General features: G+C 60.6%; 53 protein-coding genes and 4 pseudogenes (2 of these 57 only partly in view). 48 read left to right on the forward strand and 9 right to left on the reverse strand.

What is annotated here, in order from left to right:
• On the forward strand, nt 1-42 hold the final stretch of the coding sequence (locus CO656_RS21550; RefSeq protein WP_097527084.1) for a type II and III secretion system protein family protein. It extends 1,449 nt beyond the left edge of the window; 42 of the gene's 1,491 nt are visible here — the last part of the coding sequence; the start codon falls outside the window, past its left edge; it ends in the stop codon at nt 40-42.
• On the forward strand, nt 1-331 hold the 3' portion of the coding sequence (locus CO656_RS21555) for a pilus assembly protein (protein WP_179864815.1). The gene continues 14 nt to the left of window position 1, outside the view; the window shows 331 of its 345 coding nt (coding positions 15-345); its start codon lies beyond the left edge, outside the window; the stop codon is at nt 329-331. Before CO656_RS21550 ends, CO656_RS21555 begins: the two co-directional genes overlap by 56 nt.
• A 282-nt stretch (nt 332-613) precedes the next feature.
• Complete coding sequence (locus CO656_RS21560) at nt 614-2,215, forward strand: pilus assembly protein TadG-related protein (RefSeq protein WP_097527086.1); 1,602 nt, start codon at nt 614-616, stop codon at nt 2,213-2,215.
• Complete coding sequence (locus CO656_RS21565) at nt 2,212-2,694, forward strand: TadE/TadG family type IV pilus assembly protein (protein WP_097527087.1); 483 nt, start codon at nt 2,212-2,214, stop codon at nt 2,692-2,694. The genes CO656_RS21560 and CO656_RS21565 overlap by 4 nt, the downstream gene beginning before the upstream one ends.
• Nucleotides 2,688-3,311 carry a TadE/TadG family type IV pilus assembly protein gene (locus CO656_RS21570; protein WP_097527088.1) on the forward strand — a complete coding sequence of 208 codons (624 nt, stop codon included), beginning with the start codon at nt 2,688-2,690 and terminating at the stop codon, nt 3,309-3,311. Before CO656_RS21565 ends, CO656_RS21570 begins: the two co-directional genes overlap by 7 nt.
• Nucleotides 3,312-3,338: 27 nt before the next feature.
• Nucleotides 3,339-4,481: a pilus assembly protein gene (locus CO656_RS21575; RefSeq protein ID WP_097527089.1), complete on the forward strand. Its 1,143-nt coding sequence runs from the start codon at nt 3,339-3,341 to the stop codon at nt 4,479-4,481.
• A gap of 56 nt (nt 4,482-4,537) precedes the next feature.
• Nucleotides 4,538-5,071, forward strand: coding sequence for a L,D-transpeptidase (locus CO656_RS21580; protein WP_234819545.1), 534 nt, complete (start codon nt 4,538-4,540; stop codon nt 5,069-5,071).
• Between the two features lie 18 nt (nt 5,072-5,089).
• Nucleotides 5,090-6,541 (forward strand): CpaF family protein, encoded by a 1,452-nt coding sequence (locus CO656_RS21585; RefSeq protein WP_097527090.1) that lies wholly within the window; start codon nt 5,090-5,092, stop codon nt 6,539-6,541.
• Nucleotides 6,538-7,491 carry a type II secretion system F family protein gene (locus tag CO656_RS21590; protein ID WP_097527091.1) on the forward strand — a complete coding sequence of 318 codons (954 nt, stop codon included), beginning with the start codon at nt 6,538-6,540 and terminating at the stop codon, nt 7,489-7,491. The genes CO656_RS21585 and CO656_RS21590 overlap by 4 nt, the downstream gene beginning before the upstream one ends.
• 9 nt (nt 7,492-7,500) lie before the next feature.
• Nucleotides 7,501-8,442 (forward strand): type II secretion system F family protein, encoded by a 942-nt coding sequence (locus tag CO656_RS21595; protein ID WP_097527092.1) that lies wholly within the window; start codon nt 7,501-7,503, stop codon nt 8,440-8,442.
• 17 nt (nt 8,443-8,459) lie between these two features.
• Complete coding sequence (locus CO656_RS21600) at nt 8,460-9,752, forward strand: AAA family ATPase (protein ID WP_097527093.1); 1,293 nt, start codon at nt 8,460-8,462, stop codon at nt 9,750-9,752.
• Nucleotides 9,753-9,885: 133 nt separating this feature from the next.
• A complete protein-coding gene (locus tag CO656_RS21605; protein WP_097527154.1) occupies nt 9,886-10,434 on the forward strand; it encodes a hypothetical protein in 549 nt (182 codons plus the stop codon).
• 223 nt (nt 10,435-10,657) lie between these two features.
• Here the strand turns inward: CO656_RS21605 and CO656_RS21610 are convergent, their stop codons facing one another.
• The gene (locus tag CO656_RS21610) at nt 10,658-11,140 is read right to left on the reverse strand and encodes a tetratricopeptide repeat protein (RefSeq protein WP_234819551.1); all 483 of its coding nucleotides are present in this window, start codon (nt 11,138-11,140) and stop codon (nt 10,658-10,660) included.
• 937 nt (nt 11,141-12,077) lie between these two features.
• Here CO656_RS21610 and CO656_RS21615 point away from each other — a divergent pair.
• Together CO656_RS21615 and CO656_RS21620 are read left to right on the forward strand one after the other, a co-directional pair.
• A complete protein-coding gene (locus tag CO656_RS21615; protein WP_103452575.1) occupies nt 12,078-12,857 on the forward strand; it encodes a response regulator transcription factor in 780 nt (259 codons plus the stop codon).
• 975 nt (nt 12,858-13,832) lie between these two features.
• Nucleotides 13,833-14,093 (forward strand): annotated as a pseudogene (locus tag CO656_RS21620) (carbonic anhydrase); the annotation flags it as partial.
• Nucleotides 14,094-14,368: 275 nt separating this feature from the next.
• Here the strand turns inward: CO656_RS21620 and CO656_RS21625 are convergent.
• Together CO656_RS21625 and CO656_RS21630 are read right to left on the reverse strand one after the other, a co-directional pair.
• A pseudogene (locus tag CO656_RS21625) lies at nt 14,369-15,159 on the reverse strand (alpha/beta hydrolase).
• A 59-nt stretch (nt 15,160-15,218) separates the two neighbouring features.
• Nucleotides 15,219-15,425: a hypothetical protein gene (locus tag CO656_RS21630; RefSeq protein WP_097527094.1), complete on the reverse strand. Its 207-nt coding sequence runs from the start codon at nt 15,423-15,425 to the stop codon at nt 15,219-15,221.
• A 261-nt stretch (nt 15,426-15,686) separates the two neighbouring features.
• On the opposite strand from CO656_RS21630, the gene CO656_RS21635 reads away from it, so the two are divergent.
• The 11 genes from CO656_RS21635 to CO656_RS21690 all read left to right on the forward strand — a co-directional run bounded on the left by CO656_RS21635 (nt 15,687) and on the right by CO656_RS21690 (nt 28,713).
• Nucleotides 15,687-16,403 carry a Crp/Fnr family transcriptional regulator gene (locus tag CO656_RS21635; protein WP_037426622.1) on the forward strand — a complete coding sequence of 239 codons (717 nt, stop codon included), beginning with the start codon at nt 15,687-15,689 and terminating at the stop codon, nt 16,401-16,403.
• A 257-nt stretch (nt 16,404-16,660) separates the two neighbouring features.
• Nucleotides 16,661-16,960 carry a DUF982 domain-containing protein gene (locus CO656_RS21645; RefSeq protein WP_097527096.1) on the forward strand — a complete coding sequence of 100 codons (300 nt, stop codon included), beginning with the start codon at nt 16,661-16,663 and terminating at the stop codon, nt 16,958-16,960.
• 366 nt (nt 16,961-17,326) lie between these two features.
• On the forward strand, nt 17,327-18,355 hold the full coding sequence (locus CO656_RS21650; protein ID WP_097527097.1) for a substrate-binding domain-containing protein: 1,029 nt from the start codon (nt 17,327-17,329) through the stop codon (nt 18,353-18,355).
• 60 nt (nt 18,356-18,415) lie between these two features.
• Complete coding sequence (locus CO656_RS21655) at nt 18,416-19,942, forward strand: sugar ABC transporter ATP-binding protein (protein WP_097527098.1); 1,527 nt, start codon at nt 18,416-18,418, stop codon at nt 19,940-19,942.
• A gap of 22 nt (nt 19,943-19,964) precedes the next feature.
• Nucleotides 19,965-20,954 (forward strand): ABC transporter permease, encoded by a 990-nt coding sequence (locus tag CO656_RS21660; RefSeq protein ID WP_097527099.1) that lies wholly within the window; start codon nt 19,965-19,967, stop codon nt 20,952-20,954.
• Nucleotide 20,955: 1 nt separating this feature from the next.
• Nucleotides 20,956-21,963 (forward strand): sugar-binding transcriptional regulator, encoded by a 1,008-nt coding sequence (locus CO656_RS21665; RefSeq protein ID WP_097527100.1) that lies wholly within the window; start codon nt 20,956-20,958, stop codon nt 21,961-21,963.
• Nucleotides 21,960-22,955, forward strand: a complete 996-nt coding sequence (locus CO656_RS21670; RefSeq protein ID WP_097527101.1) for an aldo/keto reductase — start codon at nt 21,960-21,962, stop codon at nt 22,953-22,955. The genes CO656_RS21665 and CO656_RS21670 overlap by 4 nt, the downstream gene beginning before the upstream one ends.
• A gap of 11 nt (nt 22,956-22,966) precedes the next feature.
• On the forward strand, nt 22,967-24,715 hold the full coding sequence (locus tag CO656_RS21675; protein WP_097527102.1) for a glycerol-3-phosphate dehydrogenase/oxidase: 1,749 nt from the start codon (nt 22,967-22,969) through the stop codon (nt 24,713-24,715).
• Nucleotides 24,688-25,530 (forward strand): class I fructose-bisphosphate aldolase, encoded by an 843-nt coding sequence (locus CO656_RS21680; RefSeq protein WP_097527103.1) that lies wholly within the window; start codon nt 24,688-24,690, stop codon nt 25,528-25,530. Before CO656_RS21675 ends, CO656_RS21680 begins: the two co-directional genes overlap by 28 nt.
• Before the next feature lie 31 nt (nt 25,531-25,561).
• Nucleotides 25,562-27,091, forward strand: a complete 1,530-nt coding sequence (locus tag CO656_RS21685) for an FGGY-family carbohydrate kinase (RefSeq protein ID WP_097527104.1) — start codon at nt 25,562-25,564, stop codon at nt 27,089-27,091.
• Entirely contained in the window at nt 27,088-28,713 is a 1,626-nt protein-coding gene (locus tag CO656_RS21690; RefSeq protein WP_179864816.1) for a GMC family oxidoreductase, read from the forward strand. Before CO656_RS21685 ends, CO656_RS21690 begins: the two co-directional genes overlap by 4 nt.
• 77 nt (nt 28,714-28,790) lie before the next feature.
• Here the strand turns inward: CO656_RS21690 and CO656_RS30915 are convergent.
• Nucleotides 28,791-28,909 (reverse strand): annotated as a pseudogene (locus CO656_RS30915) (NAD(P)(+) transhydrogenase (Re/Si-specific) subunit beta); the annotation flags it as partial.
• A 212-nt stretch (nt 28,910-29,121) separates the two neighbouring features.
• Between CO656_RS30915 and CO656_RS21695 the strand changes: the two are divergent.
• From CO656_RS21695 to CO656_RS21715, 5 genes and pseudogenes are all read left to right on the forward strand, one after another.
• Nucleotides 29,122-29,790 carry a haloacid dehalogenase type II gene (locus CO656_RS21695; protein WP_041413763.1) on the forward strand — a complete coding sequence of 223 codons (669 nt, stop codon included), beginning with the start codon at nt 29,122-29,124 and terminating at the stop codon, nt 29,788-29,790.
• Nucleotides 29,791-30,109: 319 nt separating this feature from the next.
• A complete protein-coding gene (locus CO656_RS21700) occupies nt 30,110-31,207 on the forward strand; it encodes a phosphotransferase (RefSeq protein ID WP_234819546.1) in 1,098 nt (365 codons plus the stop codon).
• Nucleotides 31,208-31,310: 103 nt separating this feature from the next.
• Complete coding sequence (locus CO656_RS21705) at nt 31,311-32,645, forward strand: aspartate aminotransferase family protein (RefSeq protein WP_097527105.1); 1,335 nt, start codon at nt 31,311-31,313, stop codon at nt 32,643-32,645.
• 58 nt (nt 32,646-32,703) lie between these two features.
• The gene (locus tag CO656_RS21710; protein ID WP_037426669.1) at nt 32,704-33,180 is read left to right on the forward strand and encodes an Lrp/AsnC family transcriptional regulator; all 477 of its coding nucleotides are present in this window, start codon (nt 32,704-32,706) and stop codon (nt 33,178-33,180) included.
• A gap of 60 nt (nt 33,181-33,240) precedes the next feature.
• Nucleotides 33,241-33,465, forward strand: a pseudogene (locus CO656_RS21715) (FAD-dependent oxidoreductase); the annotation flags it as partial.
• Nucleotides 33,466-33,593: 128 nt separating this feature from the next.
• Here CO656_RS21715 and CO656_RS21720 read toward each other — a convergent pair.
• Genes CO656_RS21720 through CO656_RS21730 form a run of 3 tightly spaced genes read right to left on the reverse strand, consistent with a single transcriptional unit; the run spans nt 33,594 to nt 36,458 of the window.
• Entirely contained in the window at nt 33,594-34,292 is a 699-nt protein-coding gene (locus tag CO656_RS21720) for a 4-hydroxythreonine-4-phosphate dehydrogenase (protein ID WP_097527106.1), read from the reverse strand.
• 1 nt (nt 34,293) lies between these two features.
• Entirely contained in the window at nt 34,294-35,292 is a 999-nt protein-coding gene (gene pdxA, locus CO656_RS21725) for a 4-hydroxythreonine-4-phosphate dehydrogenase PdxA (RefSeq protein WP_097527107.1), read from the reverse strand.
• Nucleotides 35,289-36,458, reverse strand: coding sequence for a four-carbon acid sugar kinase family protein (locus CO656_RS21730; RefSeq protein WP_097527108.1), 1,170 nt, complete (start codon nt 36,456-36,458; stop codon nt 35,289-35,291). The genes pdxA and CO656_RS21730 overlap by 4 nt, the downstream gene beginning before the upstream one ends.
• A gap of 76 nt (nt 36,459-36,534) precedes the next feature.
• Here CO656_RS21730 and CO656_RS21735 point away from each other — a divergent pair, with 76 nt between their 5' ends.
• Complete coding sequence (locus tag CO656_RS21735) at nt 36,535-37,419, forward strand: LysR substrate-binding domain-containing protein (protein WP_179864818.1); 885 nt, start codon at nt 36,535-36,537, stop codon at nt 37,417-37,419.
• 91 nt (nt 37,420-37,510) lie between these two features.
• Here CO656_RS21735 and CO656_RS21740 read toward each other — a convergent pair whose 3' ends face one another.
• Nucleotides 37,511-38,179, reverse strand: coding sequence for an FCD domain-containing protein (locus tag CO656_RS21740; RefSeq protein WP_037426681.1), 669 nt, complete (start codon nt 38,177-38,179; stop codon nt 37,511-37,513).
• 221 nt (nt 38,180-38,400) lie between these two features.
• On the opposite strand from CO656_RS21740, the gene CO656_RS21745 reads away from it, so the two are divergent.
• From CO656_RS21745 to CO656_RS21775, 7 genes are all read left to right on the forward strand, one after another.
• Entirely contained in the window at nt 38,401-40,065 is a 1,665-nt protein-coding gene (locus CO656_RS21745; protein ID WP_037426683.1) for an ABC transporter ATP-binding protein, read from the forward strand.
• A gap of 36 nt (nt 40,066-40,101) precedes the next feature.
• On the forward strand, nt 40,102-41,766 hold the full coding sequence (locus CO656_RS21750) for a peptide ABC transporter substrate-binding protein (RefSeq protein ID WP_037426687.1): 1,665 nt from the start codon (nt 40,102-40,104) through the stop codon (nt 41,764-41,766).
• A gap of 70 nt (nt 41,767-41,836) precedes the next feature.
• Nucleotides 41,837-42,787, forward strand: coding sequence for an ABC transporter permease (locus CO656_RS21755; RefSeq protein WP_037426694.1), 951 nt, complete (start codon nt 41,837-41,839; stop codon nt 42,785-42,787).
• Nucleotides 42,788-42,821: 34 nt separating this feature from the next.
• Nucleotides 42,822-43,700: an ABC transporter permease gene (locus tag CO656_RS21760; protein WP_037426696.1), complete on the forward strand. Its 879-nt coding sequence runs from the start codon at nt 42,822-42,824 to the stop codon at nt 43,698-43,700.
• 173 nt (nt 43,701-43,873) lie between these two features.
• Nucleotides 43,874-45,184, forward strand: a complete 1,311-nt coding sequence (locus tag CO656_RS21765; RefSeq protein ID WP_097527110.1) for an FAD-binding oxidoreductase — start codon at nt 43,874-43,876, stop codon at nt 45,182-45,184.
• Nucleotides 45,185-45,266: 82 nt separating this feature from the next.
• A complete protein-coding gene (locus tag CO656_RS21770) occupies nt 45,267-46,601 on the forward strand; it encodes an FAD-binding oxidoreductase (RefSeq protein ID WP_037426707.1) in 1,335 nt (444 codons plus the stop codon).
• 113 nt (nt 46,602-46,714) lie between these two features.
• On the forward strand, nt 46,715-47,191 hold the full coding sequence (locus CO656_RS21775; RefSeq protein WP_037377440.1) for an Lrp/AsnC family transcriptional regulator: 477 nt from the start codon (nt 46,715-46,717) through the stop codon (nt 47,189-47,191).
• 95 nt (nt 47,192-47,286) lie between these two features.
• Here the strand turns inward: CO656_RS21775 and CO656_RS21780 are convergent, their stop codons facing one another.
• Nucleotides 47,287-47,760 carry an Lrp/AsnC family transcriptional regulator gene (locus CO656_RS21780; protein WP_165914152.1) on the reverse strand — a complete coding sequence of 158 codons (474 nt, stop codon included), beginning with the start codon at nt 47,758-47,760 and terminating at the stop codon, nt 47,287-47,289.
• Nucleotides 47,761-48,286: 526 nt separating this feature from the next.
• On the opposite strand from CO656_RS21780, the gene CO656_RS21785 reads away from it, so the two are divergent.
• The 10 genes from CO656_RS21785 to CO656_RS21830 all read left to right on the forward strand — a co-directional run bounded on the left by CO656_RS21785 (nt 48,287) and on the right by CO656_RS21830 (nt 57,581).
• Nucleotides 48,287-49,687: an aspartate aminotransferase family protein gene (locus CO656_RS21785; RefSeq protein ID WP_097527112.1), complete on the forward strand. Its 1,401-nt coding sequence runs from the start codon at nt 48,287-48,289 to the stop codon at nt 49,685-49,687.
• 16 nt (nt 49,688-49,703) lie between these two features.
• The gene (locus CO656_RS21790; RefSeq protein ID WP_097527113.1) at nt 49,704-50,483 is read left to right on the forward strand and encodes an amino acid ABC transporter ATP-binding protein; all 780 of its coding nucleotides are present in this window, start codon (nt 49,704-49,706) and stop codon (nt 50,481-50,483) included.
• A gap of 35 nt (nt 50,484-50,518) precedes the next feature.
• Nucleotides 50,519-51,334, forward strand: a complete 816-nt coding sequence (locus CO656_RS21795; RefSeq protein WP_037425863.1) for a transporter substrate-binding domain-containing protein — start codon at nt 50,519-50,521, stop codon at nt 51,332-51,334.
• A 60-nt stretch (nt 51,335-51,394) separates the two neighbouring features.
• Nucleotides 51,395-52,108: an ABC transporter permease subunit gene (locus tag CO656_RS21800; protein ID WP_097527114.1), complete on the forward strand. Its 714-nt coding sequence runs from the start codon at nt 51,395-51,397 to the stop codon at nt 52,106-52,108.
• Between the two features lies 1 nt (nt 52,109).
• The gene (locus CO656_RS21805) at nt 52,110-52,790 is read left to right on the forward strand and encodes an ABC transporter permease subunit (RefSeq protein ID WP_037425857.1); all 681 of its coding nucleotides are present in this window, start codon (nt 52,110-52,112) and stop codon (nt 52,788-52,790) included.
• Between the two features lie 23 nt (nt 52,791-52,813).
• Nucleotides 52,814-53,167, forward strand: coding sequence for a cupin domain-containing protein (locus CO656_RS21810; protein ID WP_097527115.1), 354 nt, complete (start codon nt 52,814-52,816; stop codon nt 53,165-53,167).
• Between the two features lie 262 nt (nt 53,168-53,429).
• Nucleotides 53,430-54,395: a hydroxyectoine utilization dehydratase EutB gene (gene eutB, locus CO656_RS21815; protein WP_097527116.1), complete on the forward strand. Its 966-nt coding sequence runs from the start codon at nt 53,430-53,432 to the stop codon at nt 54,393-54,395.
• A gap of 16 nt (nt 54,396-54,411) precedes the next feature.
• Nucleotides 54,412-55,407, forward strand: a complete 996-nt coding sequence (gene eutC, locus CO656_RS21820) for an ectoine utilization protein EutC (RefSeq protein WP_097527117.1) — start codon at nt 54,412-54,414, stop codon at nt 55,405-55,407.
• A gap of 193 nt (nt 55,408-55,600) precedes the next feature.
• Nucleotides 55,601-57,097, forward strand: coding sequence for an NAD-dependent succinate-semialdehyde dehydrogenase (locus CO656_RS21825; protein WP_097527157.1), 1,497 nt, complete (start codon nt 55,601-55,603; stop codon nt 57,095-57,097).
• A gap of 130 nt (nt 57,098-57,227) precedes the next feature.
• A complete protein-coding gene (locus CO656_RS21830; protein WP_037425827.1) occupies nt 57,228-57,581 on the forward strand; it encodes a cupin domain-containing protein in 354 nt (117 codons plus the stop codon).
• Nucleotides 57,582-57,671: the final 90 nt, after the last annotated feature.

The following is a 57,671-nucleotide window of genomic DNA, read 5'->3' on the forward strand; positions in this document are numbered from 1 at the left end:
GATCTCGACGTGGGAGGCGCAGTTGTTCTTTCCAAGAAGTAAGCGCGTATTCCTCGCTATCGCCGCAGCCGGCCTTCTCTCCGGCTGTGCCGACTATTTGAATCACCGCGACTCGATCACCTTCGGGCTCGGCAATGCGGTGGAGGCCAACAAGGGCATCCACACAGAGGATCCGTTCCCGCGGGCGGCGTACAACACGCAGATCGCCAGCGACGGCAAGGTGATTTACCGCGCGATCGGTGGCTATCAGGGCGGAAGACAGTCGAGCGCGCCGCCGCCATCGGCTGTGATCCTGCCGGTGGCCACGCCGCCGAACGGAGCAACAAGGTAGACAGGATAGTATTGAAGGAACGGCACTGAGCCGGAAGGGAATAGGAATAGAAATACCAAATTGACCGTAATACTGGGTCTAGCCAGGTCCTAAGATCATAAAGACGATACGGAATTTAACGGATTTTATTAGCTGAGACGCGGGATGCGAGCGAATTGCCGCTCATGATTTTTCAAAGTCCCGTTCTCGTTTTTTAAAGCATGTCGTTGCCCCGAAGGCTTTGATGCCTCGGCAACGAATCAGAGTCTCGGCGGAAACCGCCGTGGTCCGAGGAGCATGCCAATGTTGTTGCGTAAGGCTATTAAACGCTTCCTGGATGACAATCGTGGCTACGTCATCGCCTTGACGCTGATTTCCATGCCACTCCTGCTCGGTTTTTCGCTGCTCATCATTGACGTCGGCCGCACCGGCAATCTTCACACTGACCTGCAGAATGCGGTGGATGCCATGGCCCTTGCCGGCGCCCGCGAGCTCGACGGCCGCGACGATGCGATTACCCGCGCCGATGCGGCGATCGAGGCGCTCGCCAACAGTGCCGCCTTCGGCGGTGGTGGCACCGGCATGCAGCTCGGCTCGCACATCACCGTCACCTATGATGCAGGCAACGATGCCGGAAGCACTGTCACGGTCATCTACCTCAAGGAGATCCCGGCCGACGACGACAATCCGATCGAGGCCTCGATGATGGCGGCGGATGCGAACGAGGCGTCTTATGCTTGGGTTATTGCGAAACCGCAGGCAATGACGACGATCTTCCCGATGCCGGTCGGTCTCAACCGCGATACCATCAATGTCTCCGCCGATGCCGTTGCGGTCTATCGCTCCAGCGCCTGCGATGTCACGCCGATCTACATCTGCAATCCGTTTGAGCCGGCCGGCAACACAAGCGCGACCGCCAACGAGGCGGCGGCGGAGGCACTGCATACTAACTTTGCCGCCGGTGATCTCTACGGCCGCCAGATAGAGCTTCACAGCACCTCCTCGTCGGCGCCGGGACCGGGCAATTTCGGCTTCCTGGCGACCTATGGCAACGGTGCGAACGTGCTCGCCGAGGCGCTCGCCACCGGTTCGCCGGGCGTCTGCTACAAGCAGGACGCCTTGGAAACGAAGACCGGGGCGATGGCGGGACCGGTCGAGGCGGGGCTCAATACCCGCTTTGGCTTGTATTCCGGGTCATTCGGTAGCGCACGCAGTGACGGACGTTACCGACCCGCCCGCAACGTGCGCTCTGCACAGAACCAGACGGGCGGGGCCAACAAGATCTGCGGCGAATACAATCCTCTCATGAGCGGCAGCACCGTCGGCGACGTAACCAAGGCCGTGCCGCTCGGCTACGGCGCGTCGATGACCTCGCTGGCCGGCGGCAAGATCAGCAGCGGCAACGACTGGCAGTACAACAGCTACTGGAACGTTGCCCAAGGGAGCGGCGCTCCTTCCGTCAGCACGATCCTCAGCAACCATTCAAGCTATCCGTCGCCGACCGGCTCTCCGTCGCAGCCCTCGGCCTATGATGTCTACCGCTACGAGCTGAATAATTCCGCGATGATCAACCATGCCTCGGCCAGCGGAGAGACGGGCGCACCTCGGACCGGCGGTCAGTGCTACACGGGCCCCGATCTTTCAAACTATACGAGCGGCGACTATGGCGACCGGCGCGAGATCTTCGCCGCCATCGTGAACTGCGGCTACGAAAATGCCGTCGGCCACCTGAACGGACACAAGGAGACGGAGGCCGTCGCCTTCGCCCGCATGTTCCTGACCAAGCCGGCGATCAAGGCCGGCAGCGAGCGGTATCTCTCGCTCGAAATGATCGACATTACCGGCAAGGGCGGCCGCGGCACGCTCGACGAGTTCCTGCGCGAAGAAGCGGAGCTGGTGCGATGAACGCGTTTAGAAAAATCCTTCGCCGTCGGCTGCAGTTCCATTTCTGGTTGAGCGAAGATGCGGCTGTCCTTACTGAGACGATCATCGTGGTGCCGTTCGTCACCGTTTTTGCAGCGGGCATCCTGGAGTTCGGCAACCTCTTTTGGGAGCGGATGCAGATCGATGCGGGACTACGCGACGCCGGACGCTATCTGGCACGCTGCCGACCGACGTCGCCGACCTACACATCGACCTGCTCGCAGGCGACGGCGAAACTGATCGCCTTCTATGGAACGCAGAGCCCGGCAGAAGGCGCTGTCCTGCGCGTCCCCGGCTGGGGGCCCACCCTTGCCGACATCACCGTCAACGCAGTTGGTGCCGACGGAACGTTCACGATCGAAACCGCGCACCTCTACGAGGCCTCGCCACTGTTTGGTTGGCTCGGCATTGACGAAATCACCATCAGCGCCTCGCACGAAGAGAGGTATATGGGATGGTAATCTCTAGATTCCTCAATCCTTTCCGGCAGGATGAAAGCGGTGTTGCCCTTACCGAAGCGCTGATCACTTTTCCGATCGTGATGCTGATGTTCGCAACCTTCATCGAATTCGGCTACGCGATGTCGCAATGGAACCAGACCGTCAAGGCACTGCAAATGGGGGCGCGGCTCGCGGCGGTCTCCGATCCGCTCACCAGTGACTTTGGCGAGATGTTCCCGACAGAGGCCGACGACCCGCTCAACAATGGCAATGCAACGCCGAATGACGCGACGATTTCCTCGACCTGCGGTCCGGATCTTGCCAATTGCAGCGATGAGCTGAGTCGGATCGTGCTCGGCAGCGACGGTGCCTGTGGGACGGCGGGCGATCCGCGCCCGGGAATCTGCGACATCAACTGGCGTATCCAGCCGGAGAACCTGGTGGTCACCTATCAGCGTTCGGGACTCGGCTACTGGGGGCGACCCGAAGGCCCGGTCCTGACCATGCGGCTCGAAGTCCGTGATGTAACCCTCGAAATGCTTTTTCTAGGGCCATTGCTCGGGCTCGATGAAATCGCGGTTCCGGCCCATCCGGTGACGATCACGACCGAAGACCTGCAAACATGCTCGACGTGCTAAACCCTTGATATAGCGTGGGGATGCGAAATGACAGCGCATATGAACTTCGTAGCGACCACAAAGATCCTCGTTCTTTCCGACGACGCGGCGGCCGCAAGCTTCATGCTCGACACCTTTGGCTCGCTTTCGCGCTACGACGTACGGCACATGGCGCTGGAGGCCCTTGGCGAAAAGGGCCGGATCGACCCGACGCAGTTCGACATGATCGTCCTCGACGTCGACAACGGCGATGTCCTGCAACGGCCCGAGCTTATCGCTTTCCGAACGGACAACCGCAACATCCCGCTCGTGGTCGTCTCCGAAGAGCTGCGGGACGACAGGCTGCGGCTTCTCTTCCGCCTGAATGGCAACGACTGGCTGAAAAAGCCGTTGGAACGCCGTGCGCTGATCGACATGATCTCCCTGCATGCGCCGACAGCCGGCGCGAGCGACAGCCGCGTCCATGCCGTCGTCTCGGCGGTCGGCGGGGCAGGGGCCAGCGTGATCGCCTCTTCGCTCGCCCATATTCTGGCGCAGCCGACGAAGAATTCGGCACCGCGGGTCAATCTGTTCGACCTCGACTTTTCGTCCGGGTCGCTCGGGCAGTATCTCAATCTCGTCAATGACTACGACCTGCTGCCGGTCATTGCCAATCCATCGCGGGTCGACGTCGAGTTCGTCGATCTGGTGCGCAAGCGCCATTCGGGCGGCTTTTCCCTGCTGTCCTTCAAGCAGCCGTCCGTCCTCCTTTCGCCCAAGGGGGCTGAACTGGTGCTGCGCATGCTCGATGTCGTCGCCTTCGAGAGCGACCAGACCATCCTGGACGTGCCCTACTACCAGACGCCATGGAAGGATGACGTGCTCGGATCGGTCAACAGCGTGATGATCGTCAGTGAAATGACGATCCCGGCGCTTCACCAGGCAAAGGATCTGTTCCTCAATCTCACGCGGCTGCGTGGCAGTTCCGATTCCATTTTCGTCGTCATCAACAAGAACCGCAGCAGCCTGTTCAGTCTGGGGCTGCGCCGGCAACAGGTCGACAAGGTGTTCAAGGACACCCAGGCGCATCTCATCGACTATGACTGGGAAACGCTGAGCGAGGCACTCAACCGCGGCGTGCTGCCCTACGAGGTCAATCCCCGTTCTCACTTCTGCCGCGGTGTCGGCAAACTCGGAGCACTCGTACGATGAGGGCGCGCGTGATGGAGAACAGGATGCCAGGGCGCCAGGGGAGATGGCGGAGCTGGATGATTTGCGCAGCCCTGGTCCTTGGCTTGGTTGACCTTGCCGACGAAGCGGGGGCCAACCAGCAGGTGCCGCGAAGCCTCGGGCCGAGCACGGCAACCATTGTGACCGCAGAGCAGAGCCATCCGCCAGGCACCATTGTCGTTCTCAGCGACAAGCGGACGCTCGATCTCGTTCTCTCCCGCGATCGTGCTCTGCGCTACCGGATCGGAGTCGGCCGCGACGGCTTTCGTTGGAGCGGCGTGGTGAAAGTCGGAAGAAAGGCCGAATGGCCCGAATGGCGACCGCCCGCCGAGATGAAAGCGCGAGTGCCGGGGCTTCCTGAACTCGTGCCGGCAGGGCCGTTCAACCCCATGGGCGCGCGCGGGATCTATCTCTACCGAGGCCATGCGGACACGCTTTACCGCATCCACGGCACGAACGAGCAGTCGACGGTCGGTGAATTTGCCTCCTCCGGCTGTTTCCGCATGAGCAACGCCGACGTCATCGATCTCTACAAGCGCGTGAAGGTCGGAGCCACGGTGGTCGTCAAGTAGGTGTAAGGAGTAAGGCTGATGGCGAACGGGTTTATAGGACGCTTTTACAAGCAGCCGCCGCAGGAGAGTGCGGAGCTCAGGCAGATTGCCGAGATTTCCGCCAATGGTGCAGCCGCGGTCGCTGCCGTGCCGAAGGAAGCGGTTACCGAAGCGACCGCGGAAGAGCAGGGGCCGCTCGGCCTCGATATGGTATCGGAGAGGGTCAACCTGCACCGCCACCTCTTGGACCAGATCAATCTAGGCATCCTTGACACACTCGACGAGGAAGAGATTGCCGCCGAGATCCGGCCGCTGGTCAAGGAATATATCCGTCGCAACAACTCACCGTTGAATGCCAAGGAAATCAACGACCTCGTCCGCGACATCACTGACGAAATGCTCGGGCTTGGGCCGATCGAACCGCTGCTGGCCGATGAAACCGTCGCCGATATCCTGATCAACGGCCACAAAAGCGTCTATGTGGAGCGCCGCGGACAGCTCGAGAGCACCGCGGTCCGCTTCAAGGACGAGGATCACCTTCTTCGGGTGATCAACAAGATCGTCTCTGCCGTCGGGCGACGGGTCGATGAATCGACACCGATGGTCGACGCCCGCCTCAAGGACGGCTCGCGCGTCAACGTCGCGATCCGGCCAATCTCCGTCGACGGGCCGCTCGTTTCCATCCGCAAATTCACCCGCAAGCCGCTGACGCTCGAGCGCCTCGTCGAATACGGCGCCATGGCGGATCAGATGCGCATTCTGCTCAGCGCAGCGGTCAAGGGCAGGGTGTCGATGATCATCTCGGGCGGTACCGGCTCGGGCAAGACCACTCTGCTCAATGCGCTTTCCTCGCAGATTTCTGAGAAGGAACGGCTGATCACCATCGAGGATGCCGCGGAACTGCAACTCCAGCAACCGCATGTCGGCCGCATGGAAACCAGACCGCCGACCCTCGACGGCCGCAACGAGATCCGCCAGCGCGAACTACTGAAGAACGCGCTGCGCATGCGGCCGGACCGCATCATCGTCGGCGAAGTGCGTGGCGAGGAGGCGTTCGACATGCTGCAGGCGATGAATACCGGCCACGAAGGATCGATGACGACCATTCACGCCAATACACCGCGCGATGCGGTGAGCCGCCTCGAGCAGATGGTCGGCATGGCCGGCATGCCGATGTCGCAGCTGAGCGTCCGCTCGCAGATCGCCTCGGCGATCACGATTATCGTCCAGGTGCAGCGACTGAGCGACGGCAGCCGCAAGGTCGTTTCGGTCTCCGAGATCACCGGCATGGAAGGCGAGGTCGTGCAGATGCAGGAGATCATGCGCTTCAAGAAGACCGGTACCGACGAAAATGGCCGCATTCAGGGCGAGTTCCGCGCCACCGGCCTTCGACCGCGTTTCATCGAGGAATTCGCCGAAGTGGGAGTCATCATTTCCCCGGCGATCTTCGAACCCGGTAAACCACTCCACACGGGACCCGGCAAGTCATGACCCTCATCCTCCTCTATGCCGCCGTATTCGTCGCCGCGCTGGTCGCTGCAGAAGCGCTGCTGCGCAGCTATTTCCGAAGCTCGGAACGCCACAAGGCGGTGAACCATCGCCTGAGCCTCATCGAGGGGAGCGAGAACCATCGCGAGACCTACCACGAGATGCTGAAGGCACGCGGCGTCGACGGGGACTCTCGGTGGCAACCCTTGATGCAGCGGCTACGGCGGTACTATGTGCAATCCGGCATCAAGTTCGATGCCAAGCGATTTGCCCTCTACGGCGCCGCAGCCGCCATGGGCATCTGGCTGGCACTTCAGTTTTTCCTGCCAAGCAACCTCGTCCGGATACCGCTCTTCCTTGCTATCTGCCTGCTAGTGCCGGCGGTTGTCGTCTGGCGGGTGCGCGCCAGGCGCATGCACAAATTCGCAGAAAAGCTGCCGGAGGCGCTCGACGTTGCCAACCGCAGTCTGGCGGCGGGACACCCGCTTCCAGCGGCGATCGCGCTCGTGGCACGTGAAATGCCGGACCCGGTGGGCACCGAATTCGGCCTTCTGTCGGACGAACTAACCTATGGAGTCACGCTCGACGACGCGCTCATGAATCTTAACGACCGCGTCGGCGTCGAAGACCTCAATCTCCTAGCCATATCGCTCAGCGTCCAGGCTGGGACCGGGGGCAACCTCGTCGAGATCCTGCAAAATCTCTCGAAAACGCTCCGCGACAGGTTCATGCTGAAGGCGAAGGTCAAGGCGATCTCCGCGGAGGGGCGCATCACCGCGATCTTCATGTCGATCTATCCGTTCCTGCTCTACGGCATGATCAAGGCGCTGTCGCCAACCTATTTCGATCCACTCTGGAACAGCGGCTACGGCACCACGATCGTTTCGGGGCTGCTCGTCGTAATGGCGATCGGCAACGTCATTCTCTATAAAATGGTCCACTTCGAGTATTGAGGCGCCGCCATGTGGAACGAGTACGGTATATACCTCATCGTCTTCTTCTCGGTTATGATCTTTTCTGCGGCTGCGTCTGAAGTCGTTTTCCGTCGGCGCGAGGTGGGTGTCCGGCTTTCGGAGACCAAATCGCGGGTGACGGGCAATGATATCGCGGATGGCGCGATGGCGGATCTCGGCGAGGCCGAGAACCGCCTGATCCGCCGCTATTTCGAGATCACCCGACACGACACCAACGTGAATTCCACGCAGAACCGGCTCATTCGCGCCGGTTATTTCAGCGCCAATGCGGTCACCACCTTCCAGGCGATCCGCGCGATCGTCTGCATCGGTATGATGGTCCTGACGGTCTGGGCGTTCAATCGCTTCTTCCCCGAGACGACGCGGATGATGACCTTGCTTGTTGGCATGTTCGCCGCCGGCACGACCTTTATTCTGGTGAACATCTACATCGATCGGCGCGGTGACGCAAAGGAGCGCGAGTATCGCCGTCTCTTCCCGGATTTCATGGACATGCTGATCGTCTGCCTGGATGCGGGCATGAGCCTTGAAGCCGCGGCAAACCGCGTCGCGCGCGAATTCGTCAGCAAGCGGAAGGACTTCGGCCTCCATCTTTCGATCATGATGCTCGAGGTGCGCGGCGGTCGGCGGCTGCGCGAAGCGCTTGCCAATCTCGCGGCGCGGCTCAGAATCGACGAGGCGCGGGCACTTGCGGTGCTCTTCCGCCAGTCGGAAGAACTCGGCACCAGCGTCACGCAGACGCTCAGGGTCTATAGCAAGGAAATGCGTGACCTGCGCGTCGTCCGGGCGGAGGAAAAGGCCAATGCATTGCCGATCAAGATGCTGCTGCCGCTCGGAGCCTTCCTGTTTCCGGTAAGTCTTGTCATCGTTCTGGTGCCTGTCGTCATTCGCGTCATCAGTCTCGTCGCCGGCCTCGCGGCGGGCGGTTAAAGAAAAGCGAGGTTCCCATGCATTCGCTCAATCAGGTTCATGAAGATAGCGCTCCGGAACTTGACGCCCGTATGCCGCTGGCGCCGATGAGCGTGGAAGAAACGGGGCTCGAGTTCTCGTTCCTGCTGCGGCTCGCCGCAAAATGCGCGACCGAGCAGGACACGGTGACGCCATCGCACCTGGCGGAACGGATGAAACTGCCCAAGGCGGTGATCAATCCTCTGATCAAGGAACTCGTGAAGCTCGCCTATATGGAGGCAAGGGGCTTGGCGGGAGAGGACGTTAGGTCCGACATCCGCTACGCGCTTTCGACCAAGGGCATGGAGTATGCCCATGCAGCCATCCGCCAGTCCTCCTATGTCGGGCCGGCGCCGGTCTCGCTCGACGCCTTTTGTCGCCAACTCGGCCTGCAGTCCATTCAGCACGAGCGCGTGACCCAGGACGGCCTGCTCGCCAGCCTCGAGGGGCTGGTGCTGTCACCGTCGCTGGTCGAGAAGCTGGGTCCCGCTATGAATTCCGGGCAATCCATCCTGCTTTACGGCCCGCCCGGTAACGGCAAGACCAGCATCGCCGAGCGCACCTCGCGCCTGTTCCAACAGACGATCTGGGTGCCCTATGCCATCGAGGTTGGCGGTTACGTCATCAGCTTCTACGATGAAGCGGTTCACCAGCCGGTGAACGGGATGCCCTATCCGAAGGCCGATCAGCGTTGGGTCGAATGCCGGCGGCCGGTGATCAAGACCGGCGGCGAACTGACGCTCGACCTGCTTGACCTCGCCTACAGCGAAGGCTCGACCGTGTATGAGGCGCCGCTGCATCTCAAGGCCTCCGGCGGTATCTTCATCATCGATGATTTCGGGCGCCAGCAGGTGGTGCCGCAGGCGCTCATCAACCGCTGGATCGTGCCACTCGAGCGCGGCTACGACTTCCTGACCCTGCATACGGGGAAGAAGTTCAAAGTCCCCTTCGACGAACTCGTTGTCTTTTCGACCAACATTGCCCCGAAGGAACTTTCGGACGAGGCTGGGCTGCGGCGGCTGAAATACAAGATATTCGTCAACAATCCTTCTCGAGAAGAATATATCCGAATATTCGAGGCCTATGCGCGAGGCGTGGCAGTAGAGATGTCTGTGTCGGACCTGGAGCTGTTCTACGATCGGAAATACGGTGGCGAATCACTGGGCTCCTGCTACCATCCGAAGTATCTTCTCGACTTTATCGGGTCCTATTGCGCGTTCAACGGATTGCGAAAGGTCGCATCGCTGGAGATGCTGGAACGGGCGTGGGAAGGGGTCTTCACGGCGGACTAGCCGTCGGGCGGCGGAAAGATTCATGGGTATCGAGGCGGAGCACTTGCCTCGGCAACATCTGCCCCGACGTCCCGGGGATTTGGTAGTTCGGGGGCCACGGCCCGGTTTGCGGCGGAGTAAGGTGATGGTTGGCATGGCGAATATCGAGGTCGAACCCGACGCGCGACGCGAAAAAGCGGATGAGCCTGTACGAAAACGGGCTGCGCCATTCATTGCTCTGGCACTGGTGTTTCTGCCGCTGAACGCCGGTATACTGCTCTACACGGCCAAGAACGCAGCAGACGTCCGAGAAAGCCGCGAAACACTCGCAGGCGTGAAGCGCTCCATTGACGGACTGAAGCTTCAACTCGAAAAACAGAGCCGCAACATCGCCAGGGTCGCAGGAGCCGATGAACTGGCGATCGTTCGCCAGCGGGTTGAGAACCTGCAGAAGGCGGTCTCGGAGCTGGACGACGGAATGCGCTCGGGCCTTCCGAGTTCCGGCGGCTCGGTTATCCTGAGCGCCCCGGGCAAGGGGGCGACGCAGCGCCTCGAGCCCTCGCTGACTACGGCTGCCACGGAGTTGCAGCCCCAGGACGGCAGCCTGCCCGCTATCGGGAGCGAGGGCGCCCCATCCAACTTGCCGCGTTACGAAAGATCGATTTCGCCGGAAGGCAAGTTGATCCTGCGGAAGGTGCGATAGCCGAAGCAATGTGGCAATCAAAGCGGCGAGAACGCGCAGGCTACAGCGGCGGCGTGTGACCGGAAAACATGCGATAGAACTGAAGCAGTTCTTAACTTGTAGCCGGTCCAAGAATTGATCGACAGACATGCGGCAATTAAAAAAACTACAGCGCCGCGCGTCTGATAAGACGCGCGGCGCTGTAGGGTTTTTACGAAACATGCGGTCGGCAGTCCGCCGGCTATTACCGCTGCGCGTATTTGACGCTGTTCTTCATCAGCTCGAGATTGCGCGCCGTCGTCTCATTCGCAGGGTCGAGCTCATACGCCTTGAGAAAGTACTGGCGTGCGCGCGGCAAGTCGCCGCGCAGAAGATGGGAATAGCCGACATTGTTGTAATAAACCGGACTCTTTCCGATCATCTTGGAGAGTTGCTGATAGGCCCGATCCGATGTGTCGAACCGTCCGATCATGTCAGCAGAGGCAGCGAAGCCGAGCCAAGCAGCGGGGTCCTGCGGAAAAACGGCAACCGCACGTTTATATATGGCGTAGGATTTGCCGTAGTTCTTTTCCTTGAACTGCAACTTGCCGGTCGGGATCAGTTCGTCGTTCTTGTAGAAGGCGACGGCCGAGTCGTCCTCAAGGGTTTTGGCACTATCGCCAAATGCCGCAACGTCGTCGAAAGCAGCCGATTGGCATCCGCAAACGAAGAGCGCGACCAACAGCAATGGCGAAAGACGACCAAGTCGTGACTGAGTTTGATAGGTCAATATTCATCCCCTAAACACTGGGCCAACCTAGACTCACGCTCGCTCGCGCTCACGTAAAATCTTATGCGATAGAAGCTAACAAATAAAGAATTCGCGCCATGAGTCGCCATAAAGAGACACATGCCTCCGGCCGCGATGGCGCTGCCTGAGGGAAGCTTGCGTCCAGCCAGTTGCTTGCCGCCGGCCAAGCCGAGCGGGAACCCCGGAGAGGGAGCGAGTTGAAGATGCCGGTCGTGCTTTGCTCTCGCTCGTCTGCTTGCGACGTTGGTGGTGCGAGCAATCGTAAGCGCGCGAGCTCCGCATTCCCGGCATGAAGGAAGCTTCACAACTGCATTCCGCCTACAGCAACAACTGTAGCCGCAAAGTTTGAATACCCTCATCCTGCGCGGCAATCCCGGCAGGATCGAAGGGTATTTTGGGGCGCGACGTCTCTCCTTGTGAAAAAACTGCTTTGCTCCGGGCGCGTCACAACAGGCGGCAAAAGGCAATCGTTCCGCAGCCCGGGAATTCCCGCGCATCCGGCCACTCTTCTCGGGTGCGACGGCAGACGCGGCGCGCGGCTGCCCGATTGAACCTTCGGGGATTTCTGAACCGCAATTACCGTGAGGCGAGCGTTGACGCAGCATTCTGACCGAATGAGCGCGCTCATTAGGCACCATACTCTGGTTGACGGCGATCTGAGCTAGTCCATCGTGAGTAGAAATGAACGGTGCGATAACTATCGGAACTTAGCGATAATGACAATGGCGCTCGTTAATAGTATCGATAAAACACAATTAGACCAAGTATTGATTGTTCAAGAGCGTGCCAGTTCAATAATTAAATTTCTTTTTCATGAGGTCGAATAGTATCGACACGTAATCAGCAAGATCTTGAGAGTGCTAAGGAGGGCAAAATGGAACGCAAGAGCTCGACCCTGAGCAATGCTGAAGAGCGCAATAAGGCGTTGCCGAAGAAAAACAAGGTCGTCATTCTCGCCAAGGCCGATCTGTTGTCCGAGTGTCTGACGCAGGCGATCAGCATGCGTTTTCAAGGTCAAGACGTCGTAAGCCTTCCCGATACCGAGGGTCTTTTGACCAGCAATCTTATCGGCGTAAGCCTGATCATGCTCTATCGTCTGCCGGCGGCAGTATTTCCATCAATCATGAGGACGATTCACGAGCTCCATCCAAATGCTGCGATCGGCCTGATGGTGCAGAATGCGGACGAACTCGACTCGTCGATTGCGGAACTTGTCGACGAAGGGTTGCTTCAAGGCGTCCTGCCCCTGAATCTCAATCTCGACGTATGCCTCAGCGCCATCGATCTCTTGATGAAGGGCGGCGAGCATTTTCCCGCTGCATTGCTTCGGTGTCTGGTGCCGAGAGCGCTCGCAGGGGGCGGCGTTGTCGCGCAAAAACAGGCGATTTCGGAAGATATCAATATGGAACGCGAGGCCGACATTGCCCCAAGCCTCCTGAGCGCGCGAGAGATCCAGGTTCTCGATCTCGTATGCAAGGGCACACGGAACAAGATCATCGCAGATCGTCTCGGGCTTGCCGAAAACACCGTCAAGGTGCATGTCCGCAACATCTACCAGAAGATGAAAGTGCGCAATCGGACGGAGGCGGCGTCGCGCTACTTGGAAGCGACGCTGGTTTCGCCTCGCTCCGCACCAGTCGCGCGGACGCCCTGACCCAAGTGTCGGCTTGAATGTCGTGGCTCCGCGACTACAGCGCTGCGCGTCTTATCAGTCGATCGTGAACAACAGGCGGACTTAAAAGCGGCGAATTCCCTCGGCCCTGCAGCAGCACAGGAAGTGCCTGAGCGCGAACCAGTTGATGGGGCGAGAAAGTTTTAGCCGGCGACAGCCTGCCGGTTCCAATGAAGCCGCCCCAAACGCCATCTCAAACTTGGTCTATTGCTCAGAATGTTGAGTATGTCCGCCTCCTCTTTGCCTGAAGTTCAGCAGTGCCATCTCGCAAACGAGGTTCGATCCTATTCATGCGTCTTCCCCCCATTACTCCGCGTTAACGCCGTTTGCAGAGGAATCGAATAACCGGCTAAGCGATCGCCTTCGTGGAGGTCGTCTGAAATCGGTTGCAGCCGCTATAGGTCACGGGGATGCGCTTGCGCTGGATTGCGGCTTTTCTCGTTGAATAGGTCCGCGGCACCGTTTGACGTGCGGTGATCCTCACGAACCGGCGCTAGGTAGGTGGGGAACCGTGGTCGCATGTCTCGTCGAGTGTGCGGCCTTGGGCGTCGCAAGCTCGTAGGCATTGGCCTGCTGCCGGTTCTACGGCCGACTTGAAGGCGCAAGACAGTCACGCAGGTTACCTGCGGCGAAGGTCGGCTCGGACGCCAATCCGGTCCTTCCAGGTGTCGCCGTCAGCGGCACAGGTGGGGCGAGTGGAGCCGCTCTTCACGAGCCCGGTGCACGGGTTGTTCGCGTTCTGGGCCAAGAAGATCGCATAATGTGTCGTCCGGAATGCCCCCAGTCGGGGGGGCCGCATGCACGCCCTACGCATTGTTGGTTGTGATTTGGCAGCGGCTGGTTGCGCTGCACCCTTTTGCTGTTCTTTTTCGCGCCTGCGAACAGATCGCTTCTGCAACCCGCCGGACGAGAGACATTCCTCCCAGTTCTACGTTCGGCCAGAAAGAGGATCCGAACATGGGTGATCTCCTGAAAGGTATCTCCAGTTTTCGCGGCGCGGTGTTTCCCAACCAATCGGCGCTTTACCCCAAGCTGGCGAGGGAAGGCCAGCAACCCCAGGCTTTGATGATATCCTGCGCCGATAGCCGGGTGATGCCCGAGACGATCACGCAAGCCGGGCCCGGAGATCTCTTCGTCTGCCGCAATGCCCGCAACATCGTTCCGCCGTTCTCGACCCTCAACGGTGGGGTCTCCTCGGCAATCGAATATGCCATTCTGACAGAGAGCCAGTGACAGCGGCTGACGCAGGGTAGCAACGCCAGCTAAAGGCCGCTTCGGGGCCGACAGGGGACGTTCTCTCGGACTGTCGCTCGCGACGGCTTCGGGTCGATCTGTCCGGTTCAGTTTCGTCGCAGTAGGGTGAGAACGGATTATATGTCGGCATTTGCGCCGGAAGCGGAAAGTCGCCGCGATTTATATGTTCTTGCTTCGAAAATCGTAAAATGTATCAACCGAAACTCTGAAAGCGGCCGTCCGCTCCCTCAGATATGGTACTAGAGCTCGTTGAAGCCCTCCAAGAACCGGATAATGTCGTCGACCATCGGGGCGTCCCAGAGGTCATTATGGCCGGAGCCGTCGTAGATCAGCATTTGCTTGGGCTTGGGTGCGATTTTATACAGCGCCTCGCCCGAGGAAAGCGGAATGACAGCGTCACGCCGCCCGTGGATAAACAGCTTCGGCTGCCTGACCTCTGCTATTCTCAGGTCGGAGCGGAACGGATCCTTGATAAGGAGTGCAACCGGAAAGTAGGGGTAAATCGTCTGAGCGATCGATAGCACCGACAGGTTGGCAGAAACGAGAATGACGGCGATAGCCGGTCTGCGCCACGCAGTATCGACGGCGACGCCGCTTCCCAGAGACTGGCCGAGCACAATGATCTGGCTTTCAGATCTGCAGCAAGCCAGTCGAATGCGGCAACTCCGCCCGTGAGTAGCCCGACCTCGCTCGGTGTCCCCGTCGACCCGGGTTAGCCGCGATAAGAAATCGCGAGCAGGCCGATGCCTCGTGAAGCCAGCGCTTGAGCGAGATTGTCGACCCGGTCAGCGTTGCCAAGAAACAATAGCACGGCCGGCTTGCGGGGTTCGCCCCGGCTGTAGAGTCCGAAAAGCCTCTCTCCATCCGGCGTCATGATATAGACAGTCTCGCCCCAGCTTGCGTGCCCACGCGCCTGTTGCGCACCGGGATAGAGGAGGGCTCTCTGGGAGATGTACGTCACGCCGAGGAGGGACACATAGCCGATAGTCGTCACAGCCAACAACATCAGCAGAAGTTTTGCGATGCTCACGACGTCATCCATCGACGCCTAAGGGCCTCAGCGCCAGACTGATCGGCATGCAGGGCCCCTCAACACCGCTTCGCTGCGGCGGCTAAACCCGTGGTGTCGCGAATCCCGGACTGATAGGCTTCGATCAGCTTCGCGGCAAGGACGTGAGCTTCTTCCGACTTCAGCGGCAGAGCCCGTACTTGCAGTTCCTTTCGGAAAATATTCTCGATCATCTTGAGCTCGTCAGGCCCGATTGGGTCGCAGCTCCAAACTCGCTCGGATTTCATCAGCTTTTCCTCTGTGCCGGGCAACGCCGGTCGGTGTCGGCGCAAAGTCTACGCCCCTTCACCAATATGGCGAGTCATTAGAGCGCCTGGCGGATCAAGGGTCCGGAACCGTACGAACGAGGAGACGAGTCTGATGGGCGACGGTGGCTCTGCAGATTGGCGACGGGCAGCCTCCATGCTAATGTGCGGTCCGTTTCGGTCGGAGCTGAGCGGGGCGGCGAGGCGCCGCGGTGCCTGGCTCCGCAGCCTAGGGGAACGGCTATGGCAGTTCCTTCCCAAGCCTCAATCAACAATCAGTTGTTGACCCTGCTCCCCGAGCCCGACTATCGCCAGATCGCGCCCGATCTCGACCCCGTCAATGTGGCGAGAGGGTCGTTGCTGGCAACGGCCGGCGATCCCATCGAGCATGTCTACTATCTCACATCCGGCATCGGTTCGCTGGTCGCCTCCACGCCGGAAGGCAACAGAGCAGAGGCGGGCATCTTCGGGCGTGAAGGTTACATTCCAACCTCTGCGGCGATGGGTGTTGAGCTAAGCGTCCACGACGTCATCATGCAGATCGAAGGAGATGCTTACCGGATGGAGTTCACCGCATTCCGGAAGTGGATGGATCGTAACCGGAACTTCGCAAAGGTCATGATCCGGTGCATCGAGGCCTTCTCGATTCAGCTTACCTACACTGCCATTTCGAACGCCGTGCACGGGGTGGACGAGAGATTGGCGAGGTGGCTGCTGATGTGTCATGACCGTGTCTCAGGCGACGAAATTCCTCTGACACACGAGTTCATCTCGCTGATGCTCGCCGTTCGTCGTCCAAGCGTCACCACCGCGCTGCATATTTTGGAAGGAAACGGCTTCATTCGCTCGGTCAGGGGGAACATCATCATCCGGAACAGACAGGCCCTCGAGGAGTTCGCCCGGGACGCCTATGGTAAGCCGGAAGCGGAATATCAGCGGCTTATGACAGGGCTTTTCTGAGTCCGGAACGAAGTTCCAAGTCGCGCCAATAGATGTTTCAGCGCTCATCTTCGGAGCTAAAAAAGCCCCTCGGAGCATTTGCCGAGGGGCAGGTCATCAATGCGCAAGCCATTAGTGTGCGGTATGTAAAGTAGGGCACGAATCGAGATTGCTCCATCCTCGCTCGTCCAGCGTACGGAATCGGACTGACGGCTCGCGCGGTGGAACGACACGTGCGCCTCCTGGTTGGATAGCAGGTTCATAGATGGGAGGTCTCAATGAAGGAGATCCCCTGGCGAATAGCCCTTTCGGTAAGACTGCAAAACGGCATAGAGCGACGGTTCTGTGGCCCGTATGACGCCCTCGACTTCCTCGAGAACGAGTGGCCAAACCATGGAAGACGTTACTACCAAGCAGTCAGGGATTGCCGTGCGGCGTTGTCGAGGCTTCAGACAGCCGAGGTGGCAAGGCTATCATTTATCGATGCCTGTATAGAGGCATCGATGCCATTTGCGGAGACCCGTGGCAGTCACACTCCGGCTCTGCTCAAGAGCACCTCTGCGCGGCGGCGGTACTGAAACTAGCGTAAATTCCTGACCTCATCCGCATCCAAAGACGGTCCTGACGACCTCACTTCAACGACTCTCGTTCGCGGCGGTGGCTTTTGGGGAAGGGCGGCATCTGACCTAGACGGACAAGCTCACCTAGGGACCGAGATGATAGAGCCGGCGATTCCATCGCTTGCGCCTCGATCGATGACGCCTGTCATGTCACCGGCCGTCGGTGAATTATAATTCATGCAGTGAATTATATTGACAGGCAAAGCGCTTTGCGTTTAGCTGTCCATACCGGACTTCGAGGAGGAAATCCGGTCTTCACTGAGATCGGCGTCGGGTTGGCGCCCTCGGGATTTTTGGGAGGGGCTTCGGCCTCGAGGAGGACACTTGCGCACTTTTTTCAGCACGACCGCAATGGCGGTCCTTGCGGCAACGCTTTTTGCCGATTCCGCGGCCGCCGAGACAGAGAACCCGTTCCGCTGCAAGCCCGGCGAAAAATACGTCATGAACGTCATGGTCTCTGGCGTCGAATACTGGTTCCCGGTCTATGAAATGTTCAAGCAGGCGGGCCAGCAGTTCGGCTGCGAGACGGAATATACGGGCACGCCGGAATATGACGTTAACAAACAGATTGCCACATTCGATCAGGCACTGGCACAGAACCCGGCCGGCATTCTCGTCCATCCAATGAACTCCGACCCATTCATCGAGCCGATCAACCGGGCGATCGGCCAGGGCACGGCAGTCGTAACCTTCGCGGCCGACTCGCCGCTTTCCAAGCGCGTGTCGTTCATCACTTCGGACAACACCCGCGAAGGCATCTATGCCGCCGACGCGATCGCCGAGAAGATGAGCGGCAAGGGTGAATATGCGGTTCTCGAGAACCCGGGCCAGGACAATCACGACAAGCGCATCGCGGCCTTCATCGGCCGCATGGAGGAAAAGTGGCCGGACATGAAGCTGGTCGGCCGTGCTGCCTCCAACCAGGATCCGACCAAGGCCTATCAGGGCCTCAATAGTATCATCCAGGCCAATCCGAACCTCGGCGCCGTCTTCATGCCGGAAGCGAATTCGGCGATCGGCGCCGCGCAGGCCAACAAGGAAAGCGGTGGAAAGGTCCTCGTCATGTGCGCAGACGTCAACGCAAATATCCTCGACATGATCAAGGCCGGCGAGGTCTTCGGTTCGATCAACCCGAACCAGGGAATGCAGGGCTATATGGGCTTCATGTTGCTTTGGCTTGCCAAGCATCCGGAACTGATCGATCCGATGAACGACGCGAAGCGCTCCGGCTTCAACCCGATGAGCATCCCCGTCGTCGACAACGGCCTCTCCATCGTGACGGCCGAAAATGCCGACGACTTCTATTGGGACAAGTACCTGAAGCGTCGCGGTACGAAGGGCATCGAGGAGTAACCCCGGATTCAAGCCATCCGCGCCTCATGGCGCGGATGGTTCGGGGAGGGGAGGAACACGATGGCGGAGCCTGTGCTGACCATTCATCATGTCACCAAGCACTTCGGTGCGGTGAAGGCGCTGACGGACGTCGACTTCATGCTCGAACGCGGTGAGATCCATGCGCTGTGCGGCGAGAACGGCGCCGGCAAGTCGACGCTGATGAACATCATCGCCGGCGTACTGCAGCCAACCGAGGGTGAGATCCGAATGGACGGGAAGATCGTACGGATCCCCTCGCCAGCCGTCGCCCAATCACTCGGCATTGGGCTCGTGCATCAGGAAATCGCGCTCTGCCCGGATGTGACCGTTGCGGAAAACATGTTCATGGCGGCGACCAACCGCCGCCGTGCCCCCTTCATGAACTACCGCGCGCTCGAACGCGCGGCGCAGACGGTAATGAACCGGTTGGGCGCAATCGACGTCGGCCGCAAGGTCGCCGATCTGCCGATTTCCAGTCAGCAGCTCGTCGAGATCGCGAAGGCTCTGACGCTCGACTGCCGGGTGCTGATCCTGGACGAGCCGACCGCGGCGCTGACCGAAAGCGAGGCACAGCAGCTCTTTGCGATTATCCGCGACCTCAAGGCGAACGGCATATCGATCATCTATATCAGTCATCGCATGGCCGAGATATTCAGCCTCTGCGACCGGGTCACCGTGTTCCGCGACGGTCGTTACGTCTGCACCGACCGCATTGCCGACATCACGCCGGATGACGTGGTACGCCATATGGTGGGGCGCGAGATCACGCAGCTTTACCCGGAGAAGCTTAGGCCCGGTGAGGCGTCCGGCGAGCCGATCTTCGAGGTGGACACCATCGGTGACGGCGAGCGTTTTCATGGCGTCAGCTTCGCGCTGCGCAAGGGCGAGATTCTTGGCATCGGCGGCCTGATCGGATCCGGCCGCACGGAAATCGCCGAGGCGATCTGCGGGCTTGGAGCGCGCACGGCGGGCACAGTATGCCTGCGCGGCAAGACGCAGAAGTTCAATTCCTATTCCGATGCCGTGAAGGCCGGGATCGTCTATCTGTCGGAGGACCGCAAGGGCTCCGGCGTGTTTCTGGAGATGTCGATCGCGAAGAACATGTCGGTGCTGGACCTGAGGTCGATGACGAATTCAGTCGGTCTCATGAACGCACGTGCGGAGGCTGCGCTTGCCGAGGGTCTCGCCCGGCGGCTTGCGGTCCGGATGGGCGGAATCGAGGCACCCGCAAAATCGCTCTCCGGCGGCAACCAGCAGAAAGTTGCGATCGCCAAGCAACTCGCGGTGAAGCCGAAGGTCATTCTGATGGACGAGCCGACACGCGGCATCGATGTGGGCGCGAAGGCCGAGATCCACCGGCTGTTGCGCGAGCTTGCCCGCTCGGGCATCGGCATCATCCTCATCTCATCGGAAATGCCGGAGCTGCTCGGCCTCTCAGACCGCGTGCTCGTCGTCCGGGAGGGCCGCATCGCCGGTGAACTCGGCGCCGACGAGATGACGGAAGAGGCCGTGATCCGCCTTGCCTCAGGGGTGGGGACGGCAAAGGCGGCAAACCATGCCGGGTGACGAGAACGTGGGAGGGACGGGAATGGCAATCGACACGATGGTGGCAGGCGCGACGAAGACATCCTCCTGGAAACGCATCGGCAGGATGCGCGAGGCGGGGCTGATCGCGATCATCCTCACGCTCTGCGTGGTCATGAGCTTCGCCTCGCCGCACTTCCTGACACTCGGCAACTTCCGCGCCATGCTGATGAGTTTTTCGGTTGAAGGCATCGTCGTCGTGGGCATGACGATCTTGCTCATCGTCGGTGGCATCGACCTCGCGGTCGGCTCCGTCGTCTGCTTTGCAATGGTGCTCTCGGGCACGCTCTTCCTCGCCGGTCTCGACCCTTGGATGGCCTCGCTCGTGGGCATCGTTGTGAGTAGCGCTATCGGCGGTATCATGGGCTTCTTCGTGACGGTCGTGGGCCTCAACCACTTTATCACATCGCTCGCCGCCATGGTGATCGTGCGCGGGCTTTGCCTCATCATCACAAAGGGCACGCCGCTTTCGCTCTTCACGCTGCCGGCGGGCTTCAAGGCGGTTGGGCAGGGCACGTTTTACGGCGTTCCCTATGTCATTCTGATCTTCGTCGCCGTCGTCATCCTGTTCGATTTCCTGCTGCGCCGGGCGACCGCCTTTCGCAAGGTCTTCTACACCGGCAGCAACGAGAAGGCGGCGCTCTATTCCGGTATCAAGACCAGTCAGGTGAAGTTCTGGGTGACAGTGCTCTGTTCAACTCTCGCCGGTGTTGCAGGCGTCATCTACATGTCCCGCTTCGGCGCCGCGACCCCCACGTTCGGCGTCGGCATGGAACTCAACATCATCGCCGCGGCGGTGATCGGCGGCGCCTCACTCAACGGCGGCTCCGGCACGATCCTCGGCGCCATCCTCGGCATAGCGCTTCTTTCTGTCGTCACCAGCTCTCTGATCCTGCTCGATGTTTCGGTCTATTGGCAGGACATGATCAAGGGGTGCATTCTGCTCGCTGCCGTTTCCATCGACCATTTCCTGCACAAGCGGAAGGCCGCCTGACATGCCAATTGCCAATCCGAAACCCAAGACGACAGCACCGCGCGAGGAGATCGTCATCGCCCGCCAGATGCACCAGGCGCTGGTCCTGCACTATATGGAAGGTCTGACGCAGGCACAGATCGCCGAGCAGCTCGGCATCTCGCAGGCCACCGTCAACCGCCTTATCAAGCGCGGCCGCCAGCTCGGTCTCGTTGAGATCAAGATCAAATCACCGGTCGAGGCGCTGGTCGACATGGAGGAACGGCTTCTGGCGCTCGGCGGCATCAGCCGCGCAGTCGTGGTGCCCACCGTCTCCGACAACCCGCAGACCGCGCTCCAGGCGGTCGGCGAGGCGGCGGCACGGCTGTTGCTCGAGCAGATCGGCGACGGCGACACGATCTGCATCACTGGCGGCAAGGGCGTCAGCGCCGTCGTCGCCGGCCTGCAGCCGCTGCGCCGCTTCGATGTCGAGGTCATTCCGGCAACGGGCTGCGTACAGGGGAAACACTATACGGACGTCAACCATGTCTCGACCCTGATGGCCGACCGGCTCGGTGGGCGCTCCTACCAGATCCACGCACCCCTCTTTGCCGACGATGCCGAGCAGCGGGCGATGCTGATCAACATGCGTTCCGTCGCCGACGTCTTCAAACGGGCGCGCGAGGCGAAGGTGGCGGTGGTCGGCATAGGCTCAATCCTGACGGACGACTCGAGCTACTACGATCTGCACCCGTCCTCCAGCACCGATCGGGCGGCGATCGAACGCTCCGGCGCGACCTGCGAACTGCTCGCGCACCTGCTCGACGATCGGGGCCGGGTTTGCGACTACAGCCTCAACCGTTCGCTGGTGTCGCTGACGCTTGAGGAATTTGCCTCGATCCCGACCAAGATCGGGGTCGCGAGCGGACCCAACAAGGCGGGCCCGATTCTCAGCGTCATGCGGGGCAACCATCTCGACACGCTCGTAACCGACGAGGCCACCGGCGCGCGTATTCTTGAAATTGCGTACGAGCAAGGATTTTCCGCATGAGTGGCGAGCAGTTAACCCGCGAGATCGGACGTTCCGGCGTCAAGGCATCGGCCGTCGGCCTCGGCACCTGGGCGATCGGCGGCTGGATGTGGGGCGGAACGGATGAGGCGGAAGCGATTGCCGCCATTCACGCTTCGCTCGACGCCGGCGTCACTCTCATCGATACGGCGCCGGCCTATGGCCTCGGCCGGTCGGAAGAGATCGTCGGCAAGGCAATTGAGGGCCGGCGCGACAAGGCGGTGGTCGCTACGAAATGCGGCCTTGTGTGGCATACGCAGGAAGGCAACCACTTCTTCGACCAGGATAGCAAGCCGGTCCATCGTTACCTCGGTCGGAACTCGATCATCCATGAGGTTGAGCAAAGCCTGCGCCGGCTCGGCACGGATCATATCGACCTCTATATCACCCACTGGCAGGACGCGACGACGCCGGTCGAGGAGACGGTTGCGGCTCTGGAAGAGCTGAAGCGAGCCGGCAAGATCCGCGCGATCGGCGCCAGCAACGTCAGCCGGTCGGAGCTGGAGCAATACATCAGCACCGGATCGCTCGACGCGATCCAGGAGCGGTTCAGCATGATCGATCGCCGGATCGAGGCGGACCTGCTGCCGCTCACGGTTGCCAACCGCGTGTCGATGCTCAGCTATTCCTCGCTCGCGCTCGGCCTGCTCTCTGGCACCATAGGACCGGACCGGGCGTTTTCAGGCGACGACCAGCGCAGGGACAATCCACGCTTTTCCGTGGCCAACCGGCAGAAGGCGAAGGATTTCGCCGAGACGATCTGGCCCGTCGCGGAGCGGCACGGCGCCAGCATAGCGCAGACGGTAATCGCCTGGACACTGAGACAGCCGGGGGTGACCTTTGCCCTATGCGGCGCGCGAAATCCAGCGCAGGCGCTCGACAATGCGCGGGCCGGCACGCTGCGGCTTTCTGATGAAGACCTGGCAGCCATCGAAGCGGCCGTTTCGGCGAAGCTGGCCAACATGGACGGATAGCGGACTGTCATATGAACCGAAAAGAGACTTTGGACGGGCTTCGCCAAAGCCCGAAGGTGGACGTGTGCGTCCTTGGCGGCGGTATCAACGGGATCAGCGTTTTCCGCGAGCTGGCGCTGCAGGGCGCGAGCGTGCTGCTGGTCGAGAAGGGGGACTATTGCTCCGGAGCAAGCGCTGCGCTGTCGCGCATGGTCCACGGCGGTCTGCGCTATCTAGAGAATGGTGAGTTCAGCCTGGTGCGGGAGTCGCTCGTTGAGCGCGACCGGCTGCTGCGTAACGCCCCCCACTATGTCGCTCCGCTGCCGACTACGGTGCCGATCTTCGATGTCTTCTCCGGTCTTGCCAACGGCATCGTGCGCTTTCTCGGTCTCACCCGCCGCCCCAGCCGTCGAGGTACCGTCACCGTTAAGGCCGGTCTCGGCATATACGATTTCTTGACGCGCAAGCGTGCGCTGATGCCGCGCCACCAGTTCCGCGGCCGCAAGGCGACGCTGGAAAAATGGCCGGCGCTCAATTCGGCAGTTCTAAGCTCCGCGACCTATTACGATGCCTGGGTCAGTCATCCCGAGCGACTCGGCGTCGAGCTGTTGCGCGACGCTCTGTCCGCCGGGGCGAATGCTTGTGCCCTGAACTACGCGACGATGGAGCAGGCCGATGCCGGGGAATTCCTGCTGCATGACAGCCTTTCCGGCGAAAGACTCGCGATACGGCCGCGGCTGGTCATCAACGCCACCGGCGGCTGGATCGACATGGCAAACGCTACACTGTTTCCTGCAGGCGACCGACCCGCGCCGCTTATAGGTGGCACGAAAGGCTCGCATCTGATCATCGACAATCCTGCGCTCCACGACATGCTCGACGGGCACATGATCTACTACGAGAACGAGGACGGACGCATTTGCATTCTGTTTCCCTATCTCGGGAAGGTGCTGGTTGGCTCGACGGATATCCGCGTCGACGATCCCGATGCTGCGCGGTGCGAAGCCGATGAGCGGGACTATATCCTGCAATCGCTTGCCTTCGTGCTGCCGGGCGTGCGCATCCGACCGGAAGAAATTGTCTTTCAGTTTGCCGGCGTACGCCCGCTGCCGGCGAGCAACGACAGCTTCACCGGCCGCATTCCACGCGACCATTTCTGCACCATGCTCCAAGCCCGCGAAGGCGGGCCGCCGGTGCTCTGCATGATAGGCGGCAAGTGGACGACTTTCCGATCCTTCGGCGAGCTGGCCGCCGATATGGCGCTGGAACGGCTCGGCCATAGCCGCTGCGTCGATACGGCCGATCGCACTTTCGGCGGCGGACGCGCATTTCCAGAAAACCGTAACGGCTGGATCCGGGACCTGTCGGACTCGACAGGCCTTCCCCCCGATCGCGCCGCAACGCTTTTCGAGCGCTACGGCACAGACGCGGAAGACGTCGCCCGCTTCGCCGCGGCGGGGCCGGACCACCGCTTGCCCCATGCCGGCTACAGCGCCCGGGAGCTCCTGCATCTCATCCGCACGGAGGCGGTCGAGTATCTGGACGATCTGCTCCTCCGACGCACGACACTCGCCATCACCGGTGAGCTTTCCCTCGACATGGCCGAGGCCGCGCTCGACCTGCTTGCAGCCGAAAAAGGCTGGCCGGCGCCGCGCAAGGCCGAGGAGCACAGCCGTTTTCTCACCCTCATGCGCGAGCGCCACGGCGTCGCGGAGGCAACCCTTTCCGCAAGGAACGAACAAAGGAGTGAATTATGCGACACAACCGCAAGGTCCGGGTGAACCGACTGTTCGGCGACGGCCGTTGCCTGGACGTGGCGATCGATCACGGCGTGTGCAACGAGCCGTCCTTTCTCGATGGCCTGGAGAATATGCCAGCCGTCGTAAAGGCGCTGGTCGATGCCAGACCTGACGCGATCCAGATGAACCACGGCCAGGCCGACCTGTTGCAGGACCTTCCCGGCAAGGACAAGCCGGCTCTCGTCATGCGCATCGACATGGGCAATCCCTATAACCGCATCCGCCATCGCGACATGTGGGCGGTGTTGCAGAACGAGGCCGAACCGCTGATCGGCGCATTGCAGATGGATGCCGCCTGCGTGGTGGTCAATCTCTTCATGCTGCCGGATGAGCCCGATCTGTTCCGCCAATGCGTCCAGAACATTTCGCGCGTGCGGGCAGACTGCGAAGAGTACGGCATGCCGCTGATGATTGAACCACTCGTCATGCAGCCGGTAACCGAACGCGGCGGCTACATGGTCGACGGCGACGCCGACAAGATCGTCACGCTGACGCGGCTTGCCCGCGAGATGGGCGCGGACATCATCAAGGCTGACCCGACGACGAATCCGGAGGATTTCCATCGTGTAGTCGAAGCGGCGCGCTGCCCGGTGCTCGTGCGCGGCGGCGGCAAGGAAGACCTTCGCGCCGTCTTCGACAAGTCTGCCGCCTTGATGCGGCAGGGTGCTATGGGCATGGTCTATGGGCGCAACATCTACCAGCACGCCAAACCGAGCGCCGTGGTGCGCGGGCTGATGGCAATCGTTCATGAGGACGCGAGCGGTGAGGAGGCCTTCGCACTCTATCAGCAAGGGTGAGGCGCGGCACAGACCTTGGAAGGGGCTCAGAATGCAAAACTATCTGTTAGGGCTCGACGCTGGCAACACCGTCATCAAAGCGGTGATCTTCGATCGGACGGGCCGGGAGCTGGCGCAGGCCGGGGAGGAGGGGCATAGCCGCATGCCGTGCCCCGGGCATGTCGAACGCGATCTCAGCGAGCTCTGGGCCAATGCCAAGCGCGTCATTCGCGCCTGCCTCGACAACGCGGGGATTGCGGCGAGCGACATCGCCGCGATCGGCTGCGCCGGTCACGGCAATGGGCTTTATGCGCTCGACAAGTACGGCGAGCCGCTGCTCGGCATCCAGTCACTGGATACGAGGGCGACCGCCCTCGTCGAGGAATGGGCCGCCGAAGGGGTCGGCGAGCAGACCTATCCGATCGCGCGTCAGCGCCCCTGGTCCTCGCAGACGCCGACCCTCCTCGCCTGGCTGAAGCGCCACAGGCCGGAGGTCTTCAGGCGCATCGGCACGGTGTTCTTCTCCAAGGATTTCGTCGTCAACCGCCTGACCGGCAGCCGCGTCAGCGAAGTCTCGGACATGTCGGGCGCCGGCCTGCTCGATCTCGCAGCGCGCCGCTATGACAGAACGCTGATGGAGGCCTATGGCCTGGCCGATTGCATGGACCTCCTGCCGCCACTTATCGAAAGCACCGACATCGCCGGCATGGTGACGGAGGCGGTGGCGAGAGAGACCGGTCTTGCCGCGGGCACGCCGGTGATCGGCGGGCTGTTCGACGTCGTCGCCTCGGCGCTTGGCTCGGGCGTATCGCGCACCGGCAGTGCCTCGATCATCGCCGGCACCTGGAGCATCAACCAGGTCATCATCGACGGTCCCGACCTCGATGGCCCCGTCTTCATGTCCTCGACCTTCGATCGCACCCGCTACATGGCGATGGAAAACAGCGCTACCTCGGCAGCCAATCTCGAATGGCTTGTGCGCGAGTTCTTCGAGGGGCAGCATGCGGAGAGCCTCTCGCCCTTCGACGCCTGCTGCGCGCTGGCGGCTGCCGTCGAGCCTGCGGCGGATGATCCGCTCTACCACCCCTATCTCTACGGCGCCCAGCGGGACGGCCACGCGCGGGCGGGCTTCTACGGAATTGCCGGCTGGCACACCAAGGGACATCTAATCCGTGCCCTGCTCGAAGGCGTTGCCTTCGGTCATCGCCAGCATATAGAGACGATCCGCAAGGCAGGCGCGTCCTTCGACGAGGCAGTGCTCTCTGGCGGCGGATCGCGCAGCCGCCTCTGGCCGCAGATCTTTGCCGATTTGCTCGGCGTTCCCGTCTCCGTCTCGGTCTCGCGGGAAACGGGCGCGCTGGGTGCGGCGATCGCGGCGGGGGCGGGCGTCGGCCTCTTCGCCGATTTCACAGAGGGCGCGGCTGCCATGGTACGTGTCGACCGGCACTACAGACCGAATAGCGTGCTCGCCGCGCACTATCATCGCCGCTATGCGCTCTACAGGGACATAGCGGAGGCGATGACCCCGCTTTGGCGGCGGCTTTCGGCAACCACAGGCCGGGAGACGGGAGTTGCAGCATGACCGTGCATGACACTGAAATGCCGGCCGACGAAGGCATATATGACTTCATTATCGTCGGTGCCGGTTCGGCTGGCTGCGTTCTCGCAAACCGGCTCTCGGCCGATCCCAAGAATCGAGTGTTGCTGCTCGAAGCGGGCGGCAGCGACCGCTACCATTGGGTCCATGTGCCGATCGGCTATCTCTACTGCATGGGCAATCCGCGCACCGACTGGATGATGAAGACGGCGGCGGAAGCCGGCCTCAACGGCCGCGCGCTGAACTATCCGCGCGGCAAGGTGCTCGGCGGCTGCTCGTCGATCAACGGCATGATCTACATGCGCGGGCAGGCTGCCGACTATGACGGCTGGCGGCAGGCGGGCAATGTGGGCTGGGGCTGGGACGACGTGCTGCCCTATTTCCTGAAGTCGGAGGACAGTTACCGCGGCAAGTCCGCCATGCACGGGACGGGCGGCGAGTGGCGCGTCGAGCGCCAGCGCCTCTCTTGGCCGATCCTCGATGCCTTCCGCGATGCGGCGGAAGAGCTCGGCATCCCGAAGACAGATGATTTCAACGGCGGCGACAACGAGGGTTCCGGCTATTTCGAAGTCAACCAGCGCGGCGGCGTGCGCTGGAACACAACGAAAGCCTTCCTGCGGCCGGCAATGAAACGAAAGAATTTGCGCGTCCTGACCGGGGCCGAGACCGAACGGCTGGAGTTTGACGGCAAGATGGTCACCGGCGTGCGTTTCCGCCTTGGCAGCCGCCTCTGGATCGCTCATGCATCACGCGAAGTGGTGTTGTCGGCTGGCGCCATCAACTCGCCGAAAATCCTGGAGCTGTCGGGCGTCGGTCGGCCGGACCTGCTGTCCACCCTTGGCATTCCCGTCCACCACGAACTTCAGGGCGTCGGCGAGAACCTTCAGGATCACCTGCAGATACGCACAGTCTTCAGGATTGAAGGCGCGCGTACGCTAAATCAGCTCTATCACAACGTCTTCAGCCGGGTCGGCATGGGTCTGCAATATGCCATCAGCCGATCCGGCCCGCTCTCCATGGCGCCGAGCCAACTCGGGATCTTCGCCAAGAGCGATCCGGCCGTCGCGACGGCCGATCTCGAGTATCACGTTCAGCCGCTTAGTACAGACCGGCTCGGTGAGCCGTTGCACCGCTATCCCGCCGTTACGGTGTCCGTCTGCAATCTCCGGCCGGAGAGCCGCGGCACAGCGCATGTCACCGCGCGTGATGCGGCACCGCCACCGGAGATCCGCCCAAATTATCTCTCCACCGCCGGCGATCGACTGCTTGCGGCGAAGTCCATCCGGCACGCCCGCAGCCTCATGGAAACGAAGGCGCTCGCGCGATTCCGACCCCAGGAAATGCTTCCCGGCCGCAAGCACGACAGCGACGAGGATTTGATCCGCCGCGCCGGCGACATTGCGACGACCATCTTCCACCCCGTCGGTACCTGCAAGATGGGAAGTGACACTATGGCAGTGGTGGACGCGAAGCTACGCGTGCACGGCATCGGCCGATTGCGTGTCATCGACGCCTCCATCATGCCGACGATTGTCTCCGGCAATACGAACTCGCCGGTGATCATGATCGCGGAGAAGGCATCAGAAGCCATTCTGAAGCGGTTATGAGGATTACTCGAGGCGCCTTGGAGCACAGCCACGGGGCTGGAGCCCGCACCTCCGAGGATCGACGCCTTGACGATCTCCTAGGTGACCTTCTTGGCGTCGCGACGAGCATTGTCGTGCCATCCTGGTAGAACAGCGTGTTGTCGATGCCGGCATAGCCGGAGCCGAGCGAGCGCTTGACGAAGAGTTTGCGGCAGGTGCTGAAAAGCGGGTTGTTGTTGTCCCTTGGAGGCTCCGCCCTCGGCGCCTCGGCGGCAGGGATCACCGTCCCCGCGCAATCGAAAGAGCCAACCTGACATTTGGTCCAGAATTTTCTGCTGACGAGCCGGGGAATCCGGACGGTACAGCGGCTGAGGCGGACTTATGATTTTTCATACGGAAACAGATCCCCGCCAAAAAAGGACGAAGCGCATGACCACTTTCCGCCCAAAATACATCACCTTCGACTGCCACGGCACGCTGATCAACTTTCAGATGGCGGAGGCGGCACGCGATCTTTACGGCGACCGCATGAGCGAGCAGAAGATGCTGCAATTCATCGCGGACTTCTCGGCGTACCGACTCGATGAAGTCATGGCCGACTGGAAGCCCTATGCGGAGGTGGTCCATAACGCACTGGCGAGGACCTGCAAACGCAACGGCGTCGACTTCAAGGACGAAGACGCCCAGATGGTATACGAACGCGTTCCCACCTGGGGGCCGCATCCGGACGTTCCGGCTGGGCTTGCCAAGGTGGCCAAGGAGATTCCGCTGGTCATCCTGTCAAATGCAATGAACTCGCAGATCATGTCCAACGTCGAGAAGCTCGGCGCGCCTTTCCACGCCGTTTACACCGCCGAAGAGGCTCAGGCCTACAAGCCGCACTTCCGGGCCTTCGAATATATGCTCGACATGCTTGGCTGCGGTCCGGAGGACATACTGCATTGCTCCTCCTCGTTCCGCTACGATCTGATGTCCGCTCATGACCTCGGGATCAAGAATAAGGTTTGGGTCAATCGCGGTCACGAGCCGGCCAATCCCTATTACGGTTATACCGAGATCGCCGGCATCTCGGAATTGCCAGGCGTTGTCGGGCTCTGAGGAAGCCTGAATTACATCTGAAAACCTCTCTTCCAGCGGCCCGATAACGAACCTCGGTTTGCCGGAGTGTCGAGGGGTCGAGAAGGACCATTACGGTGCCGCCATGTTCGGCGGTGGCATCACGGGCCCAGCGCGAGCGAGGTAATTCCCAGAGCTGGGACCGAGACAATCGTGCTGAAGGCGGGACGGTGGTCCGCCCGCCTTCAGCAGAAATCGCCCGACCTTATCAGGGCTGGGTGTCGCGGAATGGATGCCATCTCGACGGTCGCTTCTCGGATGCCGCAGAGCATGCCGCTCCAAACAGTGCGAGGTCTCAATCTTGGATGCTTGTAACGATGCGCTTCCGGACGACGGCGAGGGTCATCTCGACGGCACCCAGTCGGTCGGCATGCCTTTCACTGAAGTGTATTTTCGGGCCGCCGCCGCTATTCTGACGACAAAGCCAAGCGCGGCGGAAGCGCGCGTGTCGGGTGAGCTGCTACTACGCCACTACGGTCTGACGGGAACGATCATGGTCCTGTCCTCGGAAGTCGAGTGTACCGCGGACGTCACCCTGTCCAACGGCGGTCGGTTGATCCTCAAAACGTCAGCGCGGCCGGAAGGAAGAGACAGTTTCCGCTTCCAGGTTGCGGCCCTCGCAGGGCTGGAAGGCGCTTCCGGTTTTGCAGCACCTCACATTGTGCGTACCAGTGGCGGTACGCTCATGTTCGAAGAGGAGGAGATTTGCGGCTACCTGCAGACCCGACTTCCGGGGGTGCCGCTGCACCAGGCGAACGCAACTCCGGACGTCCTTTACCGGGTCGGCCAGGCGCTCGGCAGGCTCAGTTTGGCTCTCGAGCCTCTGAAGTTGCCCGCCATGCACCGCCCGGTCCTTTGGCATGTCGGATGTTGGCCGAGGCTAATGCAACTGGAGGAGCATCTGCCTTCAGGACCCGTTGCAGATTCCGTGCGTCTTGCCATGCGCAATTATGTCGAGCTTATCGAGCCGCAACTGCGCGAGGTAGCATGGCAGGTCACGCACAATGACCCCAGCCCGTTCAACGCGCTCCTGACCGATAATGGAGTCGCGTTTATCGATTTCGGCGACGGTTGCTGGGGCCCACGGATCCAGGATCTCGCGATTGCGGCAAGCCACGTCGTGACGGACCCGTCTTTGGCTCTGGGGGGCGCAGAAAATCTCATCGCTGGTTATGCTTCAGTGCGCCCGCTTTCCGCGCTTGAGGCAAAACTGCTCGTCGGGCTGATACAGGCGCGGCAAAGCGCCCTCATCCTAATCAACTACTGGCGAGCCGGGCTGTTTCCGGCCGAGGCAGCATATATCAAGAAGAACGTGGCCCGGGCCGAGCGCGGGCTCGCTATCCTATCGGCGTTAGGCGTCGGGGAGGCGGAGATGGCTGTGCATCGCGCGGTGCCTTAGTTCGGCGTTGCCGAAGGCACTCCGAGTGTTTCGTCACTCGCCTTGGAATGAGTACGGTAACTCGCGACCTTCTCGCGGTGGAAACTTAAGCAGGATCAAAGCTATGTCCACAGATCTCATGCCCAACCGCTTTACCCCCGGGGAAGCCACAATTCCCCCCCGCGAATCTGAGCTGATCGCCCGGCGCGACAGCGTACTCGGAGCCTCCTACAGGCTCCAATACCGCCGACCGGTACATTTCGTTCGCGGCGAGGGCATATGGCTCTACGACCCCGACGGACGTCGCTATCTGGATTTCTATAACAATGTGCCCTCTCTTGGGCATTGCAATCCAGAGATCAACGCTGCCATGGCGGAACAAGCCAGCCGAATTAGCGCAAATACCCGCTATCTCGAGCCGAGGCTTGTCGATTACGCCGAACGGCTCGTGGCCACCTTTCCCGAGGAGCTGAACCGCGTTGTCTTCACCTGCACGGGTAGCGAGTCGAACGATCTGGCGCTCCGGATCGCCCGGCTGACCAGCGGCAGCGAGGGCGTGATTGTCTCTTCCCATGCCTATCACGGCACCAGCGCGGCCACGGCGATGGCGTCGCCCAATCTGGGCGACGCCGTCAAGCTCAGTCCTGCCGTCCGTATGGTGTCGCTGCACGGTCCCGCGGGCGTGCCGGACCGGCAAGCTGCGGAATTTTTTGAAGAACAGGTTCGCTCCGCTATCGCCGATTTGAATCGGCGTGGCATTGGCGTCGCGGCCCTCCTCATCGACAGCATTTTCTCCAGCGACGGCGTCTGGGTGGACCCGCCTGGCTTCATCGCCGGCGGAGTCAAGGCGGTGCAGGAGGCGGGTGGCCTCGTGATTGCCGATGAAGTTCAGCCGGGATTCGGGCGGACGGGCACACATATGTGGGGTTTTGAGCGACACGAATTTGTTCCGGACCTCGTTACCCTCGGCAAGCCCATGGGCAATGGATTTCCAATCGGCGCGGTTGTTGGCCGCAAGGCACCGATGGATCGCTTTGGCGCTACTGCCCGGTATTCAAACACCTTCGGTGGCAATACTGTCGGGATCGCGGCAGCCGACGCCGTCCTGACTATTTTGCATCGGGATCGGATCCCCGAGCATGCGCTTGCCATGAGCGAGCGCCTGCGGTTGGGGTTGGAGCATCTTGCCAAGCTGCACCCCGGTATTCGCGGCGTCCGAAACGCCGGGCTGTTCTTCGGCATCGACATCGGGTTGGATGGAGCGGGAGAGGCCAGCCGGCGAGCCATGGCTTTGGATATCGTAAACCTGATGCGTGACGATGGCGTTCTCATCAGCACGACGGGCGCCAACGAGGATACGCTGAAGGTGCGTCCCCCACTGATCTGCCAGGCGGAGCATGTGGATCGGTTCCTCGAAGCCATGGAAAGCGCGCTCAAGAAGGCCGTTGCGCAGGTGTAACGTCGGCTGCCTCGGCAGCCGAATACACTCGCTATTCTCATCAGCGAAAGCTAGGTCCATGAAACTAGATCGGATCGACATCAAGATCCTGCACGTGCTGCAGCAGCATGGCCGAATGACAAATGTGGAGCTTTCGGAGGTGGTGAATCTATCGCCGAGCCCCTGCCTCATGCGCGTGAAGAAGCTGCAGTCGGAGGGCTATATCGAGGGCTATTCGGCGCAGATCAATGTCGGCAAGTTGGGACAGACGTTAACGGTGTTCACCGAGGTGACGCTAAAGAACCACCGGCAGATCGACTTTACACGCTTCCTCGCCGCCGTCGAGAAGATCGATCAACTAATCGAATGCCATGTGGTCTCGGGCGGCTACGACTACCTCTTGAAATTCGTGACCGCCGGGATCGGCGAATATCAAGAGATCATGGAGCGGCTGGTCGAGTTGGAGGTCGGCATAGACAAGTATTTCAGCTTCGTCGTGCTGAAATCGCCGGTCGTGAAGGGGCACCTGCCGCTGACGAACCTGTTTCGGCCATAGAATCTCATCAACACTTCGCCTGCTACGACCGGGCTGAGGGCAGCGAGCAAGCGCACCGCCATGAAATTCCTGTCCTACTGGCACGACACCGCCCCGGCCTTCGCACCCGTCTATGGCCATTACGACGTCGCGGTGATCGGCGGTGGCTTCACCGGCCTCGGCGCCGCCCGGCAGCTCGCTAGGGCACGCGCCAAGGTCGCCGTGCTGGAGGCGAAAAAGGTCGGCTGGGGCGCCTCCGGCCGCAATGGCGGGCATTTGAACAACGGGCTCGCGCACAGCTATCTTAGGTTCGGGTAGGTACTTCTGCCCCTGTTCGTGAAAACCATCGATGGCGAGGTGGCTCGAACCGTCGACGTGAGGCGAGACGGGGATCCTACTTGCATGCTCAGAGCGCCTGCCACGTGCATTCTCCATTATTGCGCGGCTAACGCTTTCGCCTGGTTCTTTATGGAGTTGATCGCCAGTAGCTGATGAGTCAAGCCTGGAATGACCGCAGGGAAGCGGCCTTCGAGAGCGGCGGTGCCGACCGTAAAGCCGGCGGCCCGGCCGCTGACGACGGCGTGGATGCGCTCGGCGCGGTCGATCGAACCTGCGACGATGACGGGCTTCGCGACGGCGTCGCAGACGGCGCGGATGAGGTCAGCGACATCGACATCGGCGCGATAGGCGAGGAGATCGAGGCCGTGCACGCCCTCGCGGGCGGCAAGCTCTTTTGCGCTTGCAATGATCTCCGCTTGGGAACCCTCCAGAACGCTGGGATGGCCCGCGATGCGGCCGGGGAAGGGGTAGTAGCGGATACCACTTCCCTTGAGGAGGGGAAGGACGTCGTCGACATGGGTGCCGCCAAGCAGATAGTCAACGCCGAGCGTGAGGCCGGCGAGCACCGACTCGATTTCGCTGGCGCGGTCGAGTGAGACCACTTCGAGATAACTCTTCGCGCCTGCGGCCCGGATTTCCCGGTTAAGCTCGGAAAGCACCTCAAAGGGCAGGCCGATATCCTTGAAGCCGATATGACGGACACCCGCAGAAAGCACCAGGGGAAGCTGCGGCAGCGCATCCGGGATCGTCCGGTCATTGCGGGTCAGCATGAAGATGAAATCGATGGGGGTCATGTCAATCCTCCTGGTCGCACGGTGCCTGCGCCAGTCGGCGGGCGTAGTCGATCGCTGTTTCGAGACTTCTCGGATCGGCGATGCCACAGCCGGCGATATCAAAGGCCGTGCCGTGGTCGGGGCTTGTGCGCACAAAGGGCAGGCCGAGCGTGATGTTCACGCCCTTTTCCAGTCCGAGATATTTGACGGGGATCAGCCCCTGGTCGTGATACTGCGCGACGACCACGTCGAAGCGGCCGTTTCGCGCCTGCATGAAAACCGTATCGCCGGACCAGGGGCCGCTGGCGTCTATGCCATCCGCGCGCGCTGCCGCGATGGCGGGCGCGATGATGCGGATTTCCTCGTCTCCGAAGAGACCGCCCTCGCCGGCATGCGGATTGAGCCCGGCAACGGCGATGCGGGGGCGGGCGATTCCCAACGCACGACCTCCCTGGTGGGCGAGGCGTATCGCGGACATCTGTGCCGGAAAATCCGCTTGGCGGATCGCCTGTGCCAGCGAACAATGGATCGTTACAAGAACGGTGCGGATATCGTCATTGGCGAGCATCATCGCCACGCGCCCGGCGCCGCCTTTTTCTGCGAGAATTTCCGTGTGGCCGGGGTATGGAAGCCCCGCAGCGGCGAGCGCCTCCTTGTGGATCGGCGCCGTCACGATGCCGGCGACTTTGCCCGTGCTGGCGAGTTCGATCGCGGCAACGATGGCATCATAGGCCATACGGCCGCTGGTGGCGCTCACCCTGCCGAGTGCGGGTGGGGTTTCGATGCGGGAGGCGGCGAGGATATTCAGGGCGCCATCCGGCTTCGCGTCGGCGATGTCATGGATCTCGTTCAATTGCAGACCGCCGCCGAGGCTGGCGATGGCCTTCGTCATCACGGCCGGATCGCCAATGACGACACTGCGACGGAGGTCGGTGCGGGCAAGCATCGTCTTTGCCACGATCTCCGGCCCGATGCCGGATGGATCGCCCATGGTGACGGCGAGCGGCAGGGAGGTGTTCATGCGGGCTCCTTTCCAATTCGGCGAATGGCCTCGGCGGCATTGTGCAGCGTCATGGCGGAACCGAATCCGCCTGCTTTCATGGCGAGCAGCATCATTCGTCCATCGGCAAGAGGAGCGCAGCCGAGGGGAAAGCCGGGCTCGAGTTCGCGGATCAAATCGAAAGCGTGAATGGAGAGCCGTTCCAAAAGGGCGTGCATCGTTTCTCCGCCCGTTGCGACGATGGCGTCGTATCGATGCCGGGATAAAGCGATCTCTGCCTCGTCCACCAGTATGGCGAGAGGCTTCGCCGGGTCGCTGGTTCGGATCTGTGGTGTACGGATGCAGACGACAGAGGCTGCCTCGTCGATATCCGTCGCACGCATTGCGACTGAAGCACCTGTCGCGGCCAATGCGTCGCACTGGGAATGGCTGACAGGATTTGCGCTGCCGACAAGCACGAGAACACGGCGCGGCGTGGCTTCGGGCGTGAAGGTGTGCCGGCCTGTGCACCGCTCGACTACCGTCGCCAGCGCTTCCGCCATGCCCGGCGAGCCGACCCACAGCACCGGGCCGTGTTTCGCGATCTCCGCAACCCGACGATTCAGCATCACCTGGTCGCATGCATCCACGATGACCACCGGAGCGCTGCCAATGGCCTTCCCGATCTCGCCGTCCTCGGTGTGCTCCGAAATTTTAGCGATGGGGCCGAGGCTGGGCTCGATCAAGTCTTCGATGCGAGACGTGTGGGCGGGATGGACAGGGTCGCGGCTGTACGCCGTTTGGGCAACCGGCTCGCCGTGCAGCAACTGAATCCCGTCGATCGTCGTTCGCCCGGCAGCGGGAAAAGCAGGCGCGACGACCAACCGTGCTCGGCCGCTGGCCACAAATGCGGCGGCAATTTCCACGCGGATATGGCCCCGCAGAGTGGAGTCAATCGTCTTATACAGGAACGGCCTGTCTGCGAGCCTGGTTACCGCTTGGCGCGTCACATGCGCGGCATCGGTTTCACCGAGCGTGCGACTGCCGGTGTCGATGGAGACGAGACTGACATGGGTGTTCTCCGATCCCATTCTGCATATACGAGGGATATAGCCGCGTTCCAGGAAAGCGATTGCCCCATCCGCCGCGCTTGTTAGGTCGTCTGCGACGACGACAACGTGTTTGATCTGGTCAATGGTTTCTGCCATGACCACAAGGCTACTCTCCAAGTTATAAGAGAAAAATCGATATGATCTAACGTGTATTGGTGATAGATTGTCACCAATGAAGCGTTCGGACCTTCCTTCCCTCGATGATCTGCGGGCCTTTGAGGTCGTTGCCCGCCTGGGTTCCGTGCGTGCGGCCGCGTCTGAGTTAAACCTGACGCATGGTGCGGTCAGCCGGCGCGTATCCAAACTTTCCGAACACCTCCAAACGAGTTTGCTGGAACCCGATGGGCGCGGCCTGAGGCTTACGGGAGAGGGTACGCGCCTCGCGCAGGCGACGACGAACGCTCTGGCGCTCGTTGCGTCGGCGTTGGAGGATATTCGCAAAGTCGACGCGTCACCACCGATCGTCGTTTCCTGCGAACGGTCTATCGCCATGCGCTGGCTGATCCCGCGACTCTCGGAGTTCCAGGATCGCCATCCCGAGATCGACCTTCACCTCTCCGTCGGTGGTGGGGGCTTCGATTTTGCGCGCGACCGTATCACACTCGCGATCCGCAGGCTGGACTTCGCCATCGATGCGAACTGGCAGGTCGAACGGCTGATCGAAGAGCAAGTCGGTCCTGTCATGCATCCCGCCATGACGGATCGGTTTACGGCCGGTGATTATGTCGCGCTTGCCGCAAACACCCGGCCGGATGCTTGGCGGAAGTGGACCGTCGCCAATCCCGACGCGCCGAAGCCGCGCTCGACGCGCTTTCTCGACCATCATTTCCTGATGGTGGAGGCGGCAGCCGGCGGTCTGGGTGTGGCCATGTGCCCCGAGATCATTGCCCTTGACGATATCCGCAAAGGCCGCCTCGCCGCGCCACTCGGCTTTCAGCCAGATGGCTCACATTACGGCATCATCCGGTCAGCGCTGGCAAAGAAGTCGGCTGGGGTCGACCCATTTGTATCTTGGCTTCTCGCCGCCATTCAACAGGATTTCCATGCTGCGTCTTGAGCGGCCTTGCGGCGCGTGGATCGCATTGGAACCCCATCCTCACAACGTGAAGACGCCGCAACACGCTTCAATCAGGATCGCTGTCTGGTGCTCAGGTATTTGGGCCAAGTATATTCGCTCTCGCTTCGACGATGTGGTCGTACATGTTTCGCTCGGCCTCTCTGCTGTCGCGATCTTTGATGGCGTCAAGAGTGGCCTGATGCTTGGCGATATAGGCCTTCATGCGCTCAGGGGTTAGTGACTGCTCCTTCATTTTCCCCCAGAGGTTTCCCGCTCGTACTGTGTGAATGCCCTCATAGAGCGAGGCGAGAAGACCGTTGCGCGCGGCTCCGACGATGATGCGGTGAAAGACGGCGTCCCATTTCTCGAATTCGACCAGGGTTTCCGCCGCGCTGCCCCGATCGATCGACTTCTGCATTTCGTCGATTTCCTGGCTGGTTGCCCGTAACGCCGCCAAGGCGGCGATCTTGGGCTCCATGATCAGCCGAGCCTCGAAGACTTCGGCCGGATACGTGCGCAACGTGTCTCCCGTACTGCCTGGCGGGCGACGCAGGGCCGTCGAGGTAACCCCGCTGCCAGCGATAAAGGTCCCCCTTCCCACGTGCCTGATGAGGCGGCCCTCCTTCTCAAGAGAAGCAAGCATCCGTCGAAGTGCAGTGCGGGGCAGCCCGAGTTTAACCGCCAGATCGCGCTCAGGCGGTAACCGATCCCCGGGCTCCAGACCTTCCGCCTCGATGAAGTCCTTCAAGACCACGCTCATGAGTCCTCGCTAATTATTTTGCCCCAACCAAATTGATCTATATTGACACCAATTGCAATACCAATCTTATATTGATTGCGCGACAAACCAAAATTGGTAGCGAGGGCGCTGAAGTACAGGGAGTGCATGCTGCGCCTGTTTCAGATCGATTGGCGCATAAGCGCGCATAACCGCGAGTAAAATTGCAAGGTAACGGCTCCGTTGAAAAGGGAGGAATCTCGATGGCTGCTGGAACAGAGGCTGTTTCTGGAGAGGACACAGCGCTTTCGGTGCGTGGCCTGACGGTCGACCTGCCGAAAGGCATGGAACGGACCCATGCCGTCGAGAACATCTCGTTTGATCTCAAGCGGGGCCAGATTCTGTGCATTATCGGCGAGTCAGGCTCAGGCAAGTCGGTGACGGCGAACACAATCATGGGGCTTTTGCCGAAGCTGATCCCGGTCTCGTCCGGCGCTATTCATCTCGACGGCACAGCCATTATCGGCGCGCCGGCGAAGAAGCTGCGAGGACTGCGCGGTCGCGTCGTATCGATGATTTTCCAGGATCCGCTTTCGGCGCTCAACCCGCTGATGACGGTTGGCGAGCAGATTACCGAAGTTCTGACGGCTCATGGCGTGGGCACCAAGGCGTCGCGGCGCAATCGCGCCATCGAGCTGCTGACGGAAGTCGGGTTGCCCGATCCGGAACTCATGTACTACCAGTATCCGTTCCGGCTGTCGGGCGGGCAACGTCAGCGCGTCATGATCGCCATGGCGCTCGCTCTCGAACCCACCGTTCTGATCGCGGACGAGCCGACCACGGCCCTCGATGTCACCACACAGGCGCAGATCCTGAAGCTGATCCGTGACATTCAGCGCCGCAAGGGCATGAGCGTGATGTTCATCACCCATGACTTCGGTGTCGTGGCTGAGATCGCCGACAGTGTCGTGGTGATGGAAAAGGGCCGCGTTGTCGAGCAAGGTACCGCCGAACAGGTTCTCAAATCCCCGACCCACCCCTATACACAGCGCCTGATCGCCGCCGTCCCGCACCTGACGGGCAAGGATCGAGCAGTTCAGGAGAAGGCGAGCAACGAGACGATCCTGAAGGTCGAAGGGCTGTCCAAGACCTATCGCAGCGGCAGTGCCCTGTTCGGCAGCCAGCGCATTGTGCCTGCGGTGAAGGACGTTTCATTCGATCTGACTGCGGGACGCACGCTCGGCGTCGTCGGCGAGAGCGGTTCCGGCAAATCATCGCTGGGAAGGCTTTTGATCAAACTGCAAGACAGCGATGGCGGGCAAATTCTGTTCGAGGGCCGCGACATCGCCAAGCTTTCGGAAACCGAATTTCGACCGCTGCGGCCGCGGATCCAGATGATCTTCCAGGATCCCTTCGCTTCGCTCAACCCGCGTTCGACCATTGGACAAATCCTGACCGTCGGTCCCGTCGCCCACGGCATGCCTTATGCTCAGGCGCGTGAGGAGGCGCGAGCGTTGCTGGCCCATGTCGGTCTCGATGCCGGTGCCTTCGGCCGCTATCCGCACGAGTTTTCCGGCGGGCAACGCCAGCGCATCGGCATCGCCCGGGCCTTGATGTTCAAGCCCAAGCTGCTGATTGCCGACGAGGCAGTCTCTGCGCTCGACGTGTCTATCCAGGCCCAAATCCTCAAGCTGCTAGACCAGATCCAGCGGGAAACTGGCGTTTCGATGATCTTCATCACCCATGATCTGCGCGTCGCCAGCCAGATCTGCGACGAAATCGCAGTGATGCAGAAAGGGGAGATCGTCGAGCGCGGCCCGCCATCTCAAATCTTTCTGGACCCGCAATCGGCCTACACGCGCGAGTTGGTGGCGGCGATTCCCGGGGAGCGACCGAGGCACACTCGACCGATTGCCGTTAACTTTTGAGAGCTACGGCCGAAATACAACTAGGGAGGAAATATCATGACGAAAGATTCTACAACGAAATCGGGCTATTCTCGACGCGACGCGCTACGCCTCATGGCAGCGGGCGGCATTGCGTGCTTTGCCGCTCCCAACCTGCTCGGCAAGCCTGCCTTTGCCGATACTGCTAGCCCAACCGGTCGCGTCGTCGTCGGGCTTTCGCAGGAACCCACCGTCTTCCATCCGCTGATGGCCCATATCGAGGTAGACGATGCGGTCCATTTTTCCCTATTCGACGCCCTCTTCCGCATGGATCCGAAGGGTGTTCTTCAGCCCAATCTTGCCGCCGAAGTGCCAACACAGCAGAACGGCGGCATTTCGGAGGACGGTCTGAAGTGGCGCGTCCGCCTGCGTGATGACGTTCGCTGGCACGATGGCGAGCCCTTCACCGCCGAGGATGTGAAGTTCACTCTCGAGCTCATAACCAACCCGAACTTCCGCGCCTGGCGCACGGGCGGGCATTCACTGGTACGAGATATCACGGTGGTTTCGCCGACTGAGCTTACCTGGCGGATGGAGGAGGCTTTCGCCCCTTATCTGTCGTTCCTCACCGAAACCTTTATGGTGCCCAAGCACATTCTTGAGAAAGAGGCCGATCCCAACGCTGCCGCCTTCAATCAGGCACCTGTCGGCACCGGTGCATTCAAATGGGCGCAGCGCGTCGCGGGCGATCATCTCGAGCTGGTCGCGAACCCTCAATATTTTGGGGATGGCCCCTATGTCGAGCGGCTCGTCTTCAAGTACATCCCTGACATGACCGTGCTCTATACCCAATTCAAGAGCGGCGACATCGACCTTACAGACCAGGCATACATCACCGCCGACCACTACGATGAAGCTAAGACATTGCCGGGCCGTGTGGTGACGCTGGTATCTGGGGCATCAGTCGAGTCGATCTATCTCAATCTCGAGAAGCCGCAATTCAAGGACCCGGCTGTCCGCAAGGCGCTCTATGCCGCGATGGACAGAAAAGCAATTATCGACGCGATCTATTACGGCGTCGGCACGCTCACCGAGACGTTCATGCCACGGACGTCCTACTATTACAATCCGAACCTGCCGGCGCAGGAGTTCAACCTTGACCGGGCGCGACAGATCCTCGACGAGGCGGGCTGGGTTCCGGGGCCGGATGGAATACGCGCCAAGGACGGGGTGCGGCTGTCGTTCGCCAATTCGACGACGTCGGGCAACAATCTGCGCGAACAAGTGCAGCAGTTCCTGCAGCAGACATTCGCAGAGATTGGCGTCGAGATGACGATATCCAATCTGCCGGCGGCCGTGATGTTTGGTGAGTTCTGGCTCAAGTCGCAATTCGACTCGGCGATCGCGGGTGTTACCCATCTCATTGCGGCGGATCCGGACGCCACTAACCGCCTCGCTACAAGCGCAATTGCTGCCAAGGGCGGAAAAGGCTCGAATGTCGGCCAGTATTCCAATCCAGAAGTTGACGCGCTGCTCAAGAAAGGTGCCCAAACCTTCGATCCTGAGGCGCGTCGCGAGATCTACTCCCGTATTCAGGAAATCGTTCGTGAGGACCTGCCGTTCCTGCCGTTGTTTGCCGCTACCTATGTAGTCGGTCGCAAGGAAGGTCTCGAGGGGTGGGAGCCCAATTCCAACACCCGCACGGCCTCCTGGCATGCCGCCGGATGGCGTTGGCAAAGCTGACATACGCTGCCGCCGTCGCGAGTTGCGGCGGCGGCCTATCCATTGATGCTGTCATGAAGGAGGAGAGCCAATGCGCGGCTTCCTGCTCAATCGCCTTTCACAAAGCCTCGTCCTGCTCCTGATCGTTTCGGTCATCGGGTTCGTCGTCCTGAATCTCATTCCGGGCGGCCCGTTGGCGCAATTCGGGCTTGATCCCAGCATGACCCAGGATGATCTCAATCGTCTGAAGGAGCAGCTGGGGCTCAACCGCCCGCTGTGGATGCAGTATCTCGACTGGGCCTGGCGCCTCGTACAGGGCGACTGGGGTCACTCCTTCCGCGACGGCGCGCCGGTCTTGGATGTGATTGGCCGCCACCTTGTTGCAACGCTGTTGTTGATGGGTTCATCTACCGTCATCGCGATCGCCATCGGCACGTGGATCGGCATCCGCGGCGCCACGCACCGCTATTCTGTTTTCGACTATCTGGCGACGGTCGGGGCGATGGTGGCGCTGTCGATCCCGACTTTCTGGTTCGGCCTTGTCGGCATCTATGTCTTTTCGCTACGACTCGGCTGGTTGCCGGCCGGCAACATGTACACGATCGGCGACGGTTCGGTTCTGAACCATATCCATCACCTGATCATGCCGAGCATCGTGCTGGCGCTGGTCCATGTCGCCATCTGGAGCCGTTACATGCGAACGGCGACGCTTGATGTTATCAGCCAGGAATTCGTCAAGACCGCCCGTGCCAAGGGATTGAGCGAGCGCCGAATCTTGATGAAGCATGTCGTCGGCAATGCGCTGCTGCCGATGATCACACTGGCAGGGATGCAGCTTCCCAGTGTGCTGACGGGTGCTCTGGTCACTGAGACGGTGTTTACCTGGCCGGGGATGGGCCGGCTGTTCCTCGACAGCCTCGGCTACAGCGACTACCCGGTGGTGATGGGACTGCTCATGTTCTCGGCGATCCTCGTCGTGCTTTGCAACCTGATCGCCGACATCGTCGTCGCCATCATCGATCCCCGTATTCGTCTGAGCTAAGCGCCTCATGGACGCTCAACAGGAGGCCACCATTATGACCGCCATTGTCGCAAATTCACGCCAGGAGCGTTGGTGGAACAGCCGAACGGCACACCGCTTCATGAACCACCATCTGGCCCTCCTCGGGATGGTGATGATCGCCGTCCTGACGCTGGCGTGCGTCCTGGGCCCGTACCTGCTGCCCTATGATTCACTCTACATCGATCTGCGCGCCCGCTTTGCTCCGCCCTTCACCGGCCACCACTATATGGGCACCGATCCGCTGGGACGGGACTTGGCGGCGCGGCTGTTCATGGCGGGGCGGGTTTCCCTGCTGGTCGGTTTCTCCGCGATGCTGTTGTCGACGCTGATCGGAACCCTTGTCGGCGTGCTCGCGGGATACCGGGGCGGCTGGCTCGGCACGACGCTGATGCGCACGGTGGATGGGTTCCTGTCGTTCCCGTCGATTTTCCTGGTGCTGGCGCTTGCCGCAGCGCTGAAGCCCAGCCCGATGATGATCACCGTCGTCATCGCAGCCACCAGCTGGATGGAAGTGGCCAGGATCGTCGAGGCCGAGGTCCGCTCCCTTCGCGAGCGCGAATTCGTCCAGGCCGGTCGCATGCTGGGGTTGAGCGGAACGCATATCATGTTCCGCGAGATCCTTCCCAATGCGATGGGCCCGATCATCGTCGCGGCCACCCTGACCGTCGCCCGCGCCATCCTCATGGAGGCCTATATCAGCTTTCTCGGCTATGGAATTCAGCCGCCGCTGCCCAGCTGGGGCAACATGCTGAACGGCGCGCAGCAATATCTGGGGAGCGCACCGTGGCTGGCGATCATTCCCGGTGCAGCCATTACCATCGCCGTAACCAGCTTCAACTTCATCGGCGACGGGCTGCGCGATGCGCTCGATGTTCGCGGTGATCACACCTGAGGGGAATGCGAGCCCGGGGCCGTGGTCACAACATCAGGGGGAAGACCGTACCCGCTCGTCGATCGTTTTCGAAGGGCGATGTGCGAACCGTAGTTGCCGGCGGTCGTACCCCGTCTCTCATTTTGTCAGTAATCGCAGAAGGCCTTGGCCAAGCGCAACGAGAAGTCGGTTCCATGGAAGACTCTAGAATCGCAGACAAGAACACGCCCTATTGGTGGGAAGAGGCACCGGTCAGACCGCTGCCGCGGCAGCCGCTGGCCAAAAAGCTCGACGTGGCGATCATTGGCGCCGGATACACCGGGTTATCGGCGGGTCTCGTTCTGGCGCGCGAGGGCCGTTCGGTTGCGGCCTTCGATGCAATGAACCCGGGCGAAGGAGCCTCGACGCGCAACGGCGGAATCACCAGCGGAAGCATTCGGCCGGATTACGCCACGATTACCCGGCGCTTCGGCGAAGAAAGGGCCATCGCAATCGAGGCCGAGGGCAAGATCGCCCGCGAATTTCTTTACGACTTCATCAGGACCGAAGGGCTCGATTGCGACTTTCAGCTGGTTGGCCAGTTCAAGGGCGTAATCGGCTATGACGATTACGAGAAGACCGCGCGGAGCGCCGAAGTGCTGGCGAAGCGACTGGGGATCGATGCCTATGCTGTGCCGTACGCCGAACAGCACAATTACATCGGCACGGACTTCTATCGCGGCGGCATGGCGCGGATGGATATCGGTGGGTTGCACCCGGCCAAGTTCCACGCTGAACTCCTGCGGGTGGCGTTGGCTTCGGGACTGACCGTCCACGCAGGTACGCGCGTGACTTCGGTAGCGAGGGATGGGGCCGAGTTTCGTGTGGTGACGGAGGCGGGCACCGTGCAGGCCCGCCAGGTGCTGGTCTGCACTGACGGCTATACCGACGGCGCGGTTCCCTTCCTGCGCCGGCGGCTGGTCCCGGTTCGCAGCCGGATCATCGTCACCGAGGAGCTCGCGCCAGAAGTGATGGCGCGGCTTATGCCGAAGCGGATGATGATGATCGAGGGCCGGCAACTTGGGTTCTACTACCGCCCGACACCCGACGGAAAGCGCATTCTGTTGGGAGGCCGCGACAGCTCTCGCGTCGGCGATCCAACCGCGCCGAAGCTGTTTCTGCGTCGGGGCCTAGTGAACCTTTTCCCAGAACTGGAGAACGTTCGCCTGTCGCACACCTGGTTTGGCAATGTGGCGATGCACCGGGACATGCTGCCCCGCATCTTCGAGAAGGACGGCTTGGTCTATGCCACCGGTTTCTGCGGTTCGGGCGTCGTCTGGGCGCCATGGATCGGAACGCGCGCGGCTCACAAGCTACTGGGCCATGCCGCGCAAGCGCGCACGGCGTTCGACTTCCGGCCGCCTGCGTCCATCCCCCTTTACCGGGGCAATCCCTGGTTCATGCCGGCCATCATCCAGGGCTTTCGAATGCAGGACCGCATCGCCCTGTACCGCGCGCGTCGATAGAGCTTAACCGTTTGAGGATTCCAGCGCTCCTGCGGGGGCGCTGTTCGAGAATCTCATGCACTATTGCGGAGGAATACAGATTATGCCGGTCGACGTTCAGAAAGTCCGTGACAGTGCCTCTTTTCCAACCCAGGTGGATGTCGTCGTCATAGGGGCAGGGATCGTCGGTACATGCACGGCCTATGAACTCTCCCGACAAGGGGTTTCCGTTGCTCTGCTCGAAAAGGGCATCGTTGGCGGCGAGCAGTCAAGCCGCAACTGGGGGTGGGTGCGTCAGCAGAACCGCGATCTCCATGAGCTTGCCCTTGCCATGTACAGTCTGCGGCGCTGGGAGGAATTGGGCACCGAGATCGGCCGCGATCTCGGGTTTCGTCGAACCGGGATACTCTACTGCACCAAGAACGAGGCGGATGTCGCCCGCTGGCAAAAGTGGGGCCAGGCCGCACGCGTCCAGGGATTTCACAGCGAGATACTCACGGCTTCCGAGGCGAACGAGCGGGCCTCGGGCGGCACATCCTCCTGGGTCGGCGGCGTCTGGTCTCCGACCGACGGGAGAGCGGAACCGAGCCTTGCCGTGCCTGCCGTCGCCGAGGCCGCCAAGGAAAGGGGCGTGTCGCTCCATCAGAACTGCGCCGTTCGCGGCCTCGACATTACCAATGGCCGGGTAACAGGGGTATGGACGGAGCGGGGAATTGTGAAAGCGAGCACCGTTGTTTGCGCCGGCGGGGCATGGGCTTCCCGCTTTTCTCATCGCTATGGCATTGAACTTCCAGTCGCCAACATCGCCGGGACGGCGATCAAGACAACCCCGGCGCCCGAAATCGTTCAGGCAGGATGTCTATCGGCTTCGAACTTCGTGTTGCGGCGTCGGACCGACGGCTCCTACACCATTGCCGTACCCGGGCGCGGTACGCTCGACATCACGCCGCGAGGAATGCGATACGCTTTCAAGTTCTACGAGATGTATCGCAGCAAGATCGGCAAGAAACTCAAATACCGCCTCAACAGCAGCTTCTGGAATGGTCCCGATGCCTTCGGCAGCTGGGAGAACGACGAGATCTCGCCGTTTGAAAAGAGCCGCATTCTGGACCCGGCGCCCGACGCGGAACTCGTCAAGCTCGCAGTGAAGAACCTCGAAAGCGAGTACCCGGCGCTGAAGGGGATCGGGGTCGAACGCGCGTGGGGCGGGCTCATCGATACCTCCCCAGACCTCGTGCCTGTTATCTCGAGAGTGGAGGAACTCCCCGGCTATGTGATCGCCGCGGGCTTCAGCGGACACGGCTTCGCGATCGGACCCGGGGCCGGCCGTCTGGTGAGCGAGATCGTCATGAATAAAGAGCCACTGACCGACATTTCGCCTTACAGGCTGAGCCGGTTCAGCGATGGCTCGGCGATCCGACGGCCGGAAATGATGTAGCCGTCAGATCGGCTGCCGTTTGGAACCCGAGGGATTATTGCCACCGAGCCTCGTCCGCTGACGAAACTCCAATCGCTCATGCAAAGGTCGTGGCAACAACCGGGTGGGCGCACATGAAACTGGACAGAATTGACATCAAGATCCTCTCCGAGCTTCAGAAGAACGGACGGATGACGTATGTCGAGCTCGCCGAGCTCGTGAACCTGTCCGCAACACCTTGTCTCGTGCGGGTGAAGAGGCTGCAGGCAGAAGGCTATATCGGCGGCTATTCCGCGATGATCAACATGGGAAAGCTTGGGCAGGTTCTCACTGTCTTCACAGAGATTACCCTGAGGAACCATCGCCAGGCCGACATCGCCCGCTTCATGTCGGCCATCCAGAATATTGAGCAAGTAATCGAATGCCACGTCGTCTCAGGTGACTACGACTATCTCGTCAAGTTCGTGGCGAGCAGCATAGGAGAATACCAGTCACTCATGGAGCGGCTGATAGAAATGGACATCGGAATCGAGAAATACTTCAGCTTCGTTGTACTCAAATCTCCGATCACCAAGTACCACGTGCCGCTGACTGACCTGTTTGACATTTAGTGTAGCCGTGGACGGACAGCATACAAACTCGCCCGCAAGGCGAAGCCAACCGCCGTACCAGACAGCAGACCTGCTTGCGCTGACCGAAACAGAGCTCAGAAGGCAGCAAGGTCGATTGGCAGCGCAAAGCCGACCTTCACTCTGTCCATTATCACCATTGTCTTGAATCCCTTGATATCCGGATTCTCATAGAAGAACTTTCGCGTGAATATCTCGTAGTCCTCCATGCTTCGTGCTGTCACGATCAAGACAAAGTCCGACTCGCCGGTAATATAATAACCGTTCATCACCTCCGGTGTTTGGCGGATGGATTGCTTGAAGCGGTCCACTATGTCGGCGCGTTCCCGCTCTAAGGACACGAGCACCAGCATGGCGATCGGCCGGCCGATCATCTTCGGCTTCACGATCGAGACATCCGCCTCGATGACCCCCTTCTCCCTCAGGCGTCTTACACGCCTCTGCACGGCCGTCGGCGACAGCCCCACCAGTTCTCCGAGCACCTCATAGTTGTGCCGGTTGTTTGTCTGCAAAACGCTCAGGAGGCGAGCGTCTAGCCTGTCGAGTTCCACCAAACCCTCCCTACGCAGTTTATCTTCGCTTGAGCCCGACAAAAGCAGGATTCCTGCGAGCGGGCACCTTAGTCCGTTAAAATCGATCGCTCGGATGCACATAAGCTCTCACTCATTGGACACGCCAATCCGAGAGAAAAAATGCTGAATAACGGGCTGTCGGCGCGGGACGCGCTGAAAATAAGGAGCAATCCGACGCTTTTCTGCACCCGGGCTTTTGTCGCGGGAAGAGGGCATGGGTCGGGTGCCGCCGCGGTCGTCGATCCTGCTGGCGAACGGCAATCACCGATGTCGACGGCTGAGACCTTCGCCTCTTCAGCGAGCGATCGAGCGCGGCCCGCACACGCGGTTCCTCTCTGCAGCAGCACTGAACGGGCGATATGGGCCTGTCTTCGGCGAGGTCAGAGTCAACGCGGCGATGCGCGCACCGACCCCCTTCAGCTTTTTGAAGCAATCGGGTCCCGGCAGGCATTCATCAAACCTGAATATGTGTGTTTCGGCGGTCGCGCCGCCTGAGGAAGCCGCAATGAAAACTGTTGTCGAAATAAGCGAAATGGATCGGCGATCTGTTCTACATCCATTCACATATCTGAAGGACTACGCCGAAGGTCAGACCGCGCCGACCATTGTGGAAACCGGCAAGGGCGTTCGCATCAAGGATGCGAGTGGGCGCGAATATATCGACGGTTTTGCCGGTCTTTACTGCGTAAACGTCGGCTATGGCCGAACCGAGGTCGCCGAAGCCATTGCTCGTCAGGCGTACAAGCTGGCCTATTATCACTCCTACGCCGCCCATACCACGGAAGAACTCGCCAAGCTTTCCGATCGGCTTGTGAAAATGTCACCCGGGCGCATGTCCAAGGTCTTCTTTGGCCTTTCCGGATCGGACGCCAATGAGACGCAAGCTAAGATCGTTTGGTATTACAACAATCTTCGCGGCAAGCCCGCGAAGAAGAAGATCATTGCGCGCGAACGCGGCTATCACGGATGCTCCGTCGTGTCGGGCTCGATGACCGGGCTCAGCTTCTACCACGACCACATGGACCTGCCGGTCGCCGGCATACTGCGCGCCGGCCTGCCCCATCATTATCGCGGCGCATTACCGGGCGAGACGGAAGAAGCGTTTTCTGAACGTCGCGCGCATGAGCTTGAAGCACTTATTCTGGCCGAAGGCCCGGAAACGGTGGCCGCACTCATCGCTGAACCGGTGCTCGGCACCGGCGGCATTATCCCGCCGCCGTCAGGCTACTGGCCAAAAATCCAGGCGGTGCTGAAGAAGTACGACGTCCTGTTGATTGCGGACGAGGTGATCTGCGGTTTTGGCCGCACGGGAGCAATGTTCGGCTCCGATTTGTACGGCATGGTCCCGGACCTCGTCACGGTCGCGAAGGGGCTGACATCGGCATACGTGCCGCTTTCGGCCGCGATCGTATCCGAACAGGTTTACGACGTCATGCAGGAGGCTACGCCTCAAGTGGGCGCCTTCTCGCACGGCTACACCTATTCCGGCCACCCGATCGGCGCAGCGGCCGCAAACGCGGTTCTTGACATCGTAGAGCGCGACGACCTCCCCGGGCAGGCGGCGAAGAAGGGAGCCTATCTCCTGGGCCGGCTCAAAGCCGAATTTGAACAGAACCCAATCGTCGGCGAAGTGCGCGGCGTCGGCATGATGGCGGCGATCGAATTTGTCCCGGACCGCGGCGCGAAGATGCCATTCAGTCCCGCGTTGAAGGTCGGCGGGCGAATTTCTCAGGCCGCGCGCAACCGAAACCTTATCGCTCGCGCCATGCCCCATGGCGATATCCTGGGCTTCGCACCACCGCTCACGATGAGCGAAGCGGAGATCGATGAGATGGTCTTCATCGCAAAGGCTGCGGTGGATGAAGTTCTACGCGAACTTTTCGCGCAGGGTGCGGTGAAAGGCTGAGGACACGGCATTGGTTATGACAGGAAATGTCCTGAAGGTCCGTGAACTCTGCAAGACTTTTGGGTCGACCAAGGTTTTGAACGGCGTCAGCTTTCGAATGACCGAGGGCGAGGTCATTTCGCTGGTTGGGTCGTCCGGTTCAGGCAAGAGCACGGCGCTACGCTGCGCGAATTTGCTTGAGACGCCGACCTCCGGTGAAATCGAGGTTATGGGTCACACCGTTTCGGCGGTCGTGAACGATCATGGCAAGACCGAGATCCACAGTGCTCACCACATAAAGAACTTCCGTCGCCGCATCGGCATGGTGTTCCAGAATTTCAATCTGTGGCCGCACCAGACTGTCCTCGGCAACGTGACCCTGGCGCTGCTCTACGCCCTGGGAAAGAACAAGCGCGACGCGAAGGAGATCGCGCTCTCGGCACTTTCGAAGGTCGGCATGGCCGATTTTCGCGACCGATATCCCCATCAACTCTCCGGCGGCCAGCAACAGCGTGTTGCGATCGCCCGCGTGCTCGCGATGAGCCCGAAGATCATGCTTTTCGACGAACCCACCTCCGCACTTGATCCGGAGTTGGTGGGGGAGGTTCTGAGGGTCATCAGAGGGCTAGCAGATGAGGGAGCCACCATCCTTCTCGTCACCCACGAGATGCGGTTCGCGAGAGACGTCTCGAACCGAATGATCTTCCTGCACAAAGGTGAAATTGAGCAGGACGGTACGCCGGAAGAATTGCTTCGCAATCCAGCGTCGGACGCTGTGGCGCGATTCCTTTCCAGCGTGATGCCACTGGCCGCCTGACGGCTGTTATCAAACGAAAAAGAGGGGTAACTCCAATGTCGACGATCACGAAACTTCGCTCAATTCTCGCATCCGGCCTCTTCCTGTTCTCAGCCGCGGCATCGCAAGCCGAAGAAGGGGTCCTGCGCATCGGCACTGAAGGAGACGCGCCGCTGTTCAGCATGGCTGACGCTAACGGCAACGTAACCGGTTTCGATGCCGATATAGCCAACAGCATTTGCGCTGAACTCAAGTTGAAGTGCAAGTTCGTCGTCCAATCCTTCAGCACGCTCGTGCCTTCGATGGACAGCGACCGGTTCGACGTCATCATCTCCGGTTTGGGCATCACGGCGGAACGCCAAAAGAAAATCGACTACTCCATTCCGTATGCCACCACGCCCCTCTATTTCGTGGTGGCGAAGGATTCGCCTCTTGCCGGTCTCAAGAGCCTGGACGAGATCGTAAAAGCGCTCGACGGCAAAAGCCTGGGCGTGGTCACCGGAACCACATATGCCAAGTTCATCCAAAAACACGTCCCCAGCGCAGATCTGAAAACGTACGACGCAACGACGCAGCAGACGGCTGACCTCGCTGCAGGCCGCCTTGATGCCGCCTTCGGCGACTCCCCGACCTGGGCGGATTTCCTCGCCACTCCGGACGGAGCAGGGTTCACCCGAGTGAACGTCAAGATCATGGCGACGGACGATCCAGCATCGCTCGGTCACGGCATGGGCGTCGGTATGCGCAAGGGCAATGCCGAACTCAAGGCAAAACTGGATGCGGCGCTCTGCAAGATGATCACAGAAGGCAAGGTGAAGAATGCCAGCCTCAATTGGTTCAAGGACGATTACACCATTCCCTGCACGAAGTGAGGCTGAGATCGACACGTCGTCGCGGCCGGAATCGCGACGACGTCACGGGAGATATGTCCGATGTCTTTTGACCTATGGGTTCTTCTGGTTGAGCGGGGGTGGGGATTTGCCCTTCTCCGCGGCGCTATGGTGACACTGGCGGTCGGCCTGCTCGGGATGCTCGCCGGGGTTATCGCGGCGGTGCCCCTGGCGCTGTTGCGGTGGCGGCGCCTTCCCGTACTCTCGCAGGCGGTGGATGGCTACAGCATTCTAGTGCGCGGCGTTCCCGGGCTGCTCGTCATCTACCTCCTGTTCTTCGGCTCGATCGAGTGGGTTCAAAGGCTGGCAACCGCTTTCGGCTATCAAGATAGCGCCGACAGCGCTTATCCCTTCGTCATCGGCGTTGTTGCGATCGCGGCAATATCATGTGCCTATTCGATCGAAGTGTTCCGCGGCGCGCTTGACGCCGTGCCGGTGGGCTTGCTGGAAGCGGCAAAATCCCTTGCCCTGCCGACCCACGTCACTTTTCTGCGCGTCACTCTGCCTATCGCTCTGCGACTAGCACTCGGCGGCCTCAACAATGTTTGGCAGATGACCATCAAGGACACCTCGCTGGTGTCGGTCGTGGGCATGCAGGAATTGATGCGCTCCGCGGCAATCGCCGCCGGCATTACTCGTTCTCCGCTCTTGTTCTACTGCGCTGCTGCCGGGATGTTTTTTGCGTTGACGGCAATCAGTCAGACGCTCTTCAGTCATACGGAGCGGTTCTTCAACCGTGGCTTCAGTCGGGGATAAGATGGAACTAGACCTTGTCACATATGCGGTTCCGTTCCTTCTGGTAGGTGCCAAAACGACCTTGCTGATCAGCGTCTTCGGCGTTGCTCTGGGATTGCCGTTCGGCATTGCATTAGCTGTCATCCGCACATCCAGGAACCGGATAGTGAGCAGGAGCGCGGATATCTACTGCGCGATCTTCCGCGGCACGCCCATGCTGGTGCAGATCTTCGTGATCTACTACGGACTAGGCCAGCTCAGTGCCATTCGCACTAATCCCGTGATCTGGTGGATCGTCGGCGACAGCCTGCATGCGGCGATCCTGGCCGTCGTACTCAACACCGGTGCCTATACAGCGGAAATCTTCCGGACCGCACTCCTTTCCCTTCCGCGGGGTCTGATCGAGGCGTCGCAAGCCTGTGGCCTGTCGGTGTGGGCCACTTTTCGCCACGTCAAGTTTCCGCTGGCGGTCAGGCAAGCCTTGCCTGCCTATAGCAGTGAAGTTGCCATCATCGTCAAGGAATCAAGCCTCGCATCGACGATCACGGTCCTCGAGATCACCGGCTATGCCAAACGGTTGATGAGCGAAACCTTCGCCATCATGGACATCTTCATTGTCACATCGGCGTTTTACCTGATGATGAACGTAATTAGCTTAGTTTCTCTAAAGTTGATCGAAAGAAAACTGTCTTTCGGAAAATAATCGTCACAGTAGAAAGGTGATCTATGCCAAAACTAACCTTCATCGACCAGAAAAATCTCCCAATGCCGCGGAAGGGCGCGCCGCCTCCCGAGCGGCTGGTCGATGGACTGCCGCAATTTCTTACATGGGACATCGCCGCTACCGCAGACGGAAAGATGCGGACGGGCGTATGGGAGGCAACTCCGGGCGCCTACCGTTCGATCAAGGGTGAGACCTTTGAATTCTGCGTCATTCTCTCCGGAGTGTCCGAACTCACTGAGGACGGAGGCGAGCCCCGCAGGATCAGCGCTGGTGACGCTTTTGTGATGCACCCCGGCTTCGTCGGCACATGGCGGGTTATCGAGACCACACGCAAGCTTTGGGTCGCGCGCGACTGATCGCGCCGACATCCGCGCAAATCGGTGAAGTGCGCGCGACCGCCAGCTTTGTGAAATGGCGGCGCGCGCAATAACCTTACCTGTTTCTGCAGCAGGCTCCTGATTGTGATTCACATAGCATCTGGCTGTTCGACGGTGCCACCAACTCGGTGGCGTACGATGAACTGGGCGGTCGCGCCGAGTTGCTGCGTCATCACCTGCGATGAGGAGCCGGGACCACTCCGCCGATCATGACCGGTTTAAGCAGGTGAAATATAACGCAATGATTAGCCATGACCTGATCAAGCAGGCACGTGAGCGCATCGCCAGTCACGTCCTCCGTACTCCTCTGACGATATCGACATCGCTTTCCGAACGCACCGGAGTGCAGGTCAGCTTGAAGCTCGAGCATCGCCAATCGACCGGTAGCTTTAAGCTCCGGGGTGCAACAAATGCAGTTCTTCAACTCAGCCAGTTGGAGCGCGACCGCGGCGTCATCGCAGCCTCAACCGGCAATCACGGAAGGGCACTTTCCCTTGCTGCCCGGGCAGTCGGATCCGGCGCGACCATTTGCATGTCGCGTCTGGTACCCGAAAACAAGGTCTCGGAAATCCGACGGCTGGGCGCAACAGTACGGATAGTGGGTTCTTCGCAGGACGACGCACAAGCGGAAGTCGAACGGCTGGTTGCAGAGGAAGGGCTCAGCATGATCCCGCCTTTTGATCATCCTCACGTCATCACCGGCCAGGGAACGGTCGGGCTTGAAATCGTCGAGGAGATGCCCGAGGTCGCGACCGTTCTTGTTCCTCTTTCTGGAGGTGGGTTGGCCGCAGGCGTCGCGGCAGCCGTAAAGGCCATGCGACCCCAGGCCAAGGTAATCGGCGTCACTATGGACCGGGGGGCAGCCATGAAGGCTAGCATCGACGCCGGCCACCCGGTGCAGGTGAAGGAGTATCGCAGTCTGGCCGACTCGCTCGGCGGTGGAATCGGCTTGGGTAACGCCTGGACTTTCCCGATGTGCAAAACCCTTCTCGACGACATCGTCCTCGTCAATGAACGCGAGATAGCTGCCGGTGTGCGGCACGCGTACGAGCAAGAGCGTGAGATTGTCGAAGGCGCTGGCGCAGTTGGTATCGCGGCGCTGCTTTCCGGCAAGCTGGCTCATCTTAAAGGTCCGGCAGCAGTCATATTGTCGGGTCAGAATATCGACATGACGTTGCATCGAAAAATCATCAACGGACGCATATAGCAACTGAGGTGGGCTGATGCCTATTATTAGAATACTTACCGAGCCTGAGCTCAGACAGATCATTCCGCTCGACGTCGATGCGGTTGATTGCACGGAAGGCGCGTTTCGCGCGCTGGCGGTCGACAATGCGGTGGAGATGCCGCCCATTCTGCGTCTGGATGTGCCTGAGAGCAGAGGCGAAGTCGATGTGAAAACCGCGTATATTCCAGGCCTGAGCGGCTTCGCCATCAAAATCAGTCCCGGTTTCTTTGACAATCCGAAGCTTGGCCTTCCGAGTACAAACGGGATGATGGTTTTGCTCTCAAGTAAAACCGGACTGATCCAGGCACTGCTTATAGACAATGGCTACCTGACCGACGTCAGGACAGCAGCCGCTGGTGCGGTTGCGGCAAAACATCTGTCGCGAGGCGATGCTTCGATCGCAACCATCTTCGGCGCCGGAGTACAGGCAAGGCTGCAACTCCAAGCGCTCACTCTGGTGAGACCAATCCAGGAAGTCCGTATATGGGCGCGTGATTACTCCAAGGCGGAGGCGCTCGTCGAACATTTGAAACTCGAGCACAGCATGCCGGTTACAGCATTCGCGGATCCAAAGGAAGCGGTGTCGGGTTCCCATATCATTGTGACAACGACACCCGCGGGCCGCCCGATTCTTGATGCCTCCTGGCTCGAACCCGGGCAGCACGTGACGGCCATGGGCTCCGATGCCGAACATAAAAACGAGATCGACCCGGTCGCCATTGCGCGCGCAGACATTTATGTGGCGGACAGCCTGAAACAGACGCGGAGGCTGGGTGAACTTCATCATGCCATGGAGGCTGGGCTATTTGCGAGCAACACGGACTTTCCGGAGCTAGGCCAAATTATTGCCGGCCGGAAGGTCGGACGCACTCGCGATGCAGACATCACAATAGCCGATCTCACCGGTACAGGTGTCCAGGACACTGCAATTGCCACGTTGGCCTTTCAGCGCGCTGAGGAACTCAGTGCAGGCAGGATGTTCGAGTGCTGAGGCGGTTTGTGTCTTAGAGTAGCGCTCATGCTCGGACACCCACCGACCTCGGCCTCAAAGGCTCAAAAGTCGCAGCCGCGTTCATGAGCCTCGCAATTTTTAATGCAACCAATTTGATCTATATTGACACCAATCGTGAGACCAATCTTATATTGATCGTGTGTCAACCTGATTGGTAGCAAAGGTGCTGAACGTGAAACCAACTCCCGCGCAAAAAACTACTCCGCTTATCACTCCCGCCTCGGCTGCCGTAGTTCGCGATGCTCCTACGCAACTGTTCATCGGCGGCGAATGGGTTTCGGCAAAAGAAAACCGCACATTTGAAGTGGTCGACCCCTCGACTGGAGATATAGTCGCCAGCGTTTCCGATGGCGATGTTGCCGATGGTATATCCGCGGTCGATGCAGCGGAAAAGGCCTCTGCGGCTTGGAAGGCAACTTCGCCGCGGCATCGCTCGGACGTTTTGATGAAGTGTTTTCATCTTGTGCTCGAAAAGGCGGAATGGCTGGCGCAACTCATCACCGTGGAGAACGGCAAGGCACTTGCGGACGCCAGGTCGGAGGTCGCCTACGCGGCCGAGTTTTTCCGCTGGTACGCCGAGGAAGCTGTACGGACGCCGGGCGAATTCGGACCTGCGCCCTCTGGCGCCAACCATATCATCGTCAACCATGAGCCGATTGGTATCGCCGTATTGGTGACGCCCTGGAACTTCCCCGCGGCAATGGCGACCCGGAAGATCGCGCCCGCACTGGCCGCGGGCTGCACATGCATCCTGAAGCCCGCAGCTGAGACCCCACTGACGGCGCTCGCGGTCGGCGAGATCATGCGGCAGGCCGGCGTTCCGGCCGGGGTGGTCAACATCGTGACAACGAAGAAGGCCGGACCCGTGGTCAGCGCCATGCTGCATGACAAGCGGGTACGGAAGCTGTCGTTTACCGGCTCGACAGGCGTCGGTCGGACGTTGCTGCGCGAGGCTGCGGACCAGGTCGTCAGTTGTTCCATGGAACTCGGCGGCAATGCGCCCTTCGTTGTTTTCGACGATGCCGACCTGGAGACGGCGGTCGCCGGAGCAATGGTTGCCAAGATGCGCAACGGCGGCGAGGCATGCACTGCCGCGAATCGCTTCTATGTGCAGAAGGGGATTCTGGCGGAGTTCACGCGGCGGTTCGCGGAAGAGATGGCCGCACTGAAGGTCGGACCAGGACTGGCTCCGGAGACGCAGCTCGGGCCACTGATCACCGAGGCCGCGGTCGCCAAGGTGGAACGCCTGGTGGACGACGCCATTGCCAAGGGGGCCCGCCTGGTTACCGGCGGCAGCCGCTTGGACCGCGACGGCTTTTACTACCCCCCTACCGTACTGGCTGACGTTTCTCCTGATGCCGAGATCCTTCGCGAAGAAATCTTCGGACCGGTTGCGCCAGTCATTGCATTTGAAACCGAGGACGAGGTCGTCCAGATGGCCAACGACACCGAATACGGCCTGGTTTCCTATGTGTTCAGCAGCGACCTCAAACGCGCGCTTTCGGTCGCCGGACGGCTGGAAAGCGGCATGGTCGGAATCAACCGAGGCGTCGTCTCCGACGCTGCGGCACCGTTTGGCGGCATGAAGCAGAGCGGCCTCGGCCGAGAAGGAAGCCACCACGGCATGCTTGAATATCTCGAAACAAAATACATCGCCGCAAGCTGGTAGGTACCCGGCGCTTCCGACCGCTTCCTTCTACCGTAATGACAATCTCGTAACGAGGTCGGAGCCGACATCACATCCATCTTGTCTAACTACGACGCGAATTTTCTTTCACTCTGATAAATTGGAGAACTGGATGTCACTACTCAAATCGATCGACCCAAATCCTTCGTTCGAACCGAAGCACGCGACCCCCGCGCCGGATCGCCTTATCGCCGGTGCGCCCGCGTTCAAGACCTGGGCGCAGGACAGCGACAAAGAGGGCAAGGTGAATACCGGCGTCTGGGAGGCCACTCCCGGCGAGACGCACTCCATCAAGGGCGAAACCTTTGAATTCTGCCACATCCTGCAGGGAGTGGTCGAGCTGACAGAGAAGGGCAAGGAACCGGTCATTTATCGCGCGGGCGACAGCTTCGTGATGAAGCCCGGCTATGTCGGGGTCTGGAAAACAATCGAGACGGTACGGAAAATCTACGTCACCATCACTTAATTGTTGCACCGAAAAGACCGTTCCGACGCACATTACTCAATTTCCATGCGGGTTGGAGTGCCTTGGCAGGGGAGGTCTGCCGGTCCGCAA

It is taken from the genome of Sinorhizobium sp. FG01 (assembly GCF_002531875.1).
Taxonomy (GTDB): Bacteria; Pseudomonadota; Alphaproteobacteria; order Rhizobiales; family Rhizobiaceae; genus Sinorhizobium; species Sinorhizobium fredii_C.

Coding starts and splice junctions, on each gene's coding strand:
- CO656_RS21720 (WP_097527106.1), bottom strand. CDS start 34,292: ATGACCCCCATCGATTTCATCTTCATGCTGACCCGCAATGACCGGACG.
- CO656_RS21805 (WP_037425857.1), top strand. CDS start 52,110: ATGGAACTAGACCTTGTCACATATGCGGTTCCGTTCCTTCTGGTAGGT.
- CO656_RS21710 (WP_037426669.1), top strand. CDS start 32,704: ATGAAACTAGATCGGATCGACATCAAGATCCTGCACGTGCTGCAGCAG.
- CO656_RS21765 (WP_097527110.1), top strand. CDS start 43,874: ATGGAAGACTCTAGAATCGCAGACAAGAACACGCCCTATTGGTGGGAA.
- CO656_RS21690 (WP_179864816.1), top strand. CDS start 27,088: ATGACCGTGCATGACACTGAAATGCCGGCCGACGAAGGCATATATGAC.
- CO656_RS21760 (WP_037426696.1), top strand. CDS start 42,822: ATGACCGCCATTGTCGCAAATTCACGCCAGGAGCGTTGGTGGAACAGC.
- CO656_RS21645 (WP_097527096.1), top strand. CDS start 16,661: ATGAAGGAGATCCCCTGGCGAATAGCCCTTTCGGTAAGACTGCAAAAC.
- CO656_RS21740 (WP_037426681.1), bottom strand. CDS start 38,179: ATGAGCGTGGTCTTGAAGGACTTCATCGAGGCGGAAGGTCTGGAGCCC.
- CO656_RS21590 (WP_097527091.1), top strand. CDS start 6,538: ATGACCCTCATCCTCCTCTATGCCGCCGTATTCGTCGCCGCGCTGGTC.
- CO656_RS21580 (WP_234819545.1), top strand. CDS start 4,538: ATGATTTGCGCAGCCCTGGTCCTTGGCTTGGTTGACCTTGCCGACGAA.
- CO656_RS21575 (WP_097527089.1), top strand. CDS start 3,339: ATGACAGCGCATATGAACTTCGTAGCGACCACAAAGATCCTCGTTCTT.
- CO656_RS21770 (WP_037426707.1), top strand. CDS start 45,267: ATGCCGGTCGACGTTCAGAAAGTCCGTGACAGTGCCTCTTTTCCAACC.
- CO656_RS21680 (WP_097527103.1), top strand. CDS start 24,688: ATGCGACACAACCGCAAGGTCCGGGTGAACCGACTGTTCGGCGACGGC.
- CO656_RS21630 (WP_097527094.1), bottom strand. CDS start 15,425: ATGAAATCCGAGCGAGTTTGGAGCTGCGACCCAATCGGGCCTGACGAG.
- CO656_RS21810 (WP_097527115.1), top strand. CDS start 52,814: ATGCCAAAACTAACCTTCATCGACCAGAAAAATCTCCCAATGCCGCGG.
- CO656_RS21745 (WP_037426683.1), top strand. CDS start 38,401: ATGGCTGCTGGAACAGAGGCTGTTTCTGGAGAGGACACAGCGCTTTCG.
- CO656_RS21660 (WP_097527099.1), top strand. CDS start 19,965: ATGGCAATCGACACGATGGTGGCAGGCGCGACGAAGACATCCTCCTGG.
- CO656_RS21800 (WP_097527114.1), top strand. CDS start 51,395: ATGTCTTTTGACCTATGGGTTCTTCTGGTTGAGCGGGGGTGGGGATTT.
- CO656_RS21570 (WP_097527088.1), top strand. CDS start 2,688: ATGGTAATCTCTAGATTCCTCAATCCTTTCCGGCAGGATGAAAGCGGT.
- CO656_RS21560 (WP_097527086.1), top strand. CDS start 614: ATGTTGTTGCGTAAGGCTATTAAACGCTTCCTGGATGACAATCGTGGC.
- CO656_RS21655 (WP_097527098.1), top strand. CDS start 18,416: ATGGCGGAGCCTGTGCTGACCATTCATCATGTCACCAAGCACTTCGGT.
- CO656_RS21735 (WP_179864818.1), top strand. CDS start 36,535: ATGAAGCGTTCGGACCTTCCTTCCCTCGATGATCTGCGGGCCTTTGAG.
- eutB (WP_097527116.1), top strand. CDS start 53,430: ATGATTAGCCATGACCTGATCAAGCAGGCACGTGAGCGCATCGCCAGT.
- CO656_RS21695 (WP_041413763.1), top strand. CDS start 29,122: ATGACCACTTTCCGCCCAAAATACATCACCTTCGACTGCCACGGCACG.
- CO656_RS21790 (WP_097527113.1), top strand. CDS start 49,704: ATGACAGGAAATGTCCTGAAGGTCCGTGAACTCTGCAAGACTTTTGGG.
- CO656_RS21675 (WP_097527102.1), top strand. CDS start 22,967: ATGAACCGAAAAGAGACTTTGGACGGGCTTCGCCAAAGCCCGAAGGTG.
- CO656_RS21775 (WP_037377440.1), top strand. CDS start 46,715: ATGAAACTGGACAGAATTGACATCAAGATCCTCTCCGAGCTTCAGAAG.
- CO656_RS21635 (WP_037426622.1), top strand. CDS start 15,687: ATGGCAGTTCCTTCCCAAGCCTCAATCAACAATCAGTTGTTGACCCTG.
- CO656_RS21595 (WP_097527092.1), top strand. CDS start 7,501: ATGTGGAACGAGTACGGTATATACCTCATCGTCTTCTTCTCGGTTATG.
- eutC (WP_097527117.1), top strand. CDS start 54,412: ATGCCTATTATTAGAATACTTACCGAGCCTGAGCTCAGACAGATCATT.
- CO656_RS21605 (WP_097527154.1), top strand. CDS start 9,886: ATGGCGAATATCGAGGTCGAACCCGACGCGCGACGCGAAAAAGCGGAT.
- CO656_RS21750 (WP_037426687.1), top strand. CDS start 40,102: ATGACGAAAGATTCTACAACGAAATCGGGCTATTCTCGACGCGACGCG.
- CO656_RS21705 (WP_097527105.1), top strand. CDS start 31,311: ATGTCCACAGATCTCATGCCCAACCGCTTTACCCCCGGGGAAGCCACA.
- CO656_RS21795 (WP_037425863.1), top strand. CDS start 50,519: ATGTCGACGATCACGAAACTTCGCTCAATTCTCGCATCCGGCCTCTTC.
- CO656_RS21615 (WP_103452575.1), top strand. CDS start 12,078: ATGGAACGCAAGAGCTCGACCCTGAGCAATGCTGAAGAGCGCAATAAG.
- CO656_RS21585 (WP_097527090.1), top strand. CDS start 5,090: ATGGCGAACGGGTTTATAGGACGCTTTTACAAGCAGCCGCCGCAGGAG.
- CO656_RS21830 (WP_037425827.1), top strand. CDS start 57,228: ATGTCACTACTCAAATCGATCGACCCAAATCCTTCGTTCGAACCGAAG.
- CO656_RS21665 (WP_097527100.1), top strand. CDS start 20,956: ATGCCAATTGCCAATCCGAAACCCAAGACGACAGCACCGCGCGAGGAG.
- CO656_RS21685 (WP_097527104.1), top strand. CDS start 25,562: ATGCAAAACTATCTGTTAGGGCTCGACGCTGGCAACACCGTCATCAAA.
- CO656_RS21600 (WP_097527093.1), top strand. CDS start 8,460: ATGCATTCGCTCAATCAGGTTCATGAAGATAGCGCTCCGGAACTTGAC.
- CO656_RS21670 (WP_097527101.1), top strand. CDS start 21,960: ATGAGTGGCGAGCAGTTAACCCGCGAGATCGGACGTTCCGGCGTCAAG.
- pdxA (WP_097527107.1), bottom strand. CDS start 35,292: ATGAACACCTCCCTGCCGCTCGCCGTCACCATGGGCGATCCATCCGGC.
- CO656_RS21565 (WP_097527087.1), top strand. CDS start 2,212: ATGAACGCGTTTAGAAAAATCCTTCGCCGTCGGCTGCAGTTCCATTTC.
- CO656_RS21730 (WP_097527108.1), bottom strand. CDS start 36,458: ATGGCAGAAACCATTGACCAGATCAAACACGTTGTCGTCGTCGCAGAC.
- CO656_RS21755 (WP_037426694.1), top strand. CDS start 41,837: ATGCGCGGCTTCCTGCTCAATCGCCTTTCACAAAGCCTCGTCCTGCTC.
- CO656_RS21785 (WP_097527112.1), top strand. CDS start 48,287: ATGAAAACTGTTGTCGAAATAAGCGAAATGGATCGGCGATCTGTTCTA.